The organism is Terrabacter tumescens, from assembly GCF_014646815.1.
GTDB classification, from domain to species: domain Bacteria; phylum Actinomycetota; class Actinomycetes; order Actinomycetales; family Dermatophilaceae; genus Terrabacter; species Terrabacter tumescens.
On the sequence record NZ_BMNZ01000001.1, the window covers coordinates 681,057 to 736,476 of the forward strand.

Below are 55,420 nucleotides of genomic sequence, written 5' to 3' on the forward strand. Positions count from 1 at the left end.
GACGCGACCGGCGAGCTCGTCGACTGGGCTCCGCTCACCGCTGCCGTGCACGAGGCCAAGGGCCTGGTCACGGCCTGCGCCGACCTGCTCGCGCTCACCCTCGCCACCGCCCCCGGCGAGTGGGGCGCCGACATCGCCGTCGGCAGCGCCCAGCGCTTCGGCGTGCCGATGGGCTTCGGTGGGCCGCACGCCGGCTACATGGCGGTCCACCGCGGACTCGAACGCCAGATCCCGGGCCGCCTCGTCGGCGTCTCCGTCGACGCCGAGGGACACCAGGCCTACCGCCTCGCCCTGCAGACGCGTGAGCAGCACATCCGTCGCGAGAAGGCGACCTCCAACATCTGCACCGCGCAGGTCCTGCTCGCGGTCATGGCGAGCATGTATGCCGTGTGGCACGGTCCCGTCGGCCTCGTGGCCATCGCGCAGCGCGTGGCTCGCCTGACCGGGGCGCTGCGAGGCGCCCTCGTCGACGGTGGCCTCGACGTGGAGACGACGTCCTTCTTCGACACGCTCACCGTCGTCGTGCCGGGTCGCGCGGCCGAGGTGACGGCGACCTTCGCGGACCGGGGCATCAACGTCTGGCGCGTCGACGCCGACCGCGTGTCGCTCAGCCTCGACGAGACCTCCACGGCCGCAACGGTGCTCGTGGTGCTCGACGGCTTCGGCCTGGAGGCGGGCGACGACGTGACGTCGGCGTCCGGCGCGACGGGAGCACACGGCATACCCGAGGGTCTGCAGCGCACGTCGGACTTCCTCACGCACCCGGTCTTCCACGCCCACCACTCCGAGACGGCCATGCTGCGCTACCTGCGCCGGCTCTCCGACCGGGACTTCGCGCTCGACCGCGGCATGATCCCGCTCGGCTCGTGCACGATGAAGCTCAACGCCACCACGGAGATGGAGGCGGTCACCTGGCCTGAGTTCGCCAACCTCCACCCGTTCGCCCCGGCCGAGCAGACCGAGGGCATCCGCGCCCTCATCGACGACCTGTCGGGCTGGCTGTGCGAGATCACCGGCTACGACGCCGTGTCGCTCCAGCCCAACGCCGGCTCCCAGGGGGAGTTCGCCGGGCTGCTCGCGATCCACGCCTACCACCAGGCGCGCGGCGAGGGCCACCGTCGCATCTGCCTCATCCCGGCGAGCGCCCACGGCACCAACGCCGCGTCAGCCGTCATGGCGGGTCTCAAGGTCGTCGTCGTCAAGACGGCCCCGGACGGCACCGTCGACATGGACGACCTCCGCGCCAAGATCGAGACGCACCGCGACGACCTCGCCGCGATCATGGTGACCTACCCGTCGACGCACGGGGTCTACGAGGACACCATCACCGAGCTGTGCGAGCTCGTCCACGACGCGGGCGGCCAGGTCTACGTCGACGGCGCCAACCTCAACGCCCTCGTCGGCCTCGCTCAGCCGGGCAAGTTCGGCGCCGACGTCAGCCACCTCAACCTGCACAAGACGTTCTGCATCCCGCACGGCGGCGGCGGCCCGGGTGTCGGCCCGGTCGCGGTCCGGCAGCACCTCGCGCCGCACCTGCCCAACCACCCGCTCGCCCCCGAGGCCGGCCCCGGGTCGGGCGTGGGCCCGGTGTCCGCCGCCCCCTACGGGTCGGCGAGCATCCTGCCGATCTCGTGGGCCTACGTGCGCCTCATGGGCGGCGAGGGCCTGCGGCACGCGACGCAGATGGCCGTCCTGGGCGCGAACTACATCGCCGCTCGGCTGCGCGAGCACTACCCGGTGCTCTACTCCGGCCACGACGGGCTCGTCGCCCACGAGTGCATCCTCGACGTCCGGCAGATCACCGCCGAGACCGGAGTGACCGTCGACGACATCGCCAAGCGCCTCGTCGACTACGGCTTCCACGCGCCGACAATGAGCTTCCCGGTCGCGGGCACGCTCATGGTCGAGCCCACGGAGTCGGAGAACCTCTACGAGCTCGACCGCTTCTGCGACGCGATGATCGCGATCCGCGGCGAGATCGAGGAGGTCCGCTCCGGCACGGTCGCAGTTGCCGACAGCATGCTGCGCCACGCGCCGCACACCGCCCTCAACATCGCGGGGGAGTGGGACCACCCCTACGAGCGCACTGCCGCCGCCTTCCCGGTCGGCGTCCACGCCGCCGACAAGTACTGGCCGCCGGTGAGCCGCATCGACGGCGCGTACGGCGACCGCAACCTCGTCTGCTCCTGCCCGCCGCCGGAGGCGTTCGAGGGCTGAGTCCCGCCGACGGAGTGGTCATCACCTGGGCCTCGCGCGCCCACGTGATGACCACTCCGCGCGCGCGTCTCGCGCCGGGCCCGTGAGTGTGGTTGTCTCCTCACGTGGGAGCCGACGTCGAGCAGGCCAGGTACACGCGCGAGCAGCGGCAGCAGTACCGCGAGAAGGTACGCCGCGACCTCGACGTGTTCGAACGCATGCTCGGCAAGAGCGAGTTCGAGTTCGACCGCCCCATGACCGGTCTCGAGATCGAGCTCAACCTCGTCAACGAGGACCTCGGGCCCAAGCTCGACAACAAGACGGTGCTAGAGCAGATCGCCGACGAGGACTACCAGACCGAGCTCGCGCGCTACAACATCGAGCTCAACGTCCACCCGCGCCCGCTTCCGGGCGACTCCGCGATCGAGCTCGAGGATCTGCTGCGCGAGTCGCTCAACCGCGCGTCCGCCAAGGCCGCCGAGGCGCACGCCGGGATCGTCGCCATCGGCATCCTGCCCACGGTCATGCCCGAGCACTTCGAGGGTGACTGGATCAGCGAGAACATCCGCTACGCCGCGCTCAACAACGCCGTCCTCGACGCCCGCGGCGAGGACGTCTGGCTCGAGCTCGAGGGCCCGACCGGCGAGCGCATCGCACGCTACTCCGACAGCCTCGCTCCCGAGTCGGCGTGCACCTCCATCCAGCTACACCTTCAGGTGCAGCCTGAACGTTTCGCCGACCACTGGAACGCCGCTCAGGTGCTCGCGGGCCCTCAGCTCGCCCTCGGCGCCAACTCGCCGTTCTTCCTCGGGCAGCGGCTGTGGGCCGAGACCCGCATCCCGCTCTTCACGCAGGCCACCGACACCCGCTCCGTCGAGCTGAAGAACCAGGGCGTGCGCCCGCGCGTCTGGTTCGGCGAGCGGTGGATCACCTCGATCTTCGACCTCTTCGAGGAGAACGTCCGCTACTTCCCGGCGCTGCTGCCCGAGCTCTACGACGAGGAGCCCGAGGAGGTCTTCGAGCGCGGCGAGGTCCCGGAGCTCAAGGAGCTGCGGCTGCACAACGGCACCGTCTACCGCTGGAACCGCCCGATCTACGACATCGTCGGCGGCCGCCCGCACCTGCGCGTCGAGAACCGCGTCCTGCCGGCAGGCCCGAGCATCGCCGACGTCATGGCCAACGCCGCCTTCTACTACGGCACGATGCGCGTGCTCGCCGAGGAGGACCGTCCGGTGTGGACCCGGATGAGCTTCTCGGCCGCTGAGGCGAACTTCGAGGAGGGCGCGCGTCTCGGCATCGACGCGCGCACCTACTGGCCAGGGTTCGGCGACGTGCCGGCCACCGAGCTCGTGCTGCGCCGGCTGCTTCCGATGGCCCACGAGGGCCTCGAGCGCTGGGGCGTCTCGGCGGCCGTGCGGGACCGGTTCCTCACGATCATCGAGCAACGCTGCCTGCTGGGCGTCAACGGAGCCTCGTGGCAGACCGAGTGCGTCGCCCGGCTCGAGGCCCAGGGGCTGACCCGCGACAAGGCGCTGCGCGAGATGCTCCGCCACTACATCGAGGGCATGATGGCCAACGAGCCGGTGCACACCTGGGAGCTGCCCCGCGGGTGACCCGGGTAGGGCTCACTGAGGGCGCTGCTCAGCGCCTGCTGAGGCCGACTCCGAGCGGCCTCACGGCAGGCGCAGGTCCGCCACGACCATGTTGTGGTCCGACGGCCGGGCGCAGTCGGTCGTGGCCATGACGTTCTCCCACCGCGCCGCGCCCCACACGCCCTTGACCGTGACGACGTCGAGGCGACTGCCCCAGCCGGTGCCCGGCACCGTGAGCGTGCAGGCGAAGTGGTTCATCGTCGTGTAGCGCGGGTTCACCTGCGTGACGGCGGCGGCCGCGTCGTAGTAGCCGGCCGACACGAGCGTGTCGTGGGCGTCGTAGCCGCCCTGGTTGTTCTGGTAGGTGTTGAGGTCGCCCGAGAGGACGACGGGCAGCCGCCCGGTGTTCAGCTGGTCGATCCGCGCCAGGACCGTGCGCACCTGCGTCGCCCGCAGCCGCTCGTAGGTCCGCTCCGTCGTGTAGCTGGTGCTGTGCCGCTGGTCGAGGTGGGCCGACACGACGTAGAACTGGCGTCCGGTCGTGCGGTCGGCCAGGACCGCGTACGAGGCGCGCCGGCGCGCCCACGCGTCGTCGGTGCTGAGCGTCGGGAGCAGGATCGTGCAGGAGCTCGAGTAGCTGTTGTTGCTCAGCGGGTTGGTGTCCGAGCGTTCGGGGCACGAGCTGACGAGCCGGTAGCGGCTGGAGTCGTAGAGGATGCGCGCGCCCTGGATGGCCTCCGGCGTGCCCGGCGCCGCGAAGCGGGTGGAGCGCACGAGCTGGTAGCGGCCACCGCCCTGCGCGGCAAGCGTGTCGAGCAGGCTGCGCACCTGGGTGAGGCTGCCGGCCGTGCTCGGCTGGGAGCTGCCGTCGGCGCGGCCGATCCCCAGCTCCTGCAGGCTCACGACCCCCGGATTGCGCGAGAGGATCGTCCGCGCGATGCCGGGCACCCGGGTGGTCCACGGGCGCACTCCGGAGGTCGTCGTGGCGGTGTGTACGTTGAAGGTGGCGACGCGCAGCGCAGTGCCGGTGGTCGAGGGCGTGGCCGGCTTCACCGCGACGTTCTGCAGGTAGGGCCAGTTGCGCGTGGCGGTGCCGGACGCCGTCTTGTTGACGGCCTTGAAGCGGTAGTAGAGGTGGTTGGCGGAGGACGTGCCGGCTCCCGCAGTGGCCAGCTGGGCCGCGGTCAACGTGACGGAGCGCCGGTTCGCTGGGACGGTGAAGTACGTCGCCCGGCGACCGTGGTCCGGCAGGACGGGGTCGCCGACCTTGAAGGTGGTCAGACCGGTCTCGATGACGAAGCCCGTCGTGCTCGCGCCGGACGCCACCCAGGTGAAGGTCACCTGGCCGGCAGCGGGCCCCGGCTTGGCGACCACAGACGAGATGGCACCCGGGGTGGCCACCCCGGCATCGGCCGCCGGCGCGGTCGTCACCGCGGCGAGGCCGGCGAGCAGGGTCGCGACGACGGTGGCGACGCTCGTGCGGACGGTGGTGGGCGTGCGGCTCACGGCAGCTCCTCGGGTCGAGCCAGGGCGGGGAAACGGTAACCCGCCCCCGCGCCCAGCCGCAGGGTTTTCGTCCCTTTCGTCCCGCGGTCGTGAACCGTCGCCTCCTCCGCTCGGTAGCCGGTCGGCCCGACGGTGGTCAGTCCGAGAGCAGGCGCCAGGGGGAGAGGTTGTACATCCCGAGGCAGCGCGTCGAGCGGTGGTGCGTGAGCACGCTCATCGACCCGGCGTCGAGGATGAGCTGCTGACCGAACCTCGGGTCGAGCCCGAGGTAGGTCGCCGTCAGGACGCGCAGCGCGTGGCCGTGACCGAAGAGGGCGACGTCTCCCCGCTCGAGGTCGGGCCACACCTTGTCGATGACCCGCTGGGCGCGCGCCGAGACCTGCTCGATCGTCTCGCCGGGGGTGACGCCGGGCTGCACGCCGTCGACGAACACCTCCCAGGGGTGGCCGATCTCCGCGGTGATCTGCTTCGTCGTGATGCCCTCGTAGGCGCCGTAGTCCCACTCGCGCAGGAGGGGCTCGACCTCGAAGTCCCCGAGCCCCGCGAGCTCGGCCGTGCGCTTGGCCCGCTGGAGGGGGGAGACGAGGACGCGCTCGAAGCGGTGCTTGCTCAGCACTCCGGCGAGCTCACGAGCGGCCGCCTCACCCTCGGGCAGGAGCGGCAGGTCGGTCGTGCCGGTGTGCTGCCCGCTGAGCGACCACTCCGTCTCGCCGTGCCGGAAGAGGTAGATGTTGCCGGGAACGACGCCGTCGGGGGTGGCCATGACCGCCACAATATCGGCGCGCAGGTGCGCGGTCCGTATGCCGTCCGTCCACGGGAGGGCGACGCTCCGGCAGACTCGGACCATGGACCTGCGCTTCGACCTGCTCAACGTCTTCTCGATCGAGGGTCGACCGTTCTCGGGCAACCCGCTCTGCGTCTTCCCCGACGCAGGCACGCTCTCCGACGCGGAGATGCTCGCCTGGGCCCGACAGTTCAACCTCAGCGAGTCGACCTTCGTGACCTCGACGGGGAACGGAGCGACGGGGGAGGCCGCGGTGCGCATCTTCACCCCCGGCCACGAGATGCCCTTCGCCGGCCACCCCACCCTGGGCACGGCCGAGGTCGTCGCCTCGCTCAACGGCTCCGACGGTGAGCCCGACCTCGTGCACCTCACGATGCCCGCGGGCCGCATCCGGGTGACCCGCATCGACGGCGGGTGGCGCCTGACGGCGCGCCCGGCGACCCTGCGCGAGGTGACGCCCAGTGCCACGGACCTCGCCGCGGCCCTCGGCGTGGATGTCGCCCGCGTCGTGCGCTCGGACGCGAGCTGGGTCGACGCGGGCGTCGAGCAGCTCGTCGTGCGCCTCGATGACGTCGAGGCCGTGCGCGCGTGCGACCCCGACGCGCACCTGATGGCCGAGCACATGACGTCCCCCGGCACGCCGCCACACGTCTACGCATGGGCCTGGAGCGGCCCACGCAGCATCGACGCCCGACTCTTCTACACCCAGGACCGGGCGGTCCTCGAGGACCCTGCCACCGGTTCGGCGTGCGCCAACCTCGGGGGCTGGCTCGTCGCGCAGGGCGTGCGCGACGTCTCCGTCGAGGTGAGCCAGGGAGCCGCCGTCGGACGGCCCTCACGCCTGCTCCTCGACGTCGACGAGCAGGGCGGCGTCCACGTCGGCGGACGGGTGGAGCGCGTGGGCAACGGCACCTGCTGGGTGGGTGCGTGAGCATGGCCACCTTCGTCGCCTTCCTCAGGGCCGTGAACGTCGGGCAGCGCTGGGTCAAGATGGCGCACCTGCGTGAGCACCTGACCGAGCACGGCTTCACCGATGTCGTCACGCACATCCAGAGCGGCAACGTGCGGGTCACGACGCCGATGCGCAGCATCGGCAAGGTGGAGTCCGCCCTGCGCGACCTCATCAGCGACGAGTTCGGCTTCGACGTGCCTGTCATCGCCCGGACCCCGGCCGCCGTGAGGCAGACTGCCGCCGATGCCGACTCGGCGCAGTCGCCGCTGGGCGCCGACGCCCGCCGCTACGTCACGTTCACGACCGGCGGGATCACCGCGGACGGACGCCGGGCACTCGAGGCGTGGGACGAGCCGGGGGAGAGGGTGCTCGTGCTCGGGAGCGACGTGCTGCTCTTCCTCACCAAGCCCGCACACCAGGCGAAGCTGACGAACGCCCGGCTCGAGCGCCTGACCGGGGCCACCGGCACGGCCCGGGACATCAAGGTCGTGCGCGCGCTCGCCGAGAAGTGGGGCCCCTGACGCGGTCTCGGCCCGACGGACCGCCACGAACCACGCGCGTCACCGCGCCGACGTGCGTGAGCCGGGGCGCACGGCATACCTCATGGCGGTCCGCCGGACCGCGTGCACCAGCTCAGAGGCGCGCGCGGCGGACGAGCTCGAAGCAGACGACGGCGGCCGCGGCGGAGACGTTGAGCGACTCGACGCCGGCCGCCATCGGGATCGACACCCACGTGTCGACGAGGTCGGCCACCTCGGGGGTCAGCCCGTCGGTCTCGCTGCCGAGGACGAACGCGACGGGCTCGGGCAGGTGCGCGGCGAAGAGGTCGTCGTCGCCGCCGGCGTCGAGCCCGACGACGTGGAAGCCCGCGTGCTTGAGGTCGGCCACCGCCTCGGCCGCGGTGAACGCCTTGAGGATCGGTGCGCGGAACGCGACGCCGGCCGAGGCCTTGACGACGAGCGGGTCGAGCGAGGCGACGCCCTTGCGGGGCACGACGATGCCGTCGACGCCCGCGGCCGTGGCCGAGCGCAGGATCATGCCGACGTTGGCGGGGGTCGTCACGCCGTCCAGCACGAGCACGGCCCGCAGGGACGCGGCGTCCTCGGCCAGTGCGGCCTCGAGCGGCCGCATCCGCGGCGCCACGACGTCGGCGAAGACGCCTTGGTCCTGACGGCCGTTGCCGGCGAGCTTCTTGACGCGTTCGGCGCTCGCGTGCTGCACCTCGACCCCGCGGCGGCGCGCGGCCTGCTGGATCTCGCGCAGCCCGCTCCCGCGGGCACCGTCGGCGATGACGACCTTGTCGACGTGGAGGTCGCCGTCGAGGAGCACTTCGTGGACGGGGTTGCGGCCGTAGACCGTGATGAAGCGGTCCTTGGGGGAGATCTCGGCACTCACCGCGACAGGATGTCACAGCGGGAATGGGAGAGGGGGGCCCGACGTTCGGTATGATTGAATCGTCAATCAAAAGGAGCTGGGACACATGCAGTTCGGGATCTTCACCGTCGGGGACGTCACGACCGACCCGACGACGGGGCGCACGCCGACCGAGCACGAGCGCATCGAGGCCACGGTCGCCATCGCCAAGAAGGCGGAGGAGGTCGGGCTCGACGTCTTCGCGACGGGGCAGCACCACAACCCGCCGTTCATCCCGTCGGCTCCCACGACGACCCTCGCCTACATCGCCGCCCACACCGAGCGGATCATCCTGTCGACGTCGACGACCCTCATCACGACCACCGACCCGGTCCGCATCGCCGAGGACTACGCGACGCTGCAGCACCTGAGCAACGGCCGCATGGACCTCATGATGGGCCGCGGCAACACCGGCCCGGTCTACCCGTGGTTCGGCAAGGACATCCGCGACGGCATCCCGCTCGCCATCGAGAACTACGCGCTGCTGCACCGCCTGTGGCGCGAGGACGTCGTCGACTGGCAGGGCAAGTACCGCACGCCGCTGCAGGGCTTCACCTCGACGCCCCGCCCGCTCGACGGCATCCCGCCGTTCGTCTGGCACGGCTCGATCCGCAGCCCCGAGATCGCCGAGCAGGCCGCGTACTACGGCGACGGGTTCTTCTCCAACCACATCTTCTGGCCGGCGAGCCACACCAAGCAGATGGTGCAGCTCTACCGGCGCCGCTTCGAGCACTACGGCCACGGCCGCGCCGACCAGGCGATCGTCGGGCTCGGCGGTCAGGTCTTCATGCGCAAGAACAGCCAGGACGCCGTTCGGGAGTTCCGCCCGTACTTCGACAACGCCCCGGTCTACGGCCACGGCCCGTCGCTCGAGGAGTTCACGAGCCAGACGCCGCTGACGGTCGGCAGCCCGCAGGAGGTCATCGAGAAGACGCTCGGCTTCCGCGAGTACGCCGGTGACTACCAGCGCCAGCTCTGGCTGCTCGACCACGCGGGCCTGCCCCTCAAGACGGTCCTCGAGCAGCTCGACATCCTGGGCGAGGAGGTCGTGCCCGTCCTGCGCAAGGAGTTCGCCGCGCTCCGGCCCGCGCACGTCCCGGACGCCCCGACCCACCCGAGCCTGCTCGCAGCCGCCGGAGGAGGGCACGACAGCACCGTGCACGCCGTCGACGACGTGACCGGCGCCTCGCCCGAGTCCGACCACACAGCCACCCTGGAGGTGACCAAGTGACCTTCCACATCGCCGTCATCACCGCCGGCATCACGCAGCCGTCGTCGACGCGCCTGCTCGCCGACCGCCTGACCGAGGCGACCGTCCGCGCGCTCGGTGCCCACGACGTGGGCGACGTCGTCGTCGAGGTCGTCGACGTGCGCGACGTCGCGCACGACCTGACCAACAACGTGCTCACCGGCTTCGCCTCGCCCGACCTGCAGGTCCGACTCGACGCGATCGCCGAGGCCGACGCGGTCGTCGTCGCCACGCCCGTGTATGCCGCGTCGTACAGCGGGCTGTTCAAGATGCTCGTCGACGTGCTCCCGAAGGACGCGCTGCGCGACACCCCGGTGCTGCTCGGCGCCACCGGTGGCACGGCACGCCACTCGCTGGCGATCGACCACGCGCTGCGCCCGCTGTTCGCCCACCTGGGTGCCCTCGTGGCCCCGGTGGCGGTCTTCGCCGCGAGTGAGGACTGGGGCAGCGTCGACGCGGGCCGCCTCGGCGAGCGCATCGACCGGGCCGGCACGGCCTTCGCGGCCCTGATCAGCGGCTCGACGCGTGCCGCCCGGGTCGACCCGTTCGAGGACGTCACGCCCTTCGAGGCGATGCTCACCGACCTCCGCGGCTGAGCGGCGTCGCCCCGTCGATCACCGACCACGACCCGGTCGGGGCCTGCCGGCCCCGGCCGGGTCGTTCGCTGCCCTGACGTGATGTCGGCCAGGCGCCGGCCAGGCGCCGGCGAGGCGTCGGCGGGGCGTCGGTGAGTTGTCGCGACGATGGCGCGTGAGCAGGCACCCGCTCGTCCGGTCGAGCCGTGCCCGTCGCCCCGGCAGACTCGGGGCATGACCTCGCCGCCCTCACACCCGTCGCTCGTCCGGCGCCTCAGGACGCGCGACGCGGTGTTCATCGGCGTCGGGTCGATGGTCGGCGCGGGCCTGTTCACGGCGTTCGCCCCCGCCGCGGCGGCTGCTGGCTCGTGGCTGCTGGTCGCCCTCGCGCTCGCGGCGGTCATCGCCTACTGCAACGCCTCGTCGTCGGCCCAGCTCGCCGCGCAGTACCCGACGTCCGGAGGCACGTACGTCTACGGCCGCGAGCGACTCGGCCCGTGGTGGGGCTTCGTCGCCGGCTGGGGCTTCGTGGTGGGCAAGACCGCGAGCTGTGCGGCGATGGCGCTCGCCGTGGCCGTCCACGTCGTGCCGCCCGTCTGGCAGCGACCCTTCGCGGCGGCGACCGTCATCGCGATCGTCGCCGTCAACTACCGCGGCATCACCCGGACGGCACTGCTGACGCGGTGGCTCGTCAGCATCGTCCTCGCGCTCCTCGCCGTGGTCCTGACGGTCGCTGCCGTCGTCCGGTGGGACGCGCCACCGGTCGACGGAGGCCTGCCTCTGCCCGGTGCCGGTGGCGTGGGCGGGGTGCTGCAGGCGGCGGCCCTCCTCTTCTTCGCCTTCGCCGGCTACGCCCGGGTCGCGACGCTGGGGGAGGAGGTGCTCGACCCGTCCCGGACCATCCCGCGTGCCGTCGCGCTGAGCTTCGCGGTCGTCGCGCCGTTGTATGCCGTCACCGCGGTCCTGCTGCTCCGCGCCCTCGGTCCGGGCGCCACGGCGTCCACCGAGGCCCCCGTGCGGCAGCTCGCCGTCGTGGCGCAGGGGCCGGACGGCTGGCTGCCGTGGGCGGCCTCTGCAGCGGCCGTGGTGGCCGCGCTCGGGGCCCTGCTCGCCCTCGTGGCCGGGGTGGGTCGCACGACGCTGGCCATGGCACGCGAGGGTGACCTGCCGCGGGCGCTGTCAGCGGTGCATCCCCGCTACCACGTGCCCCACCGGGCCGAGGTGACGCTCGGGATCGTCGTCGTGGTGCTCGTCCTCGTCACCGACCTGCGTGGCGTCATCGGGTTCTCCTCCTTCGGCGTCCTCACCTACTACGCCGTCGCCAACGCTGCCGCTCTGACGCAGGACGCGACGCACCGGCGCTACCCACGCGCGTTGGCCGTCGCCGGTCTCGTCGGATGCCTGGCGCTGGCCGTCGCCGTGCCGACCGGGTCCCTCGCCGCCGGGGCCGTCGTCCTGGTGGTCGGCCTGCTGGGACGCCTCGTCGTCGTCCGCGGTCGGTCCTGAGGGTCGACCGCACCACACGTGGCGCGATCGTGACGGGTGAGCGCGACACGCTGGGGAGTGCTCCCCATGGACCGGCGGGTGGGCCCCACCTACCGTGGGGCCCACCATCGACAGGAGGCTCCACGTGCTCTACCGCAAGGGTGCAGACCCCCAAGCCCTCGAACGCACCGCACGCGAGCTCTCCGCGTGCGCCGCCGAGGTCGACGGCATCCGCTCCACGGGGGCACGGGCTCTCGCCGTGATCGGACGCTCGTGGGGCGGCGACGACGCGCGCTCGGCCCAGGACGACTGGCGCACGACGTCCGCCTCCCTCGTGGCGCTCGGGACGACGCTCGACACCATGTCGCGCCGGCTCACCGCCAACGCTGCGGCCCAGCGAGGCACGAGCGAGCTCGGCTCCGGCACGGGGTCGCCCGGTCCGCTGTCCCCGCTGTCCCCGCTGTCCCCGATCTCACCGCTCTCACCGTCCCGGCTCTTCCCCTGGCTCGGCGGTGCCGGCACGTCCGGAGGCGAGTCGATCGCCCCGCCGCCCCCGCTCGCCGACCAGGTCCGCGGGAACACACCTCACGACATCGACCTGGAGCTCGCGCACCTCGCCGACAACGTCTACCACCCGAGTGCGGTCGACGGCTGGTCGCCGCTGGGGGAGGAGGAGCTCCAGCAGCTGGGGATCGACCCTTCCCGGCTGCACCAGCGTGACGGTCTCGACGCCGCGGTCTACCGCAACGACGACGGTCAGTACGTCCTCGCTTTCGCCGGGACGTCGTCGATGACCGACTGGGGGACCAACGTCCAGCAGGGCGTCGGACTCCTCAGCGGGCAGCACCTGCAGGCGATCGCGCTGGCCCAGGGCCTCGCCGGCGCGGTGGGGAGCGACAACATGGTCATCACCGGCCACTCGCTCGGTGGTGGCCTCGCGAGCACGGCCTCGGTGGCCACCGACATCCCTGCAGTGACGTTCAACGCGGCGGGCGTGCACCCCAACACCGTGGCCGCCGCGACGGCGCTCGGCGGCGGTGACGCGGGCTACTCGTCGGGCCAGATCCGCAACTACCACGTGCGGGGCGAGATGCTGACGACCCTGCAGAACCCGCTCGGCTCCTTCATCGACCACGTCCCGCTCGTCGGGGACAACCCGCTGCCCAACGCCCTCGGCACCCAGATCGCGATCAACCCGACGCACGGTCCCGAGATCAAGATCTCGAAGTGGACGGCGATGGCCGGCACCGTCGCCCCGGCCATCGTCGGGATCGACGCCGGACTCGACGTGCTGGGCTGGTCCAAGGACGCCCACGGCGGTGACTCGGTCGTCGAGGCGATGGAGGCGAGCACCTACTTCGGCAAGCAGTGACGCTGCCGCGCCTGCGTCCGGTCCAGGGTGCGCGACCGCGACCGCGACGGCGACGGCGGCCGCGGCTGCGGCCGCGATCAGCCGAGGTCGAGCCGCTCCACGACGAGGTCGGCGATGGCCAGGGACGCAGTGGCCGCCGGCGATGGCGCATTGCGGATGCACAGCACCGACCCGACCCGGCTGAAGCGGAAGTCCTCGACGAGGGAGCCGTCGGGATCCATCGCCTGGGCCCGCACTCCGGCCTCGCCGGGCACGACGTCGGCGTGCGTGATCTCCGGGACGTAGCGGCGTGCGCGCTCGACGAACACGCGGCGGCTCAGGGAGCCGGCCACCTCGTGCGCGCCGGTGAGCAGGTTGGCGCGCGCGAAGTGCCGGAACCCCCGCGAGACGGCGAGCGCCCGCACCACGTCGAGTTCGACGTCCCTGCGGCGGTAGCCCTCCCGGGCGGTCGCGAGGACCGCGTTGGGGCCCAGGAGCACGTTGCCGTCGACACGGCGGGTCAGATGAACCCCGAGGAACGGGTAGCGCGGGTCGGGCACCGGGTAGACGAGGCCGCGGACGAGGTGTGTGGCGGAGTCGCGCAGGCGGAGGTACTCACCCCGGAACGGCACGATCGCGGGGCTCGGCCCGTCTCCGGCGAGAACGGCGAGCCGGTCGGCGTGCAGGCCTCCTGCGACCACGACGCGGTCCGCCTCGAGACGACGGCCGTCGGCGGCCCGGACCTCGACAGCGGAGTCGCGGTGCTCGAAGGCGGTGACCTCGAAGCCGGTGAGCACCCCTGCGCCACGGGCGGCGGCGTCGTCCAGCATGGCCGCGGCCACGGCGGGGAAGTCGGTGATCGCCGTCGTCGGGGAGTGCAGCGCCGCGCGACCGACAGCGTGCGGCTCGACGTCGCGCAAGGCGTCGGGCCCGAGCCACCGAAGGCCGGGCACGCCGTTGGCCCGGGCCCGGACCTCGATGTCACGAAGGCGTCGCGTCTCCTCGTCGTCGAGGGCGATGACGAGCTTGCCGACCTCGTCGTAGGGCAGCCCACGCCCTCGGCAGTACCGACGGAGCCGGTCGACGCCCTCGCGCGACAGCCGTGCCTTGGCGGACCCTGGCGCGTAGTAGAGCCCCGCGTGCACGACCCCGCTGTTGCGCCTCGTCTGGTGCAGTGCCGGCTGCGACTCCTTCTCGACGAGGGTGACGTCGGGGCGCGGCTCGCACAGCGTGAGCCGGCGGGCCACGGCCGACCCGACGACGCCGCCGCCCACGACGACGACATGCGGCCGGCTCACCGACTCACCTCTCCGCGGCGGCGGCTCGCTCCGCTGCCTCGACGTCGACGGAGGTCGGCGTGAGGACGCTGCCGGCATACGGCTCGGGGTGCCGACGCAGGTACGTCTTGATGTAGGGGCACAGTGCCACGATCGAACGCCCCGAGGCCATGGTGGCCTCGAGCGCCGACGACGCGAGACGTCCGGCGAGCCCCTGCCCCTCGTGGTCGGGGCGGACCTCCGTGTGGAAGAAGACCACACGGTCGGGGGCGTCCGGTCCGTCGCCGGGGACGACGGCATAGCTCGCGATGCCGATGACGTCGTCGCCCTGACGCAGCTCGAAACGGCCCCGGGCAGGGTTGTCGACGATCTCCACGGCGACCTCGTCCTCACCTGCGTGCTCAGTCATGGACGCCAGCATGGCAGGGTGGGCACCATGGCGAAGTACTTCGACGTCCACCCCGTGGACCCGCAGCCCCGGGCGATCCACCAGGCGGTCGAGATCCTGCGATCAGGCGGACTGATCGCCTACCCGACCGACTCCTGCTTCGCCCTCGGGTGCTCCCTCGACAACCAGGAGGGCAAGGAGCGCATCCTGCGCATCCGGCACCTCGACGACAAGCACCACTTCACCCTCGTCTGCGCGGACTTCGCCCAGCTGGGCCAGTTCGTGCACCTCGACAACTCGGTCTTCCGCGCCATCAAGGCGGCGACGCCGGGCCCGTACACCTTCATCCTGCCGGCGACGAAGGAGGTGCCGCGCAGGCTGCTGCACGCGAAGAAGAAGACGGTCGGCGTGCGCATCCCCGAGCACCCTGTCGTGCGCGAGCTGCTCCGCGAGCTCGGTGAGCCGATCCTGTCGAGCACGCTGCTGCTCCCGGGCGACGAAGAGCCCATGACCGAGGGCTGGGAGATCAAGGACCGCCTCGACCACGTCGTCGACGCCGTCATCGACTCGGGGGAGTGCGGGCTCGAGCCCACCACCGTCGTCGAGTACTCCGACGGCTACCCCGTCGTGACCCGCATCGGCGCGGGCGACCCGACCCCGTTCGAGTAGCGCAGGCCGACGTAGCGCGCGGGCAAGGACGGCGCGCCCCTGTCGCCGGAGCGCCCGGTGCTGTTCAATCGGGCCATGAGCCAAGGCGCCCATGACGCGCGACCCACGCCGGAGTCGGTGACCTCGCTGCTGGAGGGGCTCGACGCGGCGGATCGAGAGACGATCGAGCTGCGGCTGGAGCGATGGTCCGACGACCTCGTCGCCGCGCTGACGGTGCTCTACCCGGAGCAGGACGTGTCAGCGCTGGCCCTGCGCCTGGTCGAGCGCGCGGTCGAGGGCTTCCGGTTGCGGTCGCCGGAGCTGCGCCGCCTCGACCAGCGCCGCCTGCTGCGGCCCGACTGGCTCCAGCAGCCCGACATGTTCGGCTACGCCTGCTACGCCGACCGGTTCGCGCGCGACCTCGAGGGCGTGAGGGCTCACGTCGACTACCTCCGTGACCTCGGCGTCAGCTACCTGCACCTCATGCCGTTGCTGCAGCCGCGGGAGGGCGACAACGACGGCGGCTACGCCGTCCAGGACTACCGCAGGGTCCGGGCCGACCTCGGTGACATCGACGACCTGACACGCCTCGCGAGCGACCTTCGCGGACAAGGCATCTCGCTCGTGCTCGACCTCGTGCTCAACCACGTCGCCCGGGAGCACGAGTGGGCGGCGCGAGCCAGGGCGGGGGAGTCGCGCTACCGCGACTACTTCCACGTCTACCCCGACCGGGTCATGCCGGACGCCTACGAGCGCACCCTGCCGGAGGTGTTCCCCGACTTCGCGCCGGGCAACTTCACGTGGGACGACGAGCTCGAGGCCTGGGTCTGGACGACCTTCAACGAGTGGCAGTGGGACGTCAACTGGGCCAATCCCGACGTGCTCGTCGAGTACGCCGACATCGTGCTCCACCTCGCCAACCTCGGGGTCGAGGTGCTGCGGCTCGACGCGATCGCCTTCACGTGGAAGCGGCTGGGGACCAACTGCCAGAACCAGCCCGAGGTGCACGCGGTGACCCAGGCCCTGCGCACGGTCGCCCGCATCGCGTGCCCGGCGCTCGCGTTCAAGGCGGAGGCGATCGTCGGACCACGCGACCTCGTGCAGTACCTCGGCCAGGGGCCCCACGCCGGCCGGGTCAGCGACCTCGCCTACCACAACAGCCTCATGGTCCAGGTGTGGTCGATGCTGGCGACAGGGAGCACCGGCCTGGCGAAGCAGGCTCTGTCGGCCCTGCCGCCGACCCCGCCCAGCGGCACGTGGATCTGCTACGTGCGCTGCCATGACGACATCGGCTGGGCCATCGACGACAGCGACGCGGCAGCTGCGGGTCTCGACGGCTACGCGCATCGCCGTTTCCTCTCGGACTGGTATGCCGGTGAGCACTCGGGGTCGTGGGCACACGGCCTCGTCTTCCAGCACAACCCGGCCACCGGCGACAAGCGCATCAGCGGGACGGCCGCCTCGTTGACCGGGCTCGCCGATGCCCAGGCCCGCGGTGACGAGGCCGCGCTCGGGCTGGGCCTGGCGCGCCTCTTCCTCGCCCACGCGATGGTGGCGGGGTGGGGCGGGATCCCTGTGGTGTGGAGCGGCGACGAGCTCGGCATGCCGAACGACCCGCACTGGGCGCAGGAGCCCGGCCACGAGGACGACAACCGCTGGGCCCACCGGGAGCGGCTGGACTGGGAGCTCGCGGCCCAGCGCCACGACCTCGACGCCGTGCCCGCGAAGGTGTTCCAGGGCCTGCGTCACCTGGCGGCCGTCCGCGCCGGGCTGCCGCCCCTGCACGCCTCCGGGCCCACCCAGGTTCTGCTCGGGACGCATGACGGGGTCCTCGCCGTGCTGCGCACCCACCCCAGCGGCACGATGGTCTGCGTCTACAACGTGACCGCCACGTGGCAGACCTTCGACATGCGCCACTTCAGCGATGCCGGGATCCACCGGCCCTACGACGCGCTGGGCGGCCACCCCGTGTTCGCCGGCCCCGACGGCGTGGCGTCCCTCAGCCCGTATGCCGCGTGGTGGGTCATCGACGCCCCCGCGGAGGTCCCACACGCCTGACCACCTGCTTCTTGGTTAAGGTTGACCTCTAACCTTTATCAAGGGGCGGTGATGGCATGGCTCATGAGTGGCCTGCACTCGGGGTGCAGACAGTCGCCTGGCAGCCCGTCGAGGGCCTGCTGGAGGTCTCCAGGCGCTCCCGGAGGTCGACCCCGTCGTCCTTCCGGGCCGCAGTGGTGCCGACCATCGCCGCGACCGGCCTCCAGCTGCCGGGCGACGTCGCTGCCGACCTCGACGAGGCCACCCGACTGCTGGCCACCTTCGACGCCGGGGGAGCAGGGGAGATCGCGCCCTTCGCCTCAGTCCTGCTGCGCTCGGAGAGTGCCGCGAGCTCGCAGATCGAGAACCTCACCTCGTCGGCACGCGCCCTGGCCGAGGCGGAGATCGGGGAGGGGAACCGGGCCAACGCCGGGGTCATCCTCGGCAACGTCCGGACCATGCAGGCCGCGCTCGACCTCGCCGGACGGCTCGACGAGGCCGCCGTCCTGGCCATGCACCGAGCCCTCATGGCGCAGCAGACCCAGCACCGGCCGGGCCGCTGGCGTGACCAGCAGGTCTGGGTCGGGGGATCACCGTTGCATCCCGGGGACGCCGACTACGTGCCTCCGGTGGCCGCCGACGTTCCCGCCCTCATGGCCGACCTCGTGGCCTTCATGGACCGCGACGACCTGCCACCGCTCGCCCTCGCCGCCCTGGCGCACGCGCAGTTCGAGACGATCCACCCGTTCACCGACGGCAACGGGCGCACGGGGCGGGCCCTGCTTCACTCGGTGCTCCTGCACACCGGCGCCATTCACCGGGTGACGGTGCCGATCTCCGCCGGCCTGCTCGCCATCCGCGACGACTACTTCGCGGCCCTGACGGCCTACCGCAGGGGAGAGGTCGAGCCGATCCTCCGTTGCGTCGCCGAGGCCGCCCGCAACGGCACGCTCATCGGCGAGCATCTCGTCGGGACGTTGAGAGGGGTGCGAGCGGATTGGTCCGAGCTCGTCACGGCCCGCGCCGGGTCCGCGTCGTGGGCGGTGCTCGACCTGCTCGTGCGCCAGCCGGTGGTCACCGCACGCGTGGTGATCAGGGAGCTCGGGGTGTCGGCCCCGACGGCCCAGGCCGCGATGCGTCGCCTGGTGGACGACGGGGTGCTCCTCGAGTCGACGGGCCACCGCCGCAACCGGGTCTACCGAGCGCCGGCCGTGCTTCGGGCCCTCGACAACTACGCCGCCGGACTCGGCCACCGGGTAGGCTAGTGAATTACGTTGTGGCGCAATGCAATTAGCCGTTAATCGACATTATGCAATGACGCGCGTGCGCCGTCAGTATCTTGTCGAGTAGACGGATCTTGACCGCCTCGATGCGGAGCGAACGACCGGTCGTGCCGGTGTTCGTGCTGTTGTTCACCGACCTCATCCAGCTGACGTTCTGGAGGTGCACACGGAGCCCTTCGAAGTCCAGCCAGGGGAGCGGGACTCAGCCCCGGGGGTGCCTGCCGGATCCGGGGCTACGCGCGCTCGAGCCGCACGATGACCTCGTGGTGGGAGGTCTGCGGGAACATGTCGAACAGCCGCGCCTCGTGCGCGACGAACGACGGCAGCCGCGTGAGGTCTCGCGCGAGGCTCTCGACGTTGCAGCTGGAGTAGACGAGGTGGTCCGCGCCGGACCGTTCCACCCACGCGGCGAGGTCGGCCCCGATGCCGCGACGGGGCGGGTTGACGACCACCATCGACGACGCCGCATCCATCAGCTGCGGGTCGAGCGTCCCGACGTCCGTGGCGTCGCCGGCGCGGAACTCGAGAGGGCCGACTCCGGGGTGCTCAGCGCACAGCCGCCTGGCACTGGAGTCGGCACTGTGCACGGCCTCCGGCGACACCTCGACACCCAGGACGCGACCAGCCCCGGCCAGAGCGCAGCTGAGCGCGAATCCGCCCACCCCGCAGTACAGGTCGAGCACGACGGCCGGTGCCACCTGCCGCGTCCAGTCCTGCGCCTGGCCGTAGAGCGCCGACGCGACCGCGGTGTTGGTCTGGAAGAAGCTGTTGGGGCGCAGGAAGAGGGTGATGTCGCCGACCGGCATGGCCAGCTCGCCCTGCGACGTCAGGACGATCTCGGTGTCGCCCTCGAGCACGGCCTTGTGCTCGGGCTGGAGGTTGACGGACACGACCGCCACCTCCGGCAGACGCGCCTGCAGCATCGACAGCCTCGACTCCAACAGGGCCAGGTGCCGGCGCGAGCGCAGGACGAAGCGCATCATGGCCCGGCCGGCGGGGGAGAGGGTCAGGATGACGTGCTTGAGCTCGCCCCGCCGCGCGCTGACGTCGTAGGGCTCGAGCCCGATCTCGTCGACGACGTCGGCGACGCGCGGGATGAGCTGCTGCAGCGCGGGCTCGTGCAGACCGCACGCGCGCAGGTCGACGCCGTTCGCGTCGGCGTCGAGGATGCCGACGGTGACCGCGCCGGTGCGGCCGCCGACGACGAGCTTGGCCTTGTTGCGGAACGCCGACTCGGGGCCGGCGAACGGCTCGAGCCAGGAGACCGTCGGGGCGGCGTCCGCCAGCGCACGACGACAGCGCGCGTCCTTGTCAGCGAGCTGCACGGCATACGGCACGCCCATGAGGGCACAGGAGCGGCAGCGGCCGGCATCGAAGTAGTCGCACAGCATCACGGGCAAGGGTACGGCGCGGAGCACTGGGTGGCGGACCACGGGCGCGGCACCACCGGGGAGGGCCTCATCACGCCAAAGTGACATAATGTCGATTATCGGCGTTATGGCGTGGAACGAGGGGTGCGCGAGAAGGGGCCGGAGAACGACGAAGGAAGGACGCCACCTCGGCGTCCTTCCACTCCCAACGTATAGCGCACCCCGGGTCTTGCGGCAAGGCCCCGGTCGTCACCGAGAATCACTGGCTCGACACCAGAACTCGGGACGGAGCTCACCGACGTGATCCCTTCGACGACCAGCGCCTTCGACCTGCGAGACCACCTGACACCCAAGGCCGACCCGGCCTCATCGGCCACGACGAGACCCAGTTCGCCGCCATCGCCCAGACCATGGACCAGACGGTCACCGAGCTGTCCGAGCGCCTCGACGCCGCCCGCCGAGCGCCCGGCGGCTCCGGTCAGGCCGCGCTGGACCGCGATCAGGAGATCCACCGGCTGACGGCCCGGCTGCGCACCCTGCGCCGGTTCGGTTTGGACCTGTGCCTGGGACACATGTTGCCTGAGAACGATTCTCAGCCGGTGTACGTCGGCCGGATCGGGCTGACCGACCGGACCGGACGGCGGCTGCTCGTCGACTGGCGCTCCCCTGCGGCCGAGCCGTTCTTCGGCGCGACCCACGCCGACCCCATGGGCCTCGTGAGCCGTCGGCGCTACCGCTGGACCCGGGGCCGCGTCAGCGACTACTGGGACGAGGTCTTCAGCGCCGAGGCTCTCGAGGGCCGGGCCGCCCTCGACGACGAGTCCGCCTTCGTGGCGTCGCTGGGCGCCAGCCGCTCGCCGCGGATGCGCGACGTCCTCGCCACCATCCAGGCCGACCAGGACGCCATCATCCGCGCCGGCTCCCGGGGCGCTCTCGTCGTGGACGGCGGCCCGGGCACCGGCAAGACGGTCGTCGCGCTGCACCGGACGGCATACCTGCTCTACTCCGACCCCAGGCTGGGGCACCGGCGCGGCGGCGTGCTCTTCGTCGGTCCGCACGAGCCCTACCTCGCCTACGTCTCGGACGTGCTGCCGAGCCTCGGCGAGGAGGGCGTGCGCACGTGCACGGTGCGCGACCTCGTCCCGGAGGGGGCGACCGCGCCTCCTGAGAGCGATCCCGAGGTGGCCCGGCTCAAGGCCTCGACCGAGCTCGTCGACGCGATCGAGCCCGCCGTCGCCCTCTACGAGGAGCCCCCGAGCCGTGGGATGGACGTCACGACACCGTGGGCGGACGTCTGGCTCTCCCCCGCCGACTGGCTGGACGCCTTCGCCGCCGGGCTGAACCTCCCCCACAACGAGGCGCGCGACGACGTCTGGGAGGCGCTGGTCGGCATCCTCCTCGAGCGCCACGACCTCGAGGCGCGCCTCGACGACGACGGCCTGGACATCGAGCTCGAGGCGACCCCGGCGATGGTGCGGCGCTCGCTCGAGCAGAACCGGGAGCTGCGCACGGCCTTCGAGCGATCCTGGCCGCTGCTCGACGCGGAGGACGTCGTGGGCGACCTCTGGACCGTCCCGGCCTACCTGCGGCGGTGCGCTCCCGGCCTCGAGATCGCCGACGTCCGCCGGCTCCAGCGGCCCGACCCGACCGCGTGGACCCGGTCGGACCTCCCCCTTCTCGACACCGCCCGGCTGCGCCTCGGTGACCGGGAGGCGGCCCGACGTCGGAGCCGGCAGGACGCCGAACGCGCCGCCGAGCGGGAGGAACGGGCCAAGGTCGTCGAGCACCTCATCGCCTCCGACGACTCCGACATGCACATCATGTGGATGCTGCGGGGCGAGGACCTCCGCGGCGCCCTCGACGACGGCGGCGGTGACACGGAGGACCCCGGCGCCGACCCGCTGGCCGGCCCCTTCGCCCACGTCGTCGTGGACGAGGCCCAGGAGCTGACCGACGCGGAGTGGCGGATGCTGCTCAACCGCTGCCCGTCCCGGAGCCTGACCATCGTGGGCGACCGGGCGCAGGCCCGTCACGGGTTCACCGAGACCTGGCAGGAGCGACTGGGCCGCATCGGCCTCGACCGCGTCGCCCTGGCCTCGCTCAGCATCAACTACCGGACGCCGGCCGAGGTCATGGCGGAGGCGGAGCCGGTCATCCGCGCAGCGCTGCCCGACGCCAACGTGCCCACCTCCGTGCGTGAGAGCGGCGTGCCCGTGCAGCACGGCGCCACGGCCGACCTGGCCTCGGTGCTGGAGTCGTGGCTCGCGGCCCACGACGACGGAACGGCTTGTGTCATCGGCGATCCCACGTTCGAGGAGACATCACGGGTCAGGTCCCTGACGCCGGTCCTTGCCAAGGGGCTCGAGTTCGACCTCGTCGTGCTCGTGCGTCCGGAGCGCTTCGGTGACGGCATCGAGGGGGCCGTCGACCGCTACGTCGCCATGACCCGCGCCACGCAGCAGCTCGTCGTCCTCACGGACCGGTGACCTCGCCGACGACGCCTGCGCCGCCGGCGACCGGATGCTGCTCGAGCCCGACGAGCCAGTCACGCAGCAGGCCCTCCAAGGACGTGCGCTGCGCCGGCGTCAGGCCGGCGAGGAGCCGATCGTCGCCAGCCATGACGACGGCGAAGATCTCGTCGAGGCGAGCCAGCCCCTCGGGGGTCAGCTGCACGTGCACGGTGCGCCGGTCGGGCTCCTCGCGGACCCGCTCGACGAGGCCCAGCGACTCCATCGCCTGGACGCGCTGCGTCGTCGCGCCGGCCGTCACCCGGCAGCGCCGGGACAGCTCGCCGGCGGTCAACCGGTACGGCGCACCGCTGCGACGCAAGGTCGCCAGGACGTCGAGGTGGCTCTGGTCGAGCCCGTGGACCCCTAGGACCCGCGTGCGGTTCTCCGCGGCGATCGCCCCGAGCCGCCACAGCGGCGTGATGATGCCGATCGACGACACGTCGACGTCGGGCCTCTCCCGCTGCCACGCCTCGATGATCCGCCCCACCTGGTCCCCCGGCACACCGTCCACCCGCAATACTTTAGGGCTAAACGAGTGCGCGTGCGGCACCCACGGTGGGACGATCTCGGCAGCGAAAGGAGGACGCATGGACCTCTCGACGTTCTACGCCGTCGTGTCGGCCACCTGCTTCACGCTCGTCGGACTCTGGTGGACCGCCCTGGAGCGTCGCCGCGAGCTGCTCGCCACGGACGAGACCCGTCGCCTCGTCGGCGGCGTCTACGTGACGTTCCTGCTGCCCGGGGTGATGGGACTGTTCGCGCAGGTCGACCCCGGACGTCCCGGGGTGTGGCGCACGACCTTCGGCCTCGTCGCGCTGATCGGCGCCTGGTCGACGTTCCGTCTCATCCGCGCCGACCGGCACCCGGGAGTCCGTGGCCCCTTCCGACGTCATCGCTGGCTCGTGGCCGTGCTCTACGTCGTCATCATCGTGCTCGGGGCCGCGCCCGAGGTGGCCGGTCGTGTCGGCCTCAGCGGGCTGCAGGCGGCGGCGCTCGCCGTCGTGTGCCTCGTCGTGCTCGCGCACGGCCTCGCGTGGGAGCTGTTGACGACCACACCGCACCCCGAGGAGCACCACCTCCCCTCCCCCGACCCCGACCTCTCCCCAAGCCTCTCCCCAAGCCTCTCCCCAAGCCTCTCCCCAGACCCCGACCCGAGCCCTGGCCCCGCCCCCGACCGGGAGCGGGGCCAGGTGCCCGACCAGGTGCGCGACCAGGGCCGGCGACACGGTGGTCGCGAGGCGGAGTGAGCTCAGGTCGTCGTCAGCGCGGTGTCGTCGATGACGAACGAGGTCTGGGCCGACGAGTCCTCGGTCGCCACGAGCTTTACGGTGACGCTCTTGCCGCGGTAGGCCGACAGGTCGAAGGAGCGCTGCACCCACGTCGTGTCGGCGCCGACGTTGCCGTACGTCGCCAGCGTGGTCGTGACGCCGGCGACGACGACCTGGACCTTCAACGTGTCGTAGACGGTCGACCCGGTCTCCGCCGTGTCGAAGCGTCCCCAGAACGAGAGCTGCGCCGTCGCCGCCGTCGAGGGGATCGTCACCGTCTGCTGCTCGCTCTCGGTGGCGGAGGCGCCGTTGCCCCCGAGCCACAGCTTCCACGTGCCCGAGTGCGCCGGTCGGCCGGCCCCGCTCGTGATCGGGCCGCTCGTGCCGGTCCACGAGACCGCGCCGGACTCGAAGCCGGGGTTGGCGAGCAGGTTCGACCCGGTCGGTGGCGTCGTCGTGCCGTAGTCCTTGGCGGCATACCGCCACACCATGTAGCCGATCGTGTCGACGTTCCTGTCGAGGGCCACGAGGTCGAGGTTCGTGTTCGTGTCGCAGGCGCGGTGGTAGCAGGCGTCGAAGGCCTTGCCGGCGACGCCGCCCCACTTGCTCGCCTGCGCGCTCGTCTTGATCGTCTCGGCGCCGGAGAAGATGCCCCCGGTCGCCATGCCGCTCGACCGGAAGGCGGCGCGGTCGCTGCGGCCCTGGACGTCGATGTACTCCCACGGCAGGCCCTTGGAGTCGTAGTACGCCGTGAAGTCGTCGCGCACGCCGTTGCCGACCGCGTTGTCGTCGTAGACGAAGTAGCCGACGTTGGGCGAGGCGATCATGTCGAAGTTCTGGTAGCTCCTGATCGCCGAGCGCTGGGCGGTCGTCAGCTGGCCCACGTAGTACTTCGACCCGAGCAGGCCCAGCTCCTCGGCGCCCCAGAAGCCGAAGCGCACGTGGTTGCGGGGCGTCTGCCCGCTCGCGGCGTAGGCCAGCGCGGTCTCGAGGATGCCGGCGCTGCCGCTGCCGTTGTCGTTGATGCCGGGCCCGACGGAGACGGAGTCGAGGTGGGCGCCGAACATGACGACGGACGACGCGTCGCCGCCGGGCAGGTCGGCGACGAGGTTGTACGACGTGCCCGACGACGTGCTGAAGCTCTGCACCGTCGTCGTGTAGCCGGCCGCGTCGAGCTTGGCCTTGACCCAGTCGACCGACGCCTTGTAGCCGGGCCTGCCGGTGCTGCGGTTGCCACCGTTGGCGTTGGCGATCGACTGCAGCTGATCGAGGTGTGCCTTGGTGTTGGTCACCGAGATGTCGGGTCCGGCTGCGAGCGCCGGCGGGGCAGCGACGGTGAGGCCGGCCGTCGTGACCGCGGCGAGCACCAGCGGGGTGAGCAGGGCGCGCGTGCGCATGGATCTCCTTGTGGGTGTTGGGATCGGGCGAGCGAAACCCTCCTGACCCGTTCTCCGCGCGGGCAATGCCCCTGGACAAGACTTGGTGCCCTCCTGCCAACTCCTGACGGGTGCCCGGGCGCGCGCTGAGTGGACGTATGCCGTCCGCTGACCACGGGTGCGGCGTGTTGGCCCGGCTCCCCCGCCGTGGCGCCCGCCCGTGTGGGACAGTCCTCGCATGTCGCACGTCGTCGTCAACGCCGCACGGCCGGAGACCCGGGAGCAGCGGGCCTGGTACTGGTACGACTGGGCCAACTCCGCCTACGTCACGACCACCGCCACGGTGCTCATGAGTCCCTACCTCACGACCGTCGCCGAGGAGGCCGCCTGCCCCGGGTTGCCCGACGGCCAGGACTGCACCACGACCCTCTCGGTGCTCGGCATCCCGGTCGCGCCGGGGTCGCTGTGGTTCTTCACCGTGACCTTCACGACGATCCTGTCGGCGATCGTGCTGATCTTCATCGGCGCCATCGCCGACCGCAGCCCGCGGCCGACGCGGCTCTTCGCGACCTTCGCGTGGGCCGGCGCCCTCGCCGCGAGCCTGATGTTCTTCGTCGCCGGCACGAACTGGCAGCTCGGGGCCTCGCTCGTGGTCCTCGCCGGCATCTGTCTCGGCGCCTCGCTCGTCATCTACGACTCGATCCTGTGCCGCATCGCCAACGAGAATGAGCGCGACCGCGTCTCCTCCAAGGGCTGGGCCTTCGGCTACCTCGGTGGCGGCATCCTGCTCGCCCTCAACTTCGCCCTCGACTTCTTCCACGAGGACCTCGGCCTCGACCGGTCCATGAGCACCCGGATCAGCATCCTGTCCGCAGGCCTGTGGTGGGCCGGGTTCACGATCATCCCCTACCTCGGCCTGCGCCACCTGACGGGCACGGTCGAGACCCCGGTCGAGCGCTCCGCCGGGGTCGTGCGCGGCAGCCTCGTCCAGCTGCGGACCACCTTCCGCGACCTCGCGAACTACCCCCAGACGAAGCTCTTCCTGCTCGCGTACCTCTTCTTCAACGACGGCATCCAGACGGTCATCGGCAGCTCGAGCGTCTACGGCTCCAAGGAGCTCGGCTTCTCCGAGACCACGGTCCTCGGGGTGTTCCTCTTCGTGCAGTTCGTCGCCTTCTTCGGCGCCCGGCTCTTCGGCCGGGTGGCCGCCTCCATCGGGGCGTGGCGCACCATCCTCTACGGCATCGGGCTGTGGACGGTCGTCGTCGTCTTCGCCTTCCTCGTGCCCTCGAAGTCGCTCGTCATCTTCCTCGCGCTCGCGCTGCTCATCGGCATCGTCCTCGGCGGCACGCAGGCGCTGTCCCGCTCGCTCTACAGCCAGCTGATCCCTCGTGGCCGCGAGGCGGAGTACTTCAGCCTCTACCAGGCGATGGAGCGCGGCACGAGCTGGTTCGGAACGCTGATCTTCGGGCTCGTCTACCAGTTCACCCTCAGCTACCGCTGGGCGATCATCGCGCTCATCGTCTTCTTCGCCATCGGCGGGCTGCTCCTGTCGCGGGTGCGCATGCGTGAGGGCATCGAGCAGGCCGGCAACCCTGTCCCCGCCGTCATCTGAGACCGGCTTACAATTCGCGGCTCGTCGGGGAACAAGTCAACTGTTTTGCTCGTTCAAGCGTCTGTGAGGGTAAGACACCAGCGAGGTGTCACAAGGGCAGAAGTCTTGGAGGGGTCCACATGGCCGATCGAGCACTACGCGGTTCCAACCTCGGCGCGAGGAGCATGGAATCCGACGAGAACGTCGTCCCGAGTGAGCGTCAGCTCACCGTCTACGTGTGCCCGGAAGGTCACCGCACCGAGCTCCCGTTCTCCATCGAGGCCGACGTGCCCTCGACGTGGGAGTGCCGCTGTGGGCTCGACGCCAAGCTCCAGGGCGGTGGCCCCGAGCCCGAGGCCAAGCCGGTCAAGCACCAGCGCACGCACTGGGACATGCTCCTCGAGCGTCGTTCCATCCCCGAGCTCGAGGAGCTCCTCGAGGAGCGCCTGACGCTGCTGCGCGAGTCGCGGGGCGAGAAGCCGCGCCGTAAGAAGACCGCCTGACCCCACCCGACTGCGCCACCGAGAAGCCCGCCCCGTTCGTGGAGGCGGGCTTCTCGCACGTAAGCGGGCTTCTCGCACGTCAGGTGGCGTAGGCCGTGTGCCGCGGTTCGAGGTGATCGTGGCAGTCGGGCGCGTGCCGGGATCACCTCGAACGCGGCGCCACGGGCGCGGCACGGGAGCGGGACGAGCCGGCTCAGTCCTCGTCGTCGATGATCTCGCCCTCGACGACCTCGTCGCTCGAGGTGGAGCGGGACGGGCCCCGGGGCGTCGTCGGCTGCTCCCAGCCGGGCACGCTCGGGCCACCGGCGACCGTGGGGCCGGTGAAGCGCTCGGTCTGGGCCAGCAGCCGGCGGGAGATCACGGCAGCGAGCAGGCTGCGCGCGACGGGTCGGGTGAACGGCAGCACGAGCAGCAGCCCGAGCACGTCCGTGACGAAGCCCGGGAGCAGCAGCAGGCTGCCGCCGACGAGGACGACGATGCCGTCGGCGATCTCCCGGGCCGGCATGCGTCCGCTGCGGACCGCCTGCTCGAGCGCGCGCCAGGCCCGGCCGCCCTCGCGGCGGATGAGCCAGGCGCCGAGGAGCGAGGTGGCGACGAGCAGCAGGAACGTCGGCCAGCCGCCGATCCACTGGCCGACGGCGACGATGACGACGATCTCGATGACGGGGACGAGCAGCACCCCGGCGAGCGCGAGCCGGGTCAGCCGCAGCCGCCGGGCCCGTGCCGGCTGGGAGGCGCTCACGAGCGGTCCTCGGCGGGCTCGCGGCCGCGCACCCGGCCGGCGACCGAGCGCAACTGCCCGACGCGGTGCTCGATGCCCCACCGGGTCACGCTGGTCAGGGCCTCGCGGACGATGTCCTGGCCCATCTTCGACACGCCCACCTCGCGCTCGACGAAGGTGATCGGCACCTCGACGACGGTGAGGCCGGCCCGCACCGCGCGCAGGGTGAGGTCGATCTGGAAGCAGTAGCCCTGCGACTCGACGCCCTGAAGCCCCATGGTGCGCAGCGCGCTCGCGCGGTAGACGCGGTAGCCGGCGGTGGCGTCGTTGACGGACATGCCCAGGAGCACCTTGGTGTAGATGTTGGCGCCGACCGAGAGCACCTTGCGCCGGGCCGGCCAGTTGCGGACCTCGCCGCCCTTGACCCAGCGGGCCCCGATGACGAGGTCTGCCTCACCGAGGGCTGCGAGCAGCGACGGCAGCTGCTCGGGCAGGTGCGAGCCGTCGGCGTCCATCTCGACGGCCGCGTCATAGCCGCGCTCCAGCACGAGGGCGAAGCCGGCGAGGTAGGCCTTGCCCAGGCCCTCCTTGCCCGCGCGGTGCAGGACGTTCACCTGGGGGTCGCTCGCGGCGATGTCGTCGGCGATCTGGCCGGTGCCGTCGGGTGAGCCGTCGTCGAGCACGAAGACGTCGGCGGCGGGCACGCTCGCGCGCACCCGCGCGACGATGCCGGGCAGGTTGTCCCGTTCGTTGTACGTCGGGATGAGCACGGCGACTCGGGTCACCGGCTCACGCTGCATCGTCGTCATCCTCGTCCTTCGTCGTCTTCGGCACCCGCGCGCGAGCACCGCGACCGCTGCGAAGGCTCAGGGCGAGCATCGTCAGCAGTGCAGCGGCGGCGACCCATTCGGGAGCCTCACCCACGCGGATCGCCACGGTCGTGGCGTCCCGCAAGGGTAGTGCCCCCCGGACCACCGCCTGTGTGAACAACGACGTCACCTGGTGCGCGGTTCCGTCGGGGGTGATGAGGGCGCTCTGGCCGACCGTCGACACGTGGACGACGGACCGGCCGAGCTCCATGGCGCGCACCCGGCTGATGGCCAGCTGCTGCGGCGACTCGGCGGTGAAGCCGAACGTCGCGTTGTTGGTCTGGACCACGAGGACGTTGGCACCCGACTGCACGGCGTCGCGCATGATGTCGTCGTAGGCGACCTCGAAGCAGATCGCCAGCCCGGCCCGGATCTGCTGGCCCGAGGCCGTGGTCACGCGGAAGACACCGGGGGCGGGGCCCGGGACGAAGTCCCGTTGGACGAGGTCGACCTCCTTGCTGAAGTTCCGCCAGAAGTCCCGGTTGGGGATGTACTCGGCGAAGGGCACCGGGTGGCGCTTGACGTAGCGGTCGGTGTTGCCCTTGCCCGGCTCGAAGAGCAGCGACACGTTGGACACGAAGCCCACCGGCTCCTCGAGCAGGCCCCCGACGATGAGCGGCCGCTTCAGGGCGTCGACGGTCTCGAGGATGAGGCTCTTGGCGTCGGCGTTGCGCAGCGGGTCGATGTCCGAGGCGTTCTCGGGCCACACGACGAGGTCGGGCGCCGGGGCGCGGCCGGCCTCGACGTCGCCCTGCGCCTTGAGCGTCGCCGCGATGTGGTTGTCGAGGACGGCGCGACGCTCGGAGTTGAAGTCGAGCCCCGGGTGCGGGACGTTGCCCTGCACGCCGAGGAACTGCGCGGTCGGGCCGTCCGTCGGCAGCGGGACGGCGAGGCCTGCGATGCCGAGGACGAGCGCTGCGGCCACGGGCAGGACGAGCCGGCGTGACGGCATACGCGACGGGGGTGACGAGGCGTCGGCGACGCTCGTGCGTCGGTCCGAGACTGCGCGCAACGCCTGCTCGGCGGCGAGGGCGAGCAGCGCTCCGCACAGGGCGATGACGAACCCGACGAAGGGCGCGCCGCCCAGCACGACGAGGCGCCCGAACGGCGAGTCGGCCTGGCCGAAGGCGAGCTTGAGCCACGGGAAGCCCCCGTAGGGCGCCCGCGCCCGAAAGCCCTCGGTCACGACCCAGACGAGGGCGAAGGCCAGCGGGCGCACGCTCCCCCGGCGGCTCAGCCAGCCGTAGAGCGAACCGGCCAGCGCGATGAAGAGGGCCTGCAGGGTCGAGAGCGCGAGCCACGGCACCGACCCGACGTAGATGCCCGACCAGCTCAGCGTCGGGACGAAGAAGGCGAGCCCACCGAGGAGCCCCGAGAGGAAGCCCCGACGCCCGCCGACGCCCGTCCAGGCCCAGGCCCACAGTCCCAGGGCGAGCGGCGCAGCGACCCACACGTCGAACGTCGGGAACGCGAGGCACAGCAGCCCGCCGGCGATGAGGGACAGGAGGAGGCGCCGCACGGGGTTCACCGTAATCCGTGCGGCCGGGACCTCTGCGCTCAGGGCACGACGACGACGCCCCGCGCCGTCGTCGCGACGACCACCGGTTCGAGCGGGTCGGCGGCCGACGCTCCCCGGGCGGGGTTGCCGCGGGCGACGATCCGCACCTCGAAGTCCATCTCGCGAGAGCGCGTGCCCACCCGCACGATCTCGGCCGAGATCTCGATGACGTCACCGGCACGGACCGGCGCCTTGAACTGCACGTCGCTGTAGGACGCGAAGAGCCCCTCGTCGCCGTCGGTGACGATGCACATCTCGGTCGCGACGTCGCCGAACGCGGCGAGCGAGTAGGCGCCGTCGACGAGGTTGCCGGCGTAGTGGGCGTGGCTGTAGGGCACGTAGCGCCGGTGCGTGACCCGCCGCCCGACCGTCGCGGTCGTGGAGCGCCGGGTGGGCTCGGGCCGGGTGGGCTGGGTGGGCTGGGTGGGTTCGGTGGCCTCGGTCATGACGGTCTCGCCTTCCGCTGGGTCATCTCGTGGACGAGGTAGCTCGCGACCTCGCCGGGTGTCGTGCCGCGACCGAAGATGCGGTCGACGCCGAGCGCCGCCTCGGAGCCCTCCTCGAAGCGGGGTCCGCCGACGACGAGGATCGGCACCTGCCCGGCCGGGTAGGCCTCGCGGAAGGCGGCCGACATCTGGGTGGTGTTGTGGACGTGGGCGTCCTTCTGCGTCACGACCTGGCTGACGAGGACGGCGTCGGCCTTCTCGGCGCGGGCGCGGGCGACGAGGTCGGGCACGAGCACCTGCGCGCCGAGGTTCACGACGGTGATCTCGCGGTAGTACTCCAGGCCCTTCTCGCCCGCGAAGCCCTTGATGTTGAGGATCGCGTCGATGCCGACGGTGTGGGCGTCGGTGCCGATGCAGGCCCCGACGACGACGAGCCTGCGCCGGAGCAGCTTCTTGATGGCCGTGTTGGCGTCCTTGGCCGACAGCAGGGGGTACTCGCGCTCGACGACGTGGACGTCGTCGACGTCGACGAGGTGCGTCGTGCTGCCGTAGACGACGAAGAAGGTGAAGTCCGGCCCCATCGCCTTGGCGTGGACGAGGAGCGCGGGGTCGAGCCCCATCTTGCGGGCGAGCTGGAGCGCCGCGCCCTCGGCCCTCTTGTCGTGCGGCAGCGGCAGCGTGAACGACAGCTGCACCATGCCGTCGCCGGTGGTGTCGCCGTAGGGGCGGACGATGTGCGCGCTCATCGGGGGGCCCTCTCCGTGGAGGTATGCCGTGTGGCGGCGGGCGGCGTCCACGCGTCGAGGGCGGTGGTCGCCGGGTTGTCGTAGTCGTCGGCGCGCTCGCTGACACCGTCGAGGCCCTTGCCGCCGGTGGCGGGGCGCTTCATGAGGCCGAAGGTGCCGTCCGCGATCGCGGCGAGGAGCGGGGCATCGCCGGCTGCGTCGCTGTCGTGCACGATCCGGTCGAGCAGGTCGACGGCCTCGGAGAGCACCTGCCGCGCCCGGGTCTGGATGTAGCCGTCGCGCGGCGGGTGGAAGTCCTCGGTCAGCCCGCTCGCGGCGTTCATGACGTAGCGGACGTTCTGCAGGGCCAGGTCGCGGTCGGACAGGAACGGCGTGACGACCGCCTCGGTCATCATCCCGACGAGCAGGATGCCCTGGCCCGTCATGGCGCCGACGAGGTTGAAGAAGCCGTCGAGCAGGTAGCCGCGGAAGATGTCGCCCGTCATGTGCTTGGTCGGCGGCATCCACTTCAGGGGCGCGTCGGGGAAGAGCTGGCGCGCGAGCAGCGCGTGGGCGAGCTCCATGCGGAAGCTGTCGGGGATCTCGGGGTTGATCTCGAAGGCGTGGCCGAGGCCGAGCTGCCAGTCCTCGAGACCGGCCTCCTTGGCGAAGCGCTCGTTGAGCAGCTGGCTGACCGTGACGGTGTGCGCGGCCTCGACGGCGTCGGCGGTCGTGAGGTAGTTGTCCTCACCGGTGTTGATGATGATGCCGGCCCGGGCGTGCACCTGGCGTGAGAAGCGCTGGTCGACGAAGGTCCTGATCGGGTTGATGTCGCGGAAGAGGATGCCGTACATCGAGTCGTTGAGCATCATGTCCAGGCGCTCCATGCCGGCGAGCGCCGCGATCTCGGGCATGCAGAGGCCCGACGCGTAGTTCGTCAGGCGCACGTAGCGGCCGAGCTCCTTGCTGACGTCGTCGAGGGCCGCCCGCATGAGCCGGAAATTCTCCTGCGTGGCATACGTGCCGGCGAAGCCCTCGCGGGTGGCGCCCTCCGGGACGTAGTCGAGCAGCGACTGCCCCGTCGAGCGGATGACGGCGATGATGTCGGCGCCCTCGCGGGCGGCTGCCTGCGCCTGCGGGATGTCCTCGTAGATGTCGCCGGTTGCGACGATGAGGTAGATCCACGGCTTGGACGTCGGGTCGCCGTGCCGCCGGATGAGCCGGTCTCGGGTCGCCCGGGAGCGGTCGATGGTGCGCAGGCCCACGCCGACTCCCTTCGTGGCGGCTCGCCTGGCGGCGGTGGCGTCCCGCCCCGAGGGCAGCCGGAAGGAGACGTTGCCGCTCGCGGCCTTCTGGGCCAGCGTCGTGAGGTCGGGTGCCGCGCCGCGCAGCAGCGCGTCGTAGACCGGTGTCGTGACTCCGTGCTCGAGGCCGACCTCGTCGCGCACCGCCGACACGAGGTGGTTGACCCACGGCACGCGCTCGTGGTCGGCGCCGGACAGGCCGGCGAGGCGCAGCGTCGCCCGCTCGACCGAGACGGTCGTGTGGCTCCGGGCGATCTCGACGACGGGCTCGGCGGCCTTCTTCGCCAGCGCACGGGCACGGCGGACGACCGCGGGGTCGAGCTCGAGCAGGGCGTGGGGACGGCTCATGCGTCAGATCCTGCCGTCTCGGCGGCCAGTCGGCCCTCGAAGAGCGCGCGGACGGCCGGCACCTCGCGCACGAGCCGCAGCGCCTCCTCGGCATGACCGGGGACATAGCCGTTGCCGACGAGCATCCGCACGTCGGCGGCGAGGCCCTCGGCGCCGAGCGCGGCCGCGGCGAAGTTCGTCGCCATGCTGAAGAAGATGATCGTGCCGCCCTGGGCCGTGGCGAGGATGGCCGGCTGCTCGCAGCCCGGCACGTCGACGCAGACCACCGTGACGTCCGCGGGGCCGCCGGCGGACTCGACCGCCGCCGCGAGGCCCAACGGCGACCGGGCGTCGGCGAGCACGACCGCGTCGGCGAGGCCGCTGTCCTCGAGCACGACACGCTCACGCTCGACCGGGACGACACCGATGGTGCGACCCGCACCCGCGGCCCGCGCTGCGGCGAGCGAGAGCGAGCCGGACTTGCCGGCCCCGCCGAGGACGGCCACGGTCGCCGCGACGCCGCGGGCGGCATACTCCCCCACGACCCGCTCGACGAGCGCGGGGGCGCCACAGACGTCCATGACCATGAGCGCGAGATGCGGGTCGAGGTCGTCGGGCAGCGTCGCCGCGATGCTGCGACCGAAGAGGATCGCATGGCCGGCGACCGGCACCTGCTCGGAGAGCCCGTCCCACCGCTCGAGCCCGTCGGTGACGGCGAGCGGGGTCAGCGAGAGGGAGACGAGCGTCGCGACCCGCTCGCCCACCGAGAGACCCAGCCTGCTCTCCGGGCCCACCTCGTCGACCGTGCCGATGAGCATGCCGCCCGAACCCGTCACGGGGTTCTGCATCTTGCCGCGGGCCTCGATGATCTCGAGCACCTCGGCGCGCACCGCTGCTCCGTCGACGACCCCGGCGCTCGTGTGCTTGCCGGCCAGCTGTCGGTAGGAGGCCGCGTCGAGGTTGAGCGTCTCGACGGCGATGCGCACCTCGTCGGGCCACAGCTCCGGCCGCGGGTCGAGACGCTGCGCGGCCTGCGGGAGCGTGACCGCCTCGCCGGTGGGCTCGAGGACGCGGTGCAGGCCGACGGGCGAAGGCACGCGCTCGTCGTCGGGCGGGAGCGATGGGGTCACGGAGCAGATCCTTCTGTCGCGACGGACACGAACGACAAATCCTTTCGCATCATAGGAGGTTCGGGGTGCACCTTTCGGCTATCGTCGCTCCATGACACTGGTGTCGCAGCCGTACGTCTACGCCCGGCGCCCGCTCGTCGAGCCGGACTGGACCAGGCTGCCCGGCTGGGCCCACGTCACCCAGGCCGACTGGGACAGCGCGCAGTGGCAGCGGGTCAACTGCGTCAAGAACATCAAGCAGCTGCGAGCCCTCATGGGCGACCTGCTCGACGACCGCTTCTACGACGACCTCGAGCGGGACCAGGCCGAGCGCGCGACGATGTCGATGCTGGTCCCCCCGCAGATGCTCAACACGATGGTGCCCTCGACAGACTCGGCGATGCCCTCGGCGGGCCACGACTTCACCGAGGCCTTCTACGCCGACCCGGTCCGCCACTACATGCTCCCGGTCTTCTCCGACCGGCGCACCGACTGGCCGTCGCACCCGCACGCTTCGCGCGACTCGCTGCACGAGCACGACATGTGGGTGGCCGAGGGGCTGACGCACCGCTACCCCACCAAGGTGCTGGCCGAGCTGCTGCCGACCTGCCCGCAGTACTGCGGCCACTGCACGCGGATGGACCTCGTCGGCAACTCGACGCCGCAGGTCGCCAAGCTGAAATTCGAGCTCAAGCCCGTCGACCGGTATGCCGCGATGCTCGACTACCTGCGCGCCTCCCCCGTCGTGCGCGACGTCGTCGTCTCGGGCGGCGACGTGGCCAACATGCCGTGGAAGAACCTCGAGACCTTCGTCGACCAGCTCCTCGACATCGACAACATCCGCGACATCCGGCTCGCGACCAAGGCGCTCATGGCGCTGCCCCAGCACTGGTTCGCCGAGGACGTCGTCGAGGGCGTGGCGCGCGTGTCCGCCAAGGCCCGGGCGCGAGGCGTCTCGCTCGCCATCCACACCCACGTGAACAACGCGCAGTCCGTGACCCCGTCGGTGGCCCGAGCCTCCGCCGCGATGCTCGACGCGGGGGTGCGCGACGTGCGCAACCAGGGCGTGCTCATGCGCGGCGTCAACGACTCCACCGAAGCGCTGCTCGACCTGTGCTTCGCGCTCGCGGACGGGGCCTCGATCACGCCGTACTACTTCTACATGTGCGACATGATCCCCTTCGCCGAGCACTGGCGGCTCTCGCTCGCCGAGGCCCAGCACCTCCAGCACTCGATGATGGGCTACCTCCCCGGCTTCTCGACGCCGCGCATCGTCTGTGACGTCCCCTTCGTCGGCAAGCGCTGGGTCCACCAGGTCGAGGAGTACGACACCGAGCGCGGCATCTCCTACTGGCGCAAGAACTACCGCACGTCCATCGAGGGCGACGACACCGAGGCGCTGTCGCGCGAGTACGTCTACTACGACCCCATCTACACGCTGCCCGAGTCGGGCCAGCGGTGGTGGCAGGGGTCCGTCGACGAGGCGTCGGTGCTGGCCGAGGCGACCCGGCGGGCTGCGTCGAGCCGGGTCACCTCGGAGTCGCAGCTCGTGCCGTGAGCGGGCACGAGCCGGCCGGCCCTCAGCGGGCTGCGGCCTCCTCGTAGACGGGGGTCAGCTCGGTCCAGCGGTGCTTCCAGGCAGGGGCCGCCTCCTGCTCGGACCAGCCGTCGGTGTGGGCCGGGCCGTCGCCGGCGAGCGACCGGCCCAGGTCCTCTAGGTGGACCTGCCAGCCCGCGCCGTAGAAGTGCAGCTGCCCGACCGGGAGACCGCGCTCCTCGACGACGAGCCGCGTGCGCTCCCCTTCGGCGGTGAGCCAGGCCTCGAGCTGGGTCTCCTCGTCGGTCCCCGGCTCGTTCGTGACGAGCAGGTGGTGCGGGGCGTCGCACGCCTCGATGCGCACCGCTCCCGACCACGTGCTGGTGAAGAGGGCCCGGACCGTGGCACCCACACTCAGGTCCCCGGACACCTGGGCGATCCAGCGCGCCAGCCGGTCCGGCGTCGTGCACGCCCGCCAGAGGTCCTCGATGTCGGTGTCGTAGACGTCCTCGACCCGCACCAGTCCGCGGGTGTCGTCCATCGCTCGCATCGTGCCGTTGATCTTCACTGTCCTGCCTTCTCTCGTCGTGCGATCTTGCCTCGGGCGATCTCGGTGTGCAGCGCGTCGAGCCGGTTCTGCCAGAGGGCGCGATAGCCCTCGAGCCACTCGTCGACCTCGACGAGCGCCTCCGGTCGCAGGCTGTAGATCCGGCGCTGCGCCTCGGCCCGGACGTCGACGAGCCCGGCCTCGCGCAGGACGCGCAGGTGGCGGGACACGCCGGGTCGGGCGATCGGGAGCGCATCGGCGAGCTCGCCTGCCGTCGCCGGGTGGTCCCGGAGGATCTCGAGCACCGTGCGGCGGCTCGGGTCGGCCAACGCCTGCAGCACCATGTCCATGCCCCCAACATAACCAACCTGTTACGTAACCGCAAGGGTACTCACAGTTGAAGTGCTGCCATGGAGCAGCCCGCCGGTCCCTCCGCACGCCATCTATTGCGTTGTCCCCGCCTGTCCCACGGCCCTAGCGTGTCGAGCGCCGCGGACGACCTCGATCGGAAAGGCCCACCATGACGAGCCCGCTGCTCGAGCTCTGCTTCGACGCCCACGACCCCTACCGGCTCGCCCACTTCTGGGGCGGCCTGCTCGGGCGGCAGCCCGACGGCGACGGTGTCACGCTGCTGCCGCGCGAGGGCACCGACATGGCGATCCGCTTCCTGCGCACGCAGGAGCCGAGGTCCGGGCCCAACCAGATCCACCTGCACCTGACGAGCAGCACGCCCGACGACCAGCAGTCCACCGTGGAGCGTGCCCTCGAGCTCGGCGGCCGCCACCTCGATGTGGGCCAGACGCCCGAGGAGGGGCACGTCGTGCTCGCGGACCCCGAGGGCAACGAGCTGTGCGTCATCGAGCCGGGAAACTCCTTCCTTGCAGACTGCGGCTTCCTCGGTGAGCTCGCCTGCGACGGGACGCGGGCCGTCGGCCACTTCTGGAGCGCAGCCCTCGGGTGGCCGCTCGTGTGGGACCAGGACGAGGAGACCGCGATCCAGTCGCCGCGCGGGGGCGCGAAGATCGCCTGGGGCGGCCCGCCCGTGCGAGCCAGGACGGGGCGCAACCGGATGCACTTCCACGTCGCACCGACCGACGCCGCGGACGTGGAGGCCGAGGCGGGCCGTCTCGTGGCACTCGGTGCCACGCGCCTGGGACACGGCCCCGACACCCACGAGCCCGACGCGCACGGCCGAGTCGCGATGGCCGACCCCGACGGCAACGAGTTCTGCATCCTGCGATAGGGCCGGCCCGCTCGTGCTCGTCTGACGTCGGGGCGCTGCCCCGTAGACTCCAGCGATGACCTCGCGCTCCCCCGGCACCCGCGTCCGCATGCCCCGCGCCGAGCGCGAGGCGCAGATGCTGGCGGTGGCCGAACAGGTCTTCTCCGCCCGCGGCATCCAGGCGACGACGATGGACGAGATCGCCGAGCTCGTGGGGGTCACCAAGCCCCTCATCTACGACTACTTCGGGTCCAAGGAGGGGCTGCTCGCGGCGACGATCGAGCGGGCCCGCGGCCAGCTGCTCGCGGCCCTCATCGACTCGTGGGTGGCCCTGCCCGCGGCCCCGGCGCGGGACCGGGTGCGGGGCGTCGTGCACGCCTTCTTCTCCTTCATCGACGAGCACGACCAGGCGTTCGCCCTGCTCCGCACCGAGGGTGCCCTCATCGGCGAGGCGTCGGCCTCGGTCGAGCGCATCCGCCAGCAGACGGCCAAGGCCTTCGCCGAGGGCCTGCTCACCCTCCCGGCCTTCGAGGCGCTCGAGCCACGACGGGTCACCGCCATGGCCGAGATCCTCATCGGCGGCTGCGAGCGGCTCGCCGTCTGGCGCAGCACCCACCCGGGCACCACCGCCGACGAGGCCACCGAGCTCGTCGTGACGACGATCTGGGACGGCCTCGCCTCCGTCGCCGGCGCCTGATGGCGAGGCAGCGCCCGGGCGACGGGCCGGCGACGCCCGCGACCGTCGCCCTTGACCGCGCCGGCATCGCCTACACCCGTCACCCCTACGACCACGACCCGTCCTCACCGAGCTACGGGCTGGAGGCGGCCGCCGCGCTCGGGGTCGATCCGGCGCACGTCTTCAAGACGCTCCTCGTCGACACCGGACGGGGGCTGGCCGTGGGCGTGGTCCCGGTCGACGGCCAGCTCGACCTCAAGGCGCTGGCGTCCGCACTGGGCTCAAAGACCGTGACGATGGCCGACCCGGCAGCAGCCGAGCGCACCACCGGCTACGTCGTGGGCGGGATCTCGCCGGTGGGGCAGAAGCGCGCGCTGCCCACGGTGCTCGACGAGACGGCATACGCCCTCGAGGTCGTCTACGTCTCGGGAGGACGCCGCGGCTTCGACATCGGCCTCTCCCCCGCCGACCTGGCGGCAGTCACCCGCGCCGTGCGGGCCCCCATCGGCCGACGGGTCAGCTGACCTCGCCCGCCGCGGCGGACGCGCTGCGGCCCTCCCACGGCGTCGACAGCACGACCGTCGTGCGGGTGGAGACGTTGGCCGCCGAGCGGATGCGGGCCAGCAGGTCCTCGAGGTCGCCGGGCGTGGACACGCGCACCTTGAGGATGTAGCTCTCGACGCCGGCCACGGAGTGGCAGTCCTCGATCTCGGTGATGTGGCGGAGGCGGTCGGGGACGTCGTCCGGAGCGCTCGGGTCGAACGGCGCCACCGAGATGAGGGCCGTCAGCGGCAGGCCGAGCGCGTCCGGCGACACCTGCGCCGTGTAGCCGGTGACGACGCCGCGCTCCTCCAGCCGGCGCACGCGCTGGTGCACCGCCGACGTCGAGAGGCCCGTCGCCTTACCGAGGTCGGTGTAGCTCATCCGGCCGTCGGCGAGCAGCAGGCCGACGAGACGACGGTCGAGATCTTCCATGGCCGAAGGGTAGTCCAGCGGTTGCACGCGGGGCGGGTCGTTCCTCATCGCGGTACGTCGTGGTGGGCACCTGCGCGCGGCGTGCGTCGTCGGGTCGGCCCGGTACCCTCTCGCGTATGCCGTCCGCCGCGCCCAGGATGCTCCTGCTCGACTCCGCGTCGCTCTACTTCCGTGCCTTCTTCGGCGTCCCCGAGGTCGTCGGCCCGAGCGGGGTCCCGACGAACGCCGTCCGCGGGCTGCTCGACATGATCGCCTCGCTCGTCGACCGGGGGCGCCCGACCCACCTCGTGGCCTGCTGGGACAACGACTGGCGCCCTGCCTTCCGCGTGGAGGCGATCCCGTCGTACAAGGCGCACCGCGTCGCCGAGCCCGGCCCCGACGAGCTCGCCGGCGAGCAGGTCCCCGAGGCGCTCGGCGTCCAGGTGCCGATCATCGTCGATGCCCTGACGGCCCTCGGGATCGCCCGTATCGGCGTCGACGGCTACGAGGCCGACGACGTCATCGGCACGCTCGCCACCCAGTTCAGCGGTCGCATGCCGGTCGACATCGTCACCGGTGACCGTGACCTCTTCCAGCTCGTCGACGACGCCAACCAGGTGCGCGTCGTCTACACCGCGCGCGGCGGGGTGCGCTCGCCCGACCTCGTCGATGAGGCTTTCCTCGCTGAGAAGTACGGCGTCGGCACCGGCCCCGCCTACGCCGACATGGCGGTCCTGCGCGGCGACACGAGCGACGGGCTGCCCGGCGTGGCCGGCATCGGCGAGAAGACCGCCGCCAAGCTCATCACCACGTACGGCACCCTCGAGGCGGTCCGGGCTGCCATCGCCGACGGCGACCCGGCCCTCAAGGGCGCCCAGCGCGCCCGGCTCGAGGCGGCCGCCGACTACCTCGACGCAGCCCCGCGGGTCGTCGCCGTCGCCAAGGACGCCGCGGTCCCCCAGATCGACCTCACCGCTCCGACGTCGGTGGCCGACCCGGCACTGATGTCCAAGCTCGCCGTCGAGCACGGGCTGACGTCGTCGTTCGACCGCGTCATCTCCGCTCTCGGCATCGACTGACGCCCGCCTCGAGCGGTCCCGCGGAGGCCACAGCGGGGGTCACGGTACGGTCACGTCTGGACCGGCTCCGTGCGGGGACGGGGGCAGTCGGCCTACTCGCCGGTCACCACCGTGGTGCGGAAAGGCGCATACTGAAGGGTGCCCACCCACGGAAACCCCGACCGCCGCCGTCATCTCTCCAGCAGCCCGTTCCGGCCGGCTCCGGCGCCGGACATCCAGCAGTTCTCGGTGGGTGACCGCGTCTCCCACCTGCGCCACGGCCTCGGGGTCGTCGTCGCCTGCAACGAGGCCACCGTCACCCTGAAGTTCGAGTCGGGTGTCGTGCGCGTCAACAGCCCGTTCGACCGGCTCACCCGGCTCTGAGCCCCCTTCGGGGGCGGCTCGCCCGGGCTTGCGCCCGGGGCAGCACCGGCACGGCTCTCGAGCCGGCCCTGGCCGCTGTTGGGCTCATGACATGACGAAAGGCCGGTCCCCCGTGGGGGCCGGCCTTCGCCGTTCGGACTGTGTGGTCCGACGAGATCAGCGAGTGATCAGAGAGCGCGGACGCGCATCGCCTGCGGGCCCTTGGGACCCTGCTCGACGTCGAACTCGACGGCCTGGTTCTCCTCGAGGCTGCGGTAGCCGTTGCCCGTGATCTCCGAGTAGTGGACGAAGACGTCGGGACCCTCGGTCGGGGCGATGAAGCCGAAGCCCTTCTCCGAGTTGAACCACTTGACGGTTCCCTGTGCCATGTTTTTCTCCTTTGGGTGGAAGTGAGTCGTTGTGTGTCAGCGACCCCCGGTCGGCAGAGACGCGACCACTTTCCAGAAACCCTGAAGAAACAGTTGCGCTCGCAATGGCGTTCCTTGCGAGCGTGTGAAGACACGAGCACCAAAAACGTCGACCGGTGTCCCAACCATAGCCGACCGGGTGCTCCCGACGACAATCGTCCGGCTGGTCCGGAGATGGGGTCGCCACCGCTCCTCAGTCGAGGCGATCCGCCGCAACGACACCGCGCAGCACGCTGTCGCTCGCCCGACGCGCCGTGGTCGCCAGGGCCGGGTCGGCGGCGTCGGTCAGCTGGCCGAGCAGGTCGATGACCTGCTTGCAACGACGGACGAAGTCGCCCGCGGCGAGGTCGGTCCCGCGCAGCACGTCCTCGAGTCGCTGGCCGCTCGCCCACCGGTGCATGGCCCACGCAAGACCGCCGTCCGGCATGCCGGTGCGAGGCAGCGCGAGGGCGCCCTCGGCGTCCTCGAGATCGGACCAGATGCGGATCATCCGGTCGTAGGCCTCGCGCACGTCGTCGGTGGGCCACCGGGGCGTCAGGCCGCCCTCCTCGCGCCGTGGCTCGTGCACGAGGGTCGAGACGATCGCGGCGAGCGACGGCGGGTCGAGCCGGCGCCACACCTGCTCGCGGAGGCACTCTGCCGCCAGCAGGTCCTTCTCCGTGTAGAGCTGGCGCAGCCGGTCGCCGTCGCCGGTGACCGTCTGGCCGCCCTCGCCGAGGTAGCCCATCTCGACGAGCAGCTCGCAGATGCGGTCGAAGGTCTTGGCCACGGAGTTGGTGCGGCCGTCGATCTTGCGCTGGATGCCGTCGGTCTCGCGCCGCAGCCGCCACCACCGCTCGGCCCAGCGGGCGTGGTTCTCGCGGTCCGGGCACCGGTGGCAGGGGTGGGCCTTCATCCTGCGCCGCAGCTCGTCGATGCGGTCGTCCGACCCGTCGGTCTCGGCCTGACGCCGTCGCGGTGGCGGGTCGTGCGGCATCGTCGCGCGCAGCGTGGCGGCCAGGTCGCGCCGCGCCTTGGGGTTGCGGGCGTTGAACTGCTTCGGCACGCGCATCGAGCCGAGCGGCTCGAGCGGCGTGGGCACGTCGTGCAGGGTCAGGCGGCGCAGCTGATGGTCCTCGGTGACGACGGCGGGCGACGCCGCCTCGCCCTTGCCGCCGCGGTTGGGCATGACGACGACGGCCAGCCCGCTGTGCCTCCCCGCCGGGATGCGCACGATGTCGCCGATCTTCAGCGACTCCAGGGAGATCGCCGCAGCCGTGCGCATCGAGGCCGACCGCGCACGGGCGCCCTCCTTCTCGACGTCGCGGATCTCGTTGCGGATCGCGGCGTACTCGGTGAAGTCGCCGAGGTGGCAGGTCATCTGCTCGGCGTAGCCGGCGAGGGCCTCCTCGTTGCGCCGGACCGTGCGGACGAAGCCGACGACGGCCCGGTCGGCCTGGAACTGGGCGAACGACGTCTCGAGGATCTCGCGCGCACTCTCGCGACCGAACTGCCGCACGAGGTTGACCGCCATGTTGTAGGTCGGCCGGAAGCTCGAGCGCAGCGGGTAGGTGCGCGTCGATGCGAGACCGGCGACACCGGCGGGGTCCAGGCCGCGGTTCCACAGCACGACGGCGTGACCCTCGATGTCGATGCCCCGTCGGCCGGCCCGACCGGTGAGCTGGGTGTACTCGGCCGGCGAGATGTCGACGTGGTTCTCGCCGTTGAACTTCACGAGCTTCTCGAGCACGACGGTGCGAGCCGGCATGTTGATGCCGAGTGCCAGCGTCTCGGTGGCGAAGACGGCCCGCACCCGGCCAGCCGTGAAGAGCTCCTCGACGATCTCGCGGAACGTCGGCAGCATGCCGGCGTGGTGCGCGGCGAAACCGCGCGAGATGCCGTCGACGAAGTCCCAGTAGCCGAGGACCGACAGGTCCTCCTCCGCGAGTCCCTGGATGCGCTCCTCGACGAGGCGACGGTTGGCCTCCCCCTCGGACTCGGGGATGAGGCGCATGCCGCTCGACAGCAGCTGTCCCACGGCGCCGTCGCAGCCGGCACGGCTGAAGATGAACGTGATCGCCGGCAGCAGGCCCTCGCGCTCGAGGCGCTCGATGACCTCGGACCGCGTGGCGCCGCCACCGGGGCGACCGCCCCGCGAGAAGCCGCGTCCGCCGTCACCACCACCCGGACCACGCCCGCCGCCCGGGTCGTTGCCCCGCCTGCCGCGCCCTGACCAGTCGTCGCGCCCGCCGCCGGAACCGCCGCGGCCGGCGTTCTTGCCGTTCTTGCCGCGCGCACGGCCCTTGTCGCGGCCGCCGCGCGAGCTGACCCAGTGGGAGTCCCACGCCCCGCGGCCCTCGGTGCCGCGGATGGCGTGCACGAGGTCGGGGTTGACGCTGACCGAGTAGCGGCCGGGTGCCGCTTCGAAGTGCTCGTCGTCCTCGCGCGCGTCGCGTTCCTCGACGAAGAGGTCGAAGAGCGTCTGGCCCACCATCATGTGCTGCCACAGCGGCACCGGTCGGTGCTCCGAGACGATCACCTCGGTGTCGCCCCGCACCTCGCCGAGCCACGCGCCGAACTCCTCGGCGTTGCTGACGGTCGCCGACAGCGACACGACGCTGACGTCCGGGGGCAGGTGGATGATGACCTCCTCCCACACGGCCCCACGGAAGCGGTCGGCGAGGTAGTGGACCTCGTCCATGACGACCCAGCCGAGCCCGCGCAGGGTGGTCGACCCGGCATACATCATGTTGCGCAGGACCTCGGTCGTCATGACGACGACGGGCGCCTCGCCGTTGATCGAGGCGTCGCCGGTGAGCAGGCCGACGTTCTCCGGGCCGTGGACGCGCACGAGGTCGGTGTACTTCTGGTTCGACAGCGCCTTGATGGGCGTGGTGTAGAACGCCTTGCGGCCGGTGGCGAGGGCCATGTGGACGGCGAACTCGCCGACGATGGTCTTGCCCGCGCCCGTCGGCGCGGCCACGAGGACCCCGCGCCCCTCCTCGACGGCGCGGCACGCCTCCGTCTGGAAGTCGTCGAGCGGGAACTCGAGCTGCCCGGCGAACTCCGCGAGCCGCGGCCAGGTGGCGATCATGCGGGCACCTCCGAAGGGGTCACGACACGGAGGGCGCCGGGCACGACCTCGGCGTCGATGGGTAGGTCGGCAAAGGTCTCGCCGTCGGCCTGTGAGTGGATACCGCTCGCCTCCAAGCGAACTCGCCGGGCGCGATGGATCTCGACGGCCGGATGGGTGATGTGCGTGCCGGAGTAGACCTTGGGGAAGACCCGGAGGAACGCGGGGATCGACAGCGCGTGGACGATCATGACGTCGAAGAGGCCGTCGGTGACGTCGGCGTCGGGGCACACCCGCATGCCGCCGCCGAAGGAGGTCGTGTTGGCGACCGCCACCAACATCGCACGGGTCTCGATGCGGCGGCCGTCCAGCTCGACGGCATACGGGATGGGTCGGAAGACGGGGAGCTCGCGCAGGACCGCGAGGTTGTAGCGCATCTGACCGCGCGGCCAGGTCATGCGCTGGGCGCGCGCGTTGACCACCGCGTCGAAGCCGGCCCCGAGCACGCCGCCGAACCACCGCTCCCCCACGACGCCGTCGCTGACGCGACCGAGGTCGATCCGTCGCGTGCTCCCCGCGGTGAGGAGGGCGACCGCCGCCGAGACGTCACGGACCGGCAGGCCCAGGTTGCGCGCGAAGTCGTTGCCCGTCCCGGCGGCCACGACCGCGAGCCGGGCGGACGTGGCCGCGCAGAGGTTGACCCCGAGGTGCACCATGCCGTCCCCGCCCACGACGACGACCGTGTCGACCCCGTCGGACACCACCTGGCGCGCCTGGGTCCGGGCCTGCTGGTAGTCGCTGCCCGAGACGTCGACGACCTCGTGGCCCGCCTCGAGGAGCAGGCGCAGGGCCTGTGCGCCGAGCGCCCTCCCGGCGCCCTTTCCCGACGTGGGGTTGACGATCAGGGCGACACGCTGGGACACACCCGAACGCTACAGGGCGGACGCCTGGTCGTCGGGGACGTCCAACCAGTCGGGCTTGTGCTCCTCCTTGCGACGGTCGAGCAGGAACGCGATCCCGACCGAGGCGAAGTAGAGCAGCACCATGGGGCTGGCGAGGAAGAGCATGGTGTACGCGTCGGGCGTGGGCGTCATGATCGCCGCGAAGACGAGGATGATCATGACGGCCGGGCGCCAGCCCTTGAGCATGGCCCGCGCCGGCAGGACGCCGACGAGGTTGAGCGCGACGAGGAAGACCGGCAGCAGGAACGCGCAGCCGAAGGCGACGATGAACTTGAGGACGAAGTTGAGGTACTGCGACCCGTCCTGCAGGTTGTAGGCGCCCTGGGGCGTGAAGCCGAGCAGGACCGCGACGGCCTTGGGCACCATGATGAACGCGAAGAAGCACCCGGCGAGGAAGAGCGGCACCGCGGCGACGACGAAGAGCCGCGCGATGAGCTTCTCCTTCTTCGTCAGGCCCGGGACGATGAAGCCCCAGATCTGGAAGAGCCAGACCGGCGACGCCAGGATCAGGCCGACGAAGAGCGAGGTCGTCAGCCGGAGCGCGAACGCGTCGGTCATCCCCGCGAAGTTGATGTTGACAACGCCCTCGCGGCCCTTCTGCAGCTCGGTGAGCGGCTTGGTCAGGGCGTCGATGACCTGGTTGTAGTAGATCCAGCCCACCACGCCACCGATGATGATCGCGATGGCGCTGATGGTGATGCGGTTGCGCAGCTCACGGAGGTGGTCGCCGAGCGACATCCGCCCCTCGGGGTCGCGCTGGCGTCGAAGTGACGGCATTCAGGTCAGTCCGTGTGACGGGTCCGGGTACCGACCCACTCAGAAGGTCGTGTCGCGGCGGACGTCGTCCGTGCTGCTGACCGGCGTGGTCGTCGGCGTCGTCGGAGCGGCGGCGGAGCTGCTGGCGCGCAGGCGGTCGGCCTCGGCGCGGGCCTCGGCGGCGCGGCGCTCGGCGTCGGCGAGACGGGCCTCGGCGGCGCGACGCTCGGCGTCGGCGTCCACGACGTCACCCGGGACCGTGGTCTTCGCGGCGTCGCTGGGGACGGGCTTGCCGTCCTTCTTCAGCTCGTCGACCTCGGACTTGAACACCCGGGCGGAGCGGCCGAGGCTGCGGGCCATGTCGGGGAGCTTCTTCCAGCCGAAAAGGGCGATGAGCACGACCGCGATGATGATGAGTTCGGGGGCACCCAGGTTGGGCATGGTTACGTCTCCTCGTCGAAAGCCGGTCCGGTTCGGAACCGTCATGGAGCAGCCTCGATGCTGCAGGTGACCAGCATACGTGCGCGGGGTGAACGTGACCCGTGCGGCGCCCATGAGAACGGCAACTGACCGCCATGTGGGCAAGGGCGACCAGCATGCGGACGCCTCGACGCGGGCCCAGCGGGGCGTCAGTCCTCAGGTCAGGTCGTCGTAGGCGGCCAGCGCGGAGCGCGCCTCGTCGGCGACGGCCTCGACGAGCTCGGGTGGCTCGACGACACGCGCCTCTCCCCCGAGGCGCAGCACGAGGCGTCGCACGAGGGCCGGGTCCGCGACCTTGAGCGTCACCCGCAGCGACCCGTCGGGCCCGCGCTCGACACCCTCGTTGGGGTAGTAGTCGGCGATCCAGGCGGCCCAGCGGGTCGCCTCGATGACGACGGTGAGGTCGTTCTCGCCGGGGACGAAGACGTCGTCGAGGTCGCGCGGCCGTGCGTCGGCCGGCGGCGTGCCGTCGGCATCGAGCACCGACACGTCCTCGATCCGGTCGAGCCGAAAGAGTCGGACGTCCTGCGCGCGGTGGCAGTAGCCCTCGACGTACCACTGCGCGTCGAGGTTGAGGATGCGCATGATGTCGACGTCGCGCTCGGTCGACTCGTCGCGGGTCGCGACGTAGTAGCGCAGGTGCACCCGCCGTCCCCGCGCGAACGCGTCCTTCAGGGTGGCCATGGCCGCGTGCTGGCTGCCGTCGTCGAGGTCGAGGTCGATGCGGCCGGTGGGCTCACCCACACCCGCGGCCGCCGCCACCCGGATCTTGTCGAGGGTGCGCGCGGCGACGTCGGAGCCGACGAGAGTCGAGCCCAGGGCCTGCAGGCCGGCCGTCAGGGTGACCGCCTCGTCGCGCGTGAGGCGCATCGGGGCGGCGATGTCGTCGGCGTTGTCGAGGTAGATGTGGCCGCTGTCCCACTGCGCGTCGATGAGCTCGGCGTGGCCGTAGCCCGGGGTGCCGCACACGAAGAGCAGCTCGAGGTCCTCGACGACCTGGGCCTCGTCGACGCCGAACTCGCGCGCCGCCTCGGCGATGGGCACACCGCGGTGCTGGAGCAGCCACGGCACCATGTCGAGCAGGCGTCCCAGACGCTGGGTCGCCGTCTCGGGTGCGCGGCGCGCGGCCGTGCGTCCGGTTCCACTCATGCGCGTGCCTCCGAGCGCGTCGACGTGTCGTGGGCGGCCGCGCCGACGTGCGCCCGGGCCACGGCGAGCAGCGCCGCACGGACACCGTCGACGAGCTCTGGCGGGGACACGGCGACCGCGTGCGTGCCGAGGGCGACGACGTCGCGTTCGGTCGTGCCGCGGCGGTAGGGCAGCTCGATCTCGGCCCACCGCTCGTCGAGCTCGGTGGTGCGCTGGGCGTGGCGGCGCAGGGTGTGGCCGCGCCCGTGGCGCACGCGGACGACCGCGGTGCCCTCGGGCTCGGGTAGCTGGGCCTCGAGGGCCACCTCGGGCACGTGGTCGGACGGGACGGCATACGACCCAGCCCTGCCCTTGCGACGAACGGCGCCCTCGAAACGGCTGAGCCGGAAGGCGCGCTCGTCGCCTCGGTCGACGTCGAAGCCGGTGAGGTACCAGCGGCCATGCCAGTTCTTCAGCGCCCACGGCTGGACGTGCCGGGTCGTCAGCTCGCCGTCGTTCTTGCGGTAGCCGAACGTGATCGGCTGCAGGGCCGAGACGGCTGCGTGCACGGCCTCGAAGGCCGGCTCCTTGGTGCGGATGCGCGGCTCGGCGCCCGCCGCCACGGACTCGTCGATCTCCACGCCCGACAGCCGCAGCTTGCGCAGGCCGGCCGACGCCGCACCCGAGATGCTCGCCGTCGACCACGCCCGGGCGGCCAGGGCCAGGGCCGCGACCTCGTCGGGCTCGAAGCTGATGGCCGGCAGCGTCGTCTCGCTCGCGTCGATGCGGTAGCCGACCTCGTCGTCGAAGAGGACGTCGAGGACCGTCGTCGAGATCGGGATGCCCATCTCGCGCAGCTCGTCCTTGTCGCGCTCGAACATCCGGTCGAAGGCCTCGTCGGAGCTCGCCTGCGCGTACGCCGGCAGGGACTCGCGGATCTTCTGCTTGGAGACCGGACGCCGCGCGGACTTCAGCGCGAGGATGAGGTTGAGCAGCCGTTCGGTCTTGTCGGCCGAGGCAGACGCTGGGCTCATCGAGGCCTTCCTGGAGGACTGCGGGGCGGTGGGCAGTCCGACGCTACCCGAACATGCGATCGAATAGGGTCACCCCATGATCCAGTGGCGCCGGGGTGTCGTGGTCGAGGTCCGCTCCCGCTGGGCGGGGGCGATCGAGTATGCCGTCCGCCTCGCCTCCGGGGACCGCGTCCGCGCGCTCGGCTACGTCGAGGTCGTCGGCGACCTGGCTCCGGGGACCGCCGTCCTGCTCAACACGACGGCGCTGGAGCGTGGGCTGGGCACCGGCGGGCTCGCCATCGTCGTGGCCGCGCCCGACGCCCTCCCCCGCCCCGTCGACGACGTGGGTGCCGTCCGAGGGCACGTCGTCAAGGCGCGCTACACGCCGTCGCAGACGATGGTGCTCGGCGTCGACGAGCAGGACAGCGAGCACCACGCCGCCCTGGCCGACGCCGACGACCTCGCCGGCCTGCCGGTTGTGGTCGCCGACCTGCACTCCGCGCTGCCGGCCGTGCTGGCCGGTCTGCGCGAGGCGGCTCCGACGCTGCGGGTGGCCTACGTCATGACCGACGGAGGCGCGCTGCCCATCGACTTCTCCCGCACGGTGGCGGGGCTGCGCGAGGCCGGCTGGCTCGAGGCGTCGATCACGGTCGGGCAGGCCTTCGGTGGCGACCTCGAGGCCGTCAACGTCCACACCGGCCTGCTCGCCGCGCACCACGTCGTCGGCGCGGACGTCGTCGTGGTGTCGCAGGGCCCGGGCAACCTCGGCACCGGCACCCGGTGGGGCTTCTCGGGGACGTCGGCCGGGGAGGCCGTCAACGCTGCCGGCACCCTCGGCGGCCGACCGGTCTGCTCCCTGCGGATCTCGGAGGCCGACCCGCGCGAGCGGCACCGCGGCGTCTCGCACCACAGCCTCACGGCATACGGCCGCGTGTCGCTCGTGCCGGCCGACGTGACCGTGCCGCTGCTGCCCGGCGAGCTCGGCGCGCGGGTGCTCGAGCAGGCGAAGGGGCTGGCGGCGGCCAGCGCCGGCCGTCTCGTGCTCCACGAGGTGGAGACCGACGGCCTCGAGGAGGCGCTGCGGTCCTCGCCCGTGACGCTGAGCACGATGGGCCGCGGATACGACGACGACCGCGCCGGATTCCTCGGCGCGGCCGTCGCAGGGCGGTATGCCGCCCGGCTGCTGAAGGACTAGAAGCTTCTCATCTCACGTCGTCGAGGTCGACGACGAAGATGAGGGTCTCGCCGGGCTTGATGGCGCCGCCTGCGCCGCGGTCGCCGTAGGCGAGGTGGGCCGGGATCGTCAGCTTGCGCCGACCGCCGACCTTCATGCCCTCGATGCCCTTGTCCCAGCCGGGGATGACCATGCCGACGCCGAGGCGGAAGTCGAGCGCGCTGCCGCGGTTCCAGGACGAGTCGAACTCCTCGCCCGTCGAGTGCGCGACGCCGACGTAGTGGGCGCTGACGGTGTCCCCGGCCTTCGCCTCGCGGCCGTCACCCTCGATGAGGTCCTCGATGACGAGGTCGGCGGGGGCCTCGCCCTCCGGGAAGTCGATCTCGGGCTTGGTGCGGTTCGGGTCCAGTGCCATGCGTGCGTTTCCCTTTCGTTGGTGACTCAGTGGATCGGGTGAGTCAGGTGACTCGGGTGGCGAGCGGGTCGCCGGTCCGGGTGCTGCTCAGTACGCGTCGAGGATGTCCACGACGAACACCAGGGTGTCCGTGCCGGAGATCTTCGGCGGGCTGCCGGCCTTGCCGTAGCCGTCGGCCGGCGGGATGACGAGCAGCACGCGGCTGCCAACCTTCTTGCCCACCAGTGTCTTGTCCCAACCGGGGATGACGCCACCGACACCGATCGGGAAGTCGGCGGCCGCACCGCGCTGCCACGAGGAGTCGAAGACGCTGCCGTCCTTCCAGAGGACGCCGTGGTACTGGGCGCTGATCGTCTGGCCCTTCTGCACCGTCGCGCCGGTGCCCTGGACCAGGGTCGCCTGCTGCGCCGTGGTCGGAGCCGCCGACTTGGGCACCGTGACGGTGGGCTCCTTGGTCGGGCCGTTCTTGAACTCCACCGTCGGCAGACCGGCCGGCGCCGGCGTCTGGGTGCCGTCGATCGTGGTCAGCGGGGTGTGGACGTCGGCAATGTCGGCGACGACGACGATCGTGTCGGTGCCCTTGACGCCGAGCTGCTCGTTGCCGGCCGACCCGAAGCCCTTCTCGGGCGGGATCGTGAAGGCGATGCGGCCGCCCTTCGTGGCGCCGACGAGGCCCTCGGTGAACCCGGCGACGATGTCGGTGCGTCCGAGGCGGTAGCCCTCCTCGGAGCGGCCCGCGGCGTAGCCGTCGTCGATGAGCTTGCCGCTCGTGCCGTTGTAGATCTGCGCGCGCAGGCGCACGGTGTCAGCCTTGGTGGCAGCCTTGCCGGTGCCGGGGGTCAGCACCTTGTGCTCGACGGTCTTGGAGCTGATCGGCGTGGCGCCGAGGGCGACCTTCGGTGCCGTCTTGAGGTCGACGGCACCGGTGGCCGTCACCCCCTTGAGGGCGGCCGAGGCGGCGACGTTGGTCGTGGCGGTGCCGTCGGAGCCCGAGGAGCTCGACCCGCACGCGGCGACGGTCGTGAGCCCGAGGGCAGCGATCAGGGCAGCGGCCGTGCGAGCGGCCGGACGGTGGGAGCGCACAGGGGAAGACTTTCGGTCGGGGGGGGCGGGCGTGGAGGTCCCGCTGGGCAAATCCCCGTCACTGTAACGCCGCCCCTTGTGCGAGACGCACAGCGCGCTGACAGGTTGGGATGGCAGGCCGCCCGGGTCGGTGCAGCCCGTCAGAGCGGCCGCTGGACCGTCGGCGAGCGGTCGATCGTCTCCATGAGCCGCTCGACCCGCTCGTCCACGGCACGGAACGGGTCCTTGCACAGCACCGTGCGCTGGGCCTGGTCGTTGAGCTTCAGGTGCACCCAGTCCACGGTGAAGTCACGCCCGTGGGCCTGCGCGGCGCGGATGAAGTCACCGCGGAGCTTGGCCCGCGTCGTCTGTGGCGGCCGCACCTTGGCCTGGAACACCTCCACGTCGGAGGCGACGCGCGCCGTGCGACCGTGCCGCTGGAGCAGGTAGAAGAGCCCGCGACGCCGGTTGATGTCGTGGTAGGCGAGGTCGATCTGCTGGACCCGGGCGTCGGTCAGTGCCAGCCCGTGCTTGGCGCGGTAGCGCTCGATGAGGCGGTACTTGATGACCCAGTCGATCTCGGTGTCGATGGCGCCGAGGTCACCCGAGCCGATGGCGTCGAGCGCGCGGCCCCAGAGGTCGATGACCTGCTTGGTGTCGGGGCTGTTCATCCCCTCGCGGTCGACGAACTCGACGGCCTTGTCGAGGTACTCGCGCTGCATGTCGAGCGCCGAGAGCTCGCGGCCGTTGGCGAGCCGGACCGTGGCCCGGCCGGTCGTGTCGTGGCTCATGGTGCGGATGGCGCGGATGGGGTTCTCCATCGACAGGTCGCGCATGACGACGCCCGCCTCGATCATCCGCAGCACGAGGTCCGCACTGCCCACCTTGAGCAGGTTGGTCGTCTCGGACATGTTCGAGTCGCCGACGATGACGTGCAGGCGGCGGTACTTCTCGGCGTCGGCGTGGGGCTCGTCGCGAGTGTTGATGATGGGGCGGCTGCGGGTGGTCGCCGAGGACACGCCCTCCCAGATGTGGTCGGCGCGCTGGCTGACGGCGAAGCTCGCGCCGTGGGCCGTCGCCACGACCTTGCCCGCTCCGCAGACGATCTGCCGGCTGATGAGGAACGGGATGAACATGTCGGAGACCCGCTGGAAGTCACCGCCGCGGCCGTAGAGGTAGTTCTCGTGGCACCCGTAGGAGTTGCCCGCCGAGTCGGTGTTGTTCTTGAAGACGAAGATCTCGCCCTCGACGCCGTCGTCGCGCAGCCGGCCCTGGGCGTCCTCGACGAGGCCCTCGAGGATCCGCTCCCCCGCCTTGTCCTGGATCACGAGCTCGCGCACGGAGTCGCACTCGGCCGTGGCGTACTCCGGGTGGGAGCCGACGTCGAGGTAGAGGCGCGCACCGTTGCCGAGGAAGACGTTGCTCGAGCGCCCCCAGGCCACGACCCGGCGGAAGAGGTAGCGCGCGACCTCGTCCGGGGTCAGGCGCCGTTGGCCCTGCGTGGTGCAGGTGACGCCGTACTCGTTCTCGATCCCGAAGATCCGCCGCTCCATGAACCAACTCTAGGTGGCGCTCGTGCCGTCCGCCGGGAAGGACCACGCCACGGGCCGACACCCGCCGGACGCGGGCGTGCTACTGACGCGGGCGACTGTCACAATGGCCGTTGTCCCCTCATGCCGTACCCCTCCACCATCCCTGCATTGGACGGAAATGATCGACAGACCCCACTTCAAGTTCTCCCGCCGTGGCTACGAGCCGGAAGAGGTCGACTCGTTCATCGAGTCGCAGAACCGCACCCTCCAGGCTGCCAAGAAGGACGCTGCCGAGCGCAGCGTCGAGCTGACGAAGCTCAACGCCGCGCTGACCGACCTCAGGGGACAGCTCGGTCAGCAGTCACGAGTCATGGCCGACCTGAAGAAGAACAGCTCGCCGACCCAGGCCCAGACCTTCTCCGACCTCGGTGAGCGCATCGCACAGATCCTGACGCTCGCCGACCAGGAGGCCGCGGACATGCGCTCGCGCGCCTCGGGCGAGGCCGACGAGATCCGCGAGCGTGCCAACCGCTCTGCCGCCGAGCTCAAGGCGACGACGGCCACGTATGCCGAGCAGGCCCGCGCCCGTGCCGACGAGGAGGCCGTGCGGATCATCGCCCAGGCCAACCGCGAGGCCCAGGCCATCGTGGCCGAGGCCCAGAGCGTCACCGCTGCGCAGCGTCAGGAGGCCGCCGCCGAGTTCGAGGCGCACCGCCTCAAGGCGTCGACGGCGTCCGCCGAGCTCGAGGTCAAGCTGGCGGCCCGCCGGGAGTCGGCCGACGCCGAGTTCGAGGCGCGGCGCCAGCAGCAGGAGGCCGCCCTCAGCGAGAGCGAGTCCCGTCTCCGGCAGCTCACCGAGCGCGCCGAGCACGACGCGCACGAGATGCGGGCCCGTGCCGAGCGACTCCTCGAGAACGCCCAGACGCAGGCCGACCAGATCGTCTCCGAGGCCCGCGACCACGCCTCGCGGCTGCGTGAGGAGTCCGACCGCGAGCTCGCCGCCGCAACGGCGCAGCGCGACAGCATCACCGCCCAGCTGGGCAACGTCCGCCAGATGCTCGCCACCCTCGGTGGTGGCGCACTGATGGACACCCTCGGCACCCCGGACAAGCCGGCCCAGCCGGCCCAGGTCGCCGAGGCCCAGCAGCCGGTCCCCGCGCCCGCGCAGCAGGCCTCCGACGCCGAGCCGGAGCAGGTGGATGAGGCCGCGGACGACGCCCAGCCCTCCGCCTCCGACGCGGCACCCGAGGCAGCGTCCGACGACGAGGCCGGCGACCAGACCGGCACCGAGGCTGGCACTGAGGCCGAGGGCGACTCGTCCTACGGCTCCGACCAGTCGTCGTACTACCAGCGCACCGCCTCCGGCGACAAGGTCGGCGCGACGCGACGCTGAACGCCGCTCGAGCTCGACAGCACGACGAAGGCCGCCCACCGGCTCGGTGGGCGGCCTTCGCCGTCCGCGGCGTCCTGCTCGGCAGGGCACCCAGGGGTCAGGCGGGTGGGGTCGGCGGGCCCGATGCCCCGGGCGACGCGTCCTCGGCTGAGTCCGCTTGTGCCACAGGCGACTCCGAGCCGAGCGCTGCGGCCGGCACGTCGGTGGTCTCTCGGGGTTCGCGAGGCTCGCCGAGCAGTCGCGTCAGCAGCGGGCCGCCGATGCGCCGGAACGAGCGGCGCGGACGGTCGCGGTCGAGCACGGCCACCTCGAGCTGCGCCTCGTCCAGGTCTCGGCGCTCGCCGTTGCCACCGGCACCGAGCACGTCGACGGCGAGCCGCAGCACCTCGCTCAGCGTCATGCCCGGCCGCCAGCCGGTGCCGAGACGCTCCTCTGCAACCTCGCTCGCTCCACCCATCGCGACGAAGCCCTGCTCGTCGGCGACCGACCCGTCGTAGGTCAGCCGGAAGATCTGGTCGGAGTCGCTGTCGGCCCCGACCTCGGCCACGACGATCTCGATCTCGAAGGGCTTCGACTCCTGGGTGAACACCGCGCCGAGCGTCTGCGCGTAGGTGTTGGCCAGGGCACGCGCCGTGACGTCGGTGCGGTCGTAGGAGTAGCCCCGCAGGTCGGCGTAGCGGATGCCGGCGACCCGGAGGCTCTCGAACTCGTTGTAGCGCCCGACGGCCGCGAACGCGATGCGGTCGTAGATCTCCGACACCTTGTGCAGGGCGCGCGACGGGTTCTCGGCGACGAAGGCGATGCCGCGGTCGTAGCCCACCACGACGACCGAACGTCCGCGGGCGATTCCCTTGCGCGCGAAGTCGGCCCGGTCCTTCATGACCTGCTCGGGCGGGACGTAGAACGGCATGCTCATCGGGCACCTCCCGGGTTGTCGCGGCGCGCGGCAACGACGCGCTCCACGTGTCCTTGAAGGACGTCCTGGCCGACGAACCGCGCACCGGAGTGGTCGACCACCGCGACGGTAGGCCAGATCTGACGGCCGAGGTCGGGGCCGCCGGTGGCGGAGTCGTCGTCGGCCGCGTCGTAGAGCGCCTCGACGGCGACCGACACGGCCTGCTGCTCCTCCAGGCCCGGCCGCCACAGCTTCTTCAGGGCACCGCGCGCGAAGACGGAGCCGGACCCGGTGGAGTGGTGGCCGCTCTCGACGTAGCAGCCGCCTGTGACGTCGTAGGAGTAGATGCGGCCGGTG

The 55,420-nt window shown here is 71.7% G+C and carries 53 protein-coding genes and 1 pseudogene (2 of these 54 only partly in view); 23 read left to right on the forward strand and 31 right to left on the reverse strand.

From position 1 onward, the window contains the following. Window positions 1-2,217, forward strand: partial view of an aminomethyl-transferring glycine dehydrogenase gene (gene gcvP, locus IEY30_RS03215; RefSeq protein WP_030146107.1) — the 3' portion only. 711 nt of this gene lie to the left of the window's left edge; 2,217 of the gene's 2,928 nt are visible here — the last part of the coding sequence; its start codon lies beyond the left edge, outside the window; its stop codon occupies window positions 2,215-2,217. Between the two features lie 104 nt (window positions 2,218-2,321). Next, window positions 2,322-3,809 (forward strand): glutamate-cysteine ligase family protein, encoded by a 1,488-nt coding sequence (locus tag IEY30_RS03220; protein WP_030146106.1) that lies wholly within the window; start codon window positions 2,322-2,324, stop codon window positions 3,807-3,809. Between the two features lie 60 nt (window positions 3,810-3,869). Here the strand turns inward: IEY30_RS03220 and IEY30_RS03225 are convergent, their stop codons facing one another. Next, window positions 3,870-5,294: an exonuclease/endonuclease/phosphatase family protein gene (locus IEY30_RS03225; RefSeq protein ID WP_030146105.1), complete on the reverse strand. Its 1,425-nt coding sequence runs from the start codon at window positions 5,292-5,294 to the stop codon at window positions 3,870-3,872. A 136-nt stretch (window positions 5,295-5,430) separates the two neighbouring features. Next, window positions 5,431-6,057 carry a histidine phosphatase family protein gene (locus tag IEY30_RS03230; RefSeq protein ID WP_030146104.1) on the reverse strand — a complete coding sequence of 209 codons (627 nt, stop codon included), beginning with the start codon at window positions 6,055-6,057 and terminating at the stop codon, window positions 5,431-5,433. Between the two features lie 82 nt (window positions 6,058-6,139). On the opposite strand from IEY30_RS03230, the gene IEY30_RS03235 reads away from it, so the two are divergent. Then, complete coding sequence (locus tag IEY30_RS03235) at window positions 6,140-7,009, forward strand: PhzF family phenazine biosynthesis protein (protein WP_030146103.1); 870 nt, start codon at window positions 6,140-6,142, stop codon at window positions 7,007-7,009. 2 nt (window positions 7,010-7,011) lie between these two features. Next, the gene (locus tag IEY30_RS03240; protein ID WP_229674832.1) at window positions 7,012-7,551 is read left to right on the forward strand and encodes a DUF1697 domain-containing protein; all 540 of its coding nucleotides are present in this window, start codon (window positions 7,012-7,014) and stop codon (window positions 7,549-7,551) included. A 112-nt stretch (window positions 7,552-7,663) separates the two neighbouring features. Here the strand turns inward: IEY30_RS03240 and IEY30_RS03245 are convergent, their stop codons facing one another. Continuing rightward, window positions 7,664-8,425 (reverse strand): TrmH family RNA methyltransferase, encoded by a 762-nt coding sequence (locus IEY30_RS03245; RefSeq protein ID WP_030146101.1) that lies wholly within the window; start codon window positions 8,423-8,425, stop codon window positions 7,664-7,666. An 85-nt stretch (window positions 8,426-8,510) separates the two neighbouring features. Between IEY30_RS03245 and IEY30_RS03250 the strand changes: the two genes are divergently transcribed. The 4 genes from IEY30_RS03250 (at window position 8,511) to IEY30_RS03265 (ending at window position 13,124) form a co-directional block, all read left to right on the forward strand. After that, window positions 8,511-9,674: an LLM class flavin-dependent oxidoreductase gene (locus IEY30_RS03250; protein WP_030146100.1), complete on the forward strand. Its 1,164-nt coding sequence runs from the start codon at window positions 8,511-8,513 to the stop codon at window positions 9,672-9,674. Continuing rightward, window positions 9,671-10,288 (forward strand): CE1759 family FMN reductase, encoded by a 618-nt coding sequence (locus tag IEY30_RS03255; protein ID WP_030146099.1) that lies wholly within the window; start codon window positions 9,671-9,673, stop codon window positions 10,286-10,288. Before IEY30_RS03250 ends, IEY30_RS03255 begins: the two co-directional genes overlap by 4 nt. Before the next feature lie 213 nt (window positions 10,289-10,501). Further along, a complete protein-coding gene (locus tag IEY30_RS03260) occupies window positions 10,502-11,773 on the forward strand; it encodes an APC family permease (protein ID WP_030146098.1) in 1,272 nt (423 codons plus the stop codon). Between the two features lie 124 nt (window positions 11,774-11,897). Next, a complete protein-coding gene (locus IEY30_RS03265) occupies window positions 11,898-13,124 on the forward strand; it encodes a Tle-like phospholipase domain-containing protein (protein ID WP_052358079.1) in 1,227 nt (408 codons plus the stop codon). Between the two features lie 77 nt (window positions 13,125-13,201). Here IEY30_RS03265 and lhgD read toward each other — a convergent pair whose 3' ends face one another. Together lhgD and IEY30_RS03275 are read right to left on the reverse strand one after the other, a co-directional pair. Next, the gene (gene lhgD / locus IEY30_RS03270) at window positions 13,202-14,401 is read right to left on the reverse strand and encodes an L-2-hydroxyglutarate dehydrogenase (protein WP_030146096.1); all 1,200 of its coding nucleotides are present in this window, start codon (window positions 14,399-14,401) and stop codon (window positions 13,202-13,204) included. 4 nt (window positions 14,402-14,405) lie between these two features. Continuing rightward, on the reverse strand, window positions 14,406-14,789 hold the full coding sequence (locus tag IEY30_RS03275) for a GNAT family N-acetyltransferase (protein WP_030146095.1): 384 nt from the start codon (window positions 14,787-14,789) through the stop codon (window positions 14,406-14,408). Window positions 14,790-14,816: 27 nt separating this feature from the next. Between IEY30_RS03275 and IEY30_RS03280 the strand changes: the two genes are divergently transcribed. The 3 genes from IEY30_RS03280 (at window position 14,817) to IEY30_RS03290 (ending at window position 18,718) form a co-directional block, all read left to right on the forward strand. Further along, entirely contained in the window at window positions 14,817-15,437 is a 621-nt protein-coding gene (locus tag IEY30_RS03280) for an L-threonylcarbamoyladenylate synthase (protein WP_030146094.1), read from the forward strand. Window positions 15,438-15,512: 75 nt separating this feature from the next. Continuing rightward, window positions 15,513-17,474, forward strand: coding sequence for an amylosucrase (locus tag IEY30_RS03285; RefSeq protein ID WP_052358249.1), 1,962 nt, complete (start codon window positions 15,513-15,515; stop codon window positions 17,472-17,474). Window positions 17,475-17,530: 56 nt separating this feature from the next. Next, the gene (locus IEY30_RS03290) at window positions 17,531-18,718 is read left to right on the forward strand and encodes a Fic family protein (protein WP_030146092.1); all 1,188 of its coding nucleotides are present in this window, start codon (window positions 17,531-17,533) and stop codon (window positions 18,716-18,718) included. A 25-nt stretch (window positions 18,719-18,743) separates the two neighbouring features. Here the strand turns inward: IEY30_RS03290 and IEY30_RS22230 are convergent, their stop codons facing one another. Both IEY30_RS22230 and IEY30_RS03300 read right to left on the reverse strand, forming a co-directional pair. After that, window positions 18,744-18,902 (reverse strand): hypothetical protein, encoded by a 159-nt coding sequence (locus tag IEY30_RS22230; RefSeq protein ID WP_081920236.1) that lies wholly within the window; start codon window positions 18,900-18,902, stop codon window positions 18,744-18,746. Between the two features lie 67 nt (window positions 18,903-18,969). Then, the gene (locus IEY30_RS03300; protein ID WP_030146091.1) at window positions 18,970-20,127 is read right to left on the reverse strand and encodes a methyltransferase domain-containing protein; all 1,158 of its coding nucleotides are present in this window, start codon (window positions 20,125-20,127) and stop codon (window positions 18,970-18,972) included. Window positions 20,128-20,406: 279 nt separating this feature from the next. Between IEY30_RS03300 and helR the strand changes: the two are divergent. Continuing rightward, window positions 20,407-22,592, forward strand: a pseudogene (gene helR / locus IEY30_RS03305) (RNA polymerase recycling motor ATPase HelR). Here the strand turns inward: helR and IEY30_RS03310 are convergent. Then, entirely contained in the window at window positions 22,579-23,127 is a 549-nt protein-coding gene (locus tag IEY30_RS03310; RefSeq protein WP_162180966.1) for a MarR family winged helix-turn-helix transcriptional regulator, read from the reverse strand. The pseudogene helR and the gene IEY30_RS03310 sit on opposite strands and share 14 nt — an antisense overlap. Before the next feature lie 76 nt (window positions 23,128-23,203). Here IEY30_RS03310 and IEY30_RS03315 point away from each other — a divergent pair, with 76 nt between their 5' ends. After that, window positions 23,204-23,863: a hypothetical protein gene (locus tag IEY30_RS03315; protein WP_229674809.1), complete on the forward strand. Its 660-nt coding sequence runs from the start codon at window positions 23,204-23,206 to the stop codon at window positions 23,861-23,863. A 2-nt stretch (window positions 23,864-23,865) separates the two neighbouring features. Here IEY30_RS03315 and IEY30_RS03320 read toward each other — a convergent pair whose 3' ends face one another. Further along, entirely contained in the window at window positions 23,866-25,281 is a 1,416-nt protein-coding gene (locus IEY30_RS03320) for a M28 family metallopeptidase (RefSeq protein WP_030146088.1), read from the reverse strand. A gap of 217 nt (window positions 25,282-25,498) precedes the next feature. Between IEY30_RS03320 and IEY30_RS03325 the strand changes: the two genes are divergently transcribed. Next, window positions 25,499-26,875, forward strand: a complete 1,377-nt coding sequence (locus IEY30_RS03325; RefSeq protein ID WP_030146087.1) for an MFS transporter — start codon at window positions 25,499-25,501, stop codon at window positions 26,873-26,875. A 119-nt stretch (window positions 26,876-26,994) separates the two neighbouring features. Continuing rightward, complete coding sequence (locus tag IEY30_RS03330) at window positions 26,995-27,357, forward strand: RNA polymerase-binding protein RbpA (protein WP_030146086.1); 363 nt, start codon at window positions 26,995-26,997, stop codon at window positions 27,355-27,357. Between the two features lie 193 nt (window positions 27,358-27,550). On the opposite strand, the gene IEY30_RS03335 is transcribed toward IEY30_RS03330, so the two are convergent. From IEY30_RS03335 to kdd, 7 genes are read right to left on the reverse strand one after another with little or no spacing between them, the layout of a single operon-like run. Beyond that, complete coding sequence (locus tag IEY30_RS03335; protein WP_229674810.1) at window positions 27,551-28,099, reverse strand: FxsA family protein; 549 nt, start codon at window positions 28,097-28,099, stop codon at window positions 27,551-27,553. Continuing rightward, window positions 28,096-28,887 (reverse strand): polyprenol monophosphomannose synthase, encoded by a 792-nt coding sequence (locus IEY30_RS03340; protein WP_043415539.1) that lies wholly within the window; start codon window positions 28,885-28,887, stop codon window positions 28,096-28,098. The genes IEY30_RS03335 and IEY30_RS03340 overlap by 4 nt, the downstream gene beginning before the upstream one ends. Then, window positions 28,868-30,466, reverse strand: coding sequence for an apolipoprotein N-acyltransferase (gene lnt / locus IEY30_RS03345; RefSeq protein ID WP_229674811.1), 1,599 nt, complete (start codon window positions 30,464-30,466; stop codon window positions 28,868-28,870). Before lnt ends, IEY30_RS03340 begins: the two co-directional genes overlap by 20 nt. 38 nt (window positions 30,467-30,504) lie before the next feature. Next, on the reverse strand, window positions 30,505-30,951 hold the full coding sequence (gene kal, locus IEY30_RS03350; protein ID WP_030146083.1) for a 3-aminobutyryl-CoA ammonia lyase: 447 nt from the start codon (window positions 30,949-30,951) through the stop codon (window positions 30,505-30,507). Then, window positions 30,948-31,697, reverse strand: a complete 750-nt coding sequence (kamE, locus tag IEY30_RS03355; protein ID WP_030146082.1) for a lysine 5,6-aminomutase subunit beta — start codon at window positions 31,695-31,697, stop codon at window positions 30,948-30,950. Before kamE ends, kal begins: the two co-directional genes overlap by 4 nt. Beyond that, on the reverse strand, window positions 31,694-33,328 hold the full coding sequence (gene kamD, locus IEY30_RS03360) for a lysine 5,6-aminomutase subunit alpha (RefSeq protein WP_030146081.1): 1,635 nt from the start codon (window positions 33,326-33,328) through the stop codon (window positions 31,694-31,696). Before kamD ends, kamE begins: the two co-directional genes overlap by 4 nt. Then, window positions 33,325-34,437, reverse strand: a complete 1,113-nt coding sequence (gene kdd / locus IEY30_RS03365; protein WP_229674812.1) for an L-erythro-3,5-diaminohexanoate dehydrogenase — start codon at window positions 34,435-34,437, stop codon at window positions 33,325-33,327. Before kdd ends, kamD begins: the two co-directional genes overlap by 4 nt. 91 nt (window positions 34,438-34,528) lie before the next feature. On the opposite strand from kdd, the gene IEY30_RS03370 reads away from it, so the two are divergent. Beyond that, window positions 34,529-35,974: a KamA family radical SAM protein gene (locus tag IEY30_RS03370; RefSeq protein ID WP_030146079.1), complete on the forward strand. Its 1,446-nt coding sequence runs from the start codon at window positions 34,529-34,531 to the stop codon at window positions 35,972-35,974. 22 nt (window positions 35,975-35,996) lie between these two features. On the opposite strand, the gene IEY30_RS03375 is transcribed toward IEY30_RS03370, so the two are convergent. Then, a complete protein-coding gene (locus tag IEY30_RS03375) occupies window positions 35,997-36,494 on the reverse strand; it encodes an SRPBCC domain-containing protein (protein ID WP_229674813.1) in 498 nt (165 codons plus the stop codon). A 23-nt stretch (window positions 36,495-36,517) separates the two neighbouring features. Continuing rightward, a complete protein-coding gene (locus IEY30_RS03380; protein WP_030146077.1) occupies window positions 36,518-36,850 on the reverse strand; it encodes an ArsR/SmtB family transcription factor in 333 nt (110 codons plus the stop codon). Between the two features lie 170 nt (window positions 36,851-37,020). Between IEY30_RS03380 and IEY30_RS03385 the strand changes: the two genes are divergently transcribed. Genes IEY30_RS03385 through ybaK form a run of 3 tightly spaced genes read left to right on the forward strand, consistent with a single transcriptional unit; the run spans window position 37,021 to window position 38,922 of the window. Further along, window positions 37,021-37,743, forward strand: a complete 723-nt coding sequence (locus tag IEY30_RS03385) for a VOC family protein (protein WP_030146076.1) — start codon at window positions 37,021-37,023, stop codon at window positions 37,741-37,743. 55 nt (window positions 37,744-37,798) lie between these two features. Further along, entirely contained in the window at window positions 37,799-38,419 is a 621-nt protein-coding gene (locus IEY30_RS03390; RefSeq protein ID WP_030146075.1) for a TetR/AcrR family transcriptional regulator, read from the forward strand. Beyond that, the gene (gene ybaK / locus IEY30_RS03395; protein WP_030146074.1) at window positions 38,419-38,922 is read left to right on the forward strand and encodes a Cys-tRNA(Pro) deacylase; all 504 of its coding nucleotides are present in this window, start codon (window positions 38,419-38,421) and stop codon (window positions 38,920-38,922) included. Before IEY30_RS03390 ends, ybaK begins: the two co-directional genes overlap by 1 nt. Here the strand turns inward: ybaK and IEY30_RS03400 are convergent. After that, window positions 38,915-39,373, reverse strand: a complete 459-nt coding sequence (locus tag IEY30_RS03400) for an Lrp/AsnC family transcriptional regulator (protein ID WP_030146073.1) — start codon at window positions 39,371-39,373, stop codon at window positions 38,915-38,917. The two genes, ybaK and IEY30_RS03400, sit on opposite strands and share 8 nt — an antisense overlap. Before the next feature lie 116 nt (window positions 39,374-39,489). Here IEY30_RS03400 and IEY30_RS03405 point away from each other — a divergent pair, with 116 nt between their 5' ends. Together IEY30_RS03405 and IEY30_RS03410 are read left to right on the forward strand one after the other, a co-directional pair. Then, the gene (locus IEY30_RS03405) at window positions 39,490-40,431 is read left to right on the forward strand and encodes a 5'-3' exonuclease (protein WP_043415531.1); all 942 of its coding nucleotides are present in this window, start codon (window positions 39,490-39,492) and stop codon (window positions 40,429-40,431) included. Between the two features lie 138 nt (window positions 40,432-40,569). Further along, complete coding sequence (locus IEY30_RS03410; protein ID WP_030146071.1) at window positions 40,570-40,794, forward strand: hypothetical protein; 225 nt, start codon at window positions 40,570-40,572, stop codon at window positions 40,792-40,794. 167 nt (window positions 40,795-40,961) lie between these two features. On the opposite strand, the gene IEY30_RS03415 is transcribed toward IEY30_RS03410, so the two are convergent. The 7 genes from IEY30_RS03415 to IEY30_RS03445 form a co-directional block, all read right to left on the reverse strand. Further along, on the reverse strand, window positions 40,962-41,162 hold the full coding sequence (locus IEY30_RS03415; RefSeq protein WP_020144233.1) for a cold-shock protein: 201 nt from the start codon (window positions 41,160-41,162) through the stop codon (window positions 40,962-40,964). Window positions 41,163-41,394: 232 nt separating this feature from the next. Then, complete coding sequence (locus IEY30_RS03420; RefSeq protein ID WP_030146070.1) at window positions 41,395-44,274, reverse strand: DEAD/DEAH box helicase; 2,880 nt, start codon at window positions 44,272-44,274, stop codon at window positions 41,395-41,397. Further along, window positions 44,271-45,176: a diacylglycerol kinase gene (locus IEY30_RS03425; RefSeq protein WP_030146069.1), complete on the reverse strand. Its 906-nt coding sequence runs from the start codon at window positions 45,174-45,176 to the stop codon at window positions 44,271-44,273. The genes IEY30_RS03420 and IEY30_RS03425 overlap by 4 nt, the downstream gene beginning before the upstream one ends. A 9-nt stretch (window positions 45,177-45,185) precedes the next feature. After that, window positions 45,186-45,992: a twin-arginine translocase subunit TatC gene (tatC, locus tag IEY30_RS03430; RefSeq protein ID WP_229674814.1), complete on the reverse strand. Its 807-nt coding sequence runs from the start codon at window positions 45,990-45,992 to the stop codon at window positions 45,186-45,188. A gap of 39 nt (window positions 45,993-46,031) precedes the next feature. Then, window positions 46,032-46,412: a Sec-independent protein translocase subunit TatA gene (tatA, locus tag IEY30_RS03435; protein ID WP_030146067.1), complete on the reverse strand. Its 381-nt coding sequence runs from the start codon at window positions 46,410-46,412 to the stop codon at window positions 46,032-46,034. Window positions 46,413-46,607: 195 nt separating this feature from the next. Beyond that, window positions 46,608-47,600 (reverse strand): helix-turn-helix transcriptional regulator, encoded by a 993-nt coding sequence (locus tag IEY30_RS03440; protein WP_030146066.1) that lies wholly within the window; start codon window positions 47,598-47,600, stop codon window positions 46,608-46,610. After that, window positions 47,597-48,613, reverse strand: a complete 1,017-nt coding sequence (locus IEY30_RS03445; protein WP_052358073.1) for a helix-turn-helix transcriptional regulator — start codon at window positions 48,611-48,613, stop codon at window positions 47,597-47,599. Before IEY30_RS03445 ends, IEY30_RS03440 begins: the two co-directional genes overlap by 4 nt. Before the next feature lie 76 nt (window positions 48,614-48,689). Here IEY30_RS03445 and IEY30_RS03450 point away from each other — a divergent pair, with 76 nt between their 5' ends. Beyond that, window positions 48,690-49,787, forward strand: coding sequence for a DUF3866 family protein (locus IEY30_RS03450; RefSeq protein ID WP_030146064.1), 1,098 nt, complete (start codon window positions 48,690-48,692; stop codon window positions 49,785-49,787). 7 nt (window positions 49,788-49,794) lie between these two features. Here IEY30_RS03450 and IEY30_RS03455 read toward each other — a convergent pair whose 3' ends face one another. The 3 genes from IEY30_RS03455 to pafA form a co-directional block, all read right to left on the reverse strand. After that, window positions 49,795-50,181, reverse strand: a complete 387-nt coding sequence (locus tag IEY30_RS03455) for an FKBP-type peptidyl-prolyl cis-trans isomerase (RefSeq protein WP_030146063.1) — start codon at window positions 50,179-50,181, stop codon at window positions 49,795-49,797. Window positions 50,182-50,268: 87 nt separating this feature from the next. Beyond that, the gene (locus IEY30_RS03460; protein WP_030146062.1) at window positions 50,269-51,264 is read right to left on the reverse strand and encodes an FKBP-type peptidyl-prolyl cis-trans isomerase; all 996 of its coding nucleotides are present in this window, start codon (window positions 51,262-51,264) and stop codon (window positions 50,269-50,271) included. A 140-nt stretch (window positions 51,265-51,404) separates the two neighbouring features. Beyond that, entirely contained in the window at window positions 51,405-52,796 is a 1,392-nt protein-coding gene (gene pafA, locus IEY30_RS03465) for a Pup--protein ligase (RefSeq protein ID WP_030146061.1), read from the reverse strand. Between the two features lie 157 nt (window positions 52,797-52,953). Here pafA and IEY30_RS03470 point away from each other — a divergent pair, with 157 nt between their 5' ends. Next, entirely contained in the window at window positions 52,954-54,168 is a 1,215-nt protein-coding gene (locus IEY30_RS03470) for a coiled-coil domain-containing protein (protein WP_030146060.1), read from the forward strand. Between the two features lie 97 nt (window positions 54,169-54,265). Here IEY30_RS03470 and prcA read toward each other — a convergent pair whose 3' ends face one another. Beyond that, the gene (prcA, locus tag IEY30_RS03475) at window positions 54,266-55,084 is read right to left on the reverse strand and encodes a proteasome subunit alpha (protein ID WP_052358071.1); all 819 of its coding nucleotides are present in this window, start codon (window positions 55,082-55,084) and stop codon (window positions 54,266-54,268) included. Next, window positions 55,081-55,420, reverse strand: partial view of a proteasome subunit beta gene (prcB, locus tag IEY30_RS03480; protein ID WP_030146058.1) — the 3' end only. It continues 494 nt past the right edge of the window; 340 of the gene's 834 nt are visible here — the last part of the coding sequence; its start codon lies beyond the right edge, outside the window; it ends in the stop codon at window positions 55,081-55,083. Before prcB ends, prcA begins: the two co-directional genes overlap by 4 nt.

Excerpts from the sequence above, each read along its gene's own strand:
- IEY30_RS03230 (WP_030146104.1), bottom strand. The coding sequence starts at position 6,057 with ATGGCCACCCCCGACGGCGTCGTTCCCGGCAACATCTACCTCTTCCGG.
- IEY30_RS03235 (WP_030146103.1), top strand. The coding sequence starts at position 6,140 with ATGGACCTGCGCTTCGACCTGCTCAACGTCTTCTCGATCGAGGGTCGA.
- IEY30_RS03240 (WP_229674832.1), top strand. The coding sequence starts at position 7,012 with ATGGCCACCTTCGTCGCCTTCCTCAGGGCCGTGAACGTCGGGCAGCGC.
- IEY30_RS03250 (WP_030146100.1), top strand. The coding sequence starts at position 8,511 with ATGCAGTTCGGGATCTTCACCGTCGGGGACGTCACGACCGACCCGACG.
- IEY30_RS03260 (WP_030146098.1), top strand. The coding sequence starts at position 10,502 with ATGACCTCGCCGCCCTCACACCCGTCGCTCGTCCGGCGCCTCAGGACG.
- IEY30_RS03275 (WP_030146095.1), bottom strand. The coding sequence starts at position 14,789 with ATGACTGAGCACGCAGGTGAGGACGAGGTCGCCGTGGAGATCGTCGAC.
- IEY30_RS03280 (WP_030146094.1), top strand. The coding sequence starts at position 14,817 with ATGGCGAAGTACTTCGACGTCCACCCCGTGGACCCGCAGCCCCGGGCG.
- IEY30_RS03285 (WP_052358249.1), top strand. The coding sequence starts at position 15,513 with ATGAGCCAAGGCGCCCATGACGCGCGACCCACGCCGGAGTCGGTGACC.
- IEY30_RS03290 (WP_030146092.1), top strand. The coding sequence starts at position 17,531 with ATGGCTCATGAGTGGCCTGCACTCGGGGTGCAGACAGTCGCCTGGCAG.
- IEY30_RS03300 (WP_030146091.1), bottom strand. The coding sequence starts at position 20,127 with ATGCTGTGCGACTACTTCGATGCCGGCCGCTGCCGCTCCTGTGCCCTC.
- IEY30_RS03315 (WP_229674809.1), top strand. The coding sequence starts at position 23,204 with ATGGACCTCTCGACGTTCTACGCCGTCGTGTCGGCCACCTGCTTCACG.
- IEY30_RS03320 (WP_030146088.1), bottom strand. The coding sequence starts at position 25,281 with ATGCGCACGCGCGCCCTGCTCACCCCGCTGGTGCTCGCCGCGGTCACG.
- IEY30_RS03325 (WP_030146087.1), top strand. The coding sequence starts at position 25,499 with ATGTCGCACGTCGTCGTCAACGCCGCACGGCCGGAGACCCGGGAGCAG.
- IEY30_RS03330 (WP_030146086.1), top strand. The coding sequence starts at position 26,995 with ATGGCCGATCGAGCACTACGCGGTTCCAACCTCGGCGCGAGGAGCATG.
- IEY30_RS03340 (WP_043415539.1), bottom strand. The coding sequence starts at position 28,887 with ATGACGACGATGCAGCGTGAGCCGGTGACCCGAGTCGCCGTGCTCATC.
- kal (WP_030146083.1), bottom strand. The coding sequence starts at position 30,951 with ATGACCGAGGCCACCGAACCCACCCAGCCCACCCAGCCCACCCGGCCC.
- kamE (WP_030146082.1), bottom strand. The coding sequence starts at position 31,697 with ATGAGCGCGCACATCGTCCGCCCCTACGGCGACACCACCGGCGACGGC.
- kamD (WP_030146081.1), bottom strand. The coding sequence starts at position 33,328 with ATGAGCCGTCCCCACGCCCTGCTCGAGCTCGACCCCGCGGTCGTCCGC.
- IEY30_RS03370 (WP_030146079.1), top strand. The coding sequence starts at position 34,529 with ATGACACTGGTGTCGCAGCCGTACGTCTACGCCCGGCGCCCGCTCGTC.
- IEY30_RS03375 (WP_229674813.1), bottom strand. The coding sequence starts at position 36,494 with ATGGACGACACCCGCGGACTGGTGCGGGTCGAGGACGTCTACGACACC.
- IEY30_RS03380 (WP_030146077.1), bottom strand. The coding sequence starts at position 36,850 with ATGGACATGGTGCTGCAGGCGTTGGCCGACCCGAGCCGCCGCACGGTG.
- IEY30_RS03385 (WP_030146076.1), top strand. The coding sequence starts at position 37,021 with ATGACGAGCCCGCTGCTCGAGCTCTGCTTCGACGCCCACGACCCCTAC.
- IEY30_RS03390 (WP_030146075.1), top strand. The coding sequence starts at position 37,799 with ATGACCTCGCGCTCCCCCGGCACCCGCGTCCGCATGCCCCGCGCCGAG.
- ybaK (WP_030146074.1), top strand. The coding sequence starts at position 38,419 with ATGGCGAGGCAGCGCCCGGGCGACGGGCCGGCGACGCCCGCGACCGTC.
- IEY30_RS03400 (WP_030146073.1), bottom strand. The coding sequence starts at position 39,373 with ATGGAAGATCTCGACCGTCGTCTCGTCGGCCTGCTGCTCGCCGACGGC.
- IEY30_RS03405 (WP_043415531.1), top strand. The coding sequence starts at position 39,490 with ATGCCGTCCGCCGCGCCCAGGATGCTCCTGCTCGACTCCGCGTCGCTC.
- IEY30_RS03415 (WP_020144233.1), bottom strand. The coding sequence starts at position 41,162 with ATGGCACAGGGAACCGTCAAGTGGTTCAACTCGGAGAAGGGCTTCGGC.
- IEY30_RS03420 (WP_030146070.1), bottom strand. The coding sequence starts at position 44,274 with ATGATCGCCACCTGGCCGCGGCTCGCGGAGTTCGCCGGGCAGCTCGAG.
- tatC (WP_229674814.1), bottom strand. The coding sequence starts at position 45,992 with ATGCCGTCACTTCGACGCCAGCGCGACCCCGAGGGGCGGATGTCGCTC.
- tatA (WP_030146067.1), bottom strand. The coding sequence starts at position 46,412 with ATGCCCAACCTGGGTGCCCCCGAACTCATCATCATCGCGGTCGTGCTC.
- IEY30_RS03440 (WP_030146066.1), bottom strand. The coding sequence starts at position 47,600 with ATGAGTGGAACCGGACGCACGGCCGCGCGCCGCGCACCCGAGACGGCG.
- IEY30_RS03445 (WP_052358073.1), bottom strand. The coding sequence starts at position 48,613 with ATGAGCCCAGCGTCTGCCTCGGCCGACAAGACCGAACGGCTGCTCAAC.
- IEY30_RS03450 (WP_030146064.1), top strand. The coding sequence starts at position 48,690 with ATGATCCAGTGGCGCCGGGGTGTCGTGGTCGAGGTCCGCTCCCGCTGG.
- IEY30_RS03455 (WP_030146063.1), bottom strand. The coding sequence starts at position 50,181 with ATGGCACTGGACCCGAACCGCACCAAGCCCGAGATCGACTTCCCGGAG.
- pafA (WP_030146061.1), bottom strand. The coding sequence starts at position 52,796 with ATGGAGCGGCGGATCTTCGGGATCGAGAACGAGTACGGCGTCACCTGC.
- IEY30_RS03470 (WP_030146060.1), top strand. The coding sequence starts at position 52,954 with ATGATCGACAGACCCCACTTCAAGTTCTCCCGCCGTGGCTACGAGCCG.
- prcA (WP_052358071.1), bottom strand. The coding sequence starts at position 55,084 with ATGAGCATGCCGTTCTACGTCCCGCCCGAGCAGGTCATGAAGGACCGG.